At 60.2% G+C, this 56,514-nt stretch carries 55 protein-coding genes (2 of these 55 only partly in view); 29 read left to right on the top strand and 26 right to left on the bottom strand.

Features of this window, described 5'->3' with window-relative positions; genetic code table 11:
* Positions 1-980, bottom strand: the 5' portion of a protein-coding gene (gene malE / locus ACP39K_RS19935; RefSeq protein WP_016930286.1) for a maltose/maltodextrin ABC transporter substrate-binding protein MalE. 214 nt of this gene lie to the left of the window's left edge; the window shows 980 of its 1,194 coding nt (coding positions 1-980); its start codon is at positions 978-980; its stop codon lies off the left edge, out of view.
* A 358-nt stretch (positions 981-1,338) separates the two neighbouring features.
* Between malE and ACP39K_RS19930 the strand changes: the two genes are divergently transcribed.
* From ACP39K_RS19930 to malM, 4 genes are all read left to right on the top strand, one after another.
* On the top strand, positions 1,339-2,310 hold the full coding sequence (locus ACP39K_RS19930) for an alpha-amylase family glycosyl hydrolase (RefSeq protein WP_048796929.1): 972 nt from the start codon (positions 1,339-1,341) through the stop codon (positions 2,308-2,310).
* Positions 2,303-3,412 (top strand): maltose/maltodextrin ABC transporter ATP-binding protein MalK, encoded by a 1,110-nt coding sequence (gene malK / locus ACP39K_RS19925; RefSeq protein WP_033639259.1) that lies wholly within the window; start codon positions 2,303-2,305, stop codon positions 3,410-3,412. The genes ACP39K_RS19930 and malK overlap by 8 nt, the downstream gene beginning before the upstream one ends.
* Positions 3,413-3,444: 32 nt before the next feature.
* On the top strand, positions 3,445-4,734 hold the full coding sequence (locus ACP39K_RS19920) for a maltoporin (RefSeq protein ID WP_028127550.1): 1,290 nt from the start codon (positions 3,445-3,447) through the stop codon (positions 4,732-4,734).
* 97 nt (positions 4,735-4,831) lie between these two features.
* Complete coding sequence (gene malM / locus ACP39K_RS19915; RefSeq protein WP_342145996.1) at positions 4,832-5,737, top strand: maltose operon protein MalM; 906 nt, start codon at positions 4,832-4,834, stop codon at positions 5,735-5,737.
* Between the two features lie 55 nt (positions 5,738-5,792).
* Here malM and ACP39K_RS19910 read toward each other — a convergent pair whose 3' ends face one another.
* From ACP39K_RS19910 to ACP39K_RS19900, 3 genes are read right to left on the bottom strand one after another with little or no spacing between them, the layout of a single operon-like run.
* Positions 5,793-6,776, bottom strand: coding sequence for a nucleoside hydrolase (locus tag ACP39K_RS19910; RefSeq protein ID WP_342145995.1), 984 nt, complete (start codon positions 6,774-6,776; stop codon positions 5,793-5,795).
* Positions 6,777-6,798: 22 nt separating this feature from the next.
* Positions 6,799-7,800 (bottom strand): LacI family DNA-binding transcriptional regulator, encoded by a 1,002-nt coding sequence (locus tag ACP39K_RS19905; protein WP_033639262.1) that lies wholly within the window; start codon positions 7,798-7,800, stop codon positions 6,799-6,801.
* A 24-nt stretch (positions 7,801-7,824) separates the two neighbouring features.
* Positions 7,825-9,207, bottom strand: a complete 1,383-nt coding sequence (locus ACP39K_RS19900; protein WP_497008782.1) for an MFS transporter — start codon at positions 9,205-9,207, stop codon at positions 7,825-7,827.
* A gap of 392 nt (positions 9,208-9,599) precedes the next feature.
* Between ACP39K_RS19900 and ubiC the strand changes: the two genes are divergently transcribed.
* Both ubiC and ubiA read left to right on the top strand, forming a co-directional pair.
* Positions 9,600-10,115: a chorismate lyase gene (gene ubiC / locus ACP39K_RS19895; RefSeq protein WP_048796921.1), complete on the top strand. Its 516-nt coding sequence runs from the start codon at positions 9,600-9,602 to the stop codon at positions 10,113-10,115.
* A 17-nt stretch (positions 10,116-10,132) separates the two neighbouring features.
* Positions 10,133-11,005, top strand: a complete 873-nt coding sequence (ubiA, locus tag ACP39K_RS19890) for a 4-hydroxybenzoate octaprenyltransferase (protein WP_033639265.1) — start codon at positions 10,133-10,135, stop codon at positions 11,003-11,005.
* A gap of 66 nt (positions 11,006-11,071) precedes the next feature.
* Here ubiA and plsB read toward each other — a convergent pair whose 3' ends face one another.
* Positions 11,072-13,537, bottom strand: a complete 2,466-nt coding sequence (gene plsB, locus ACP39K_RS19885; protein ID WP_033639266.1) for a glycerol-3-phosphate 1-O-acyltransferase PlsB — start codon at positions 13,535-13,537, stop codon at positions 11,072-11,074.
* Positions 13,538-13,685: 148 nt separating this feature from the next.
* On the opposite strand from plsB, the gene ACP39K_RS19880 reads away from it, so the two are divergent.
* The 4 genes from ACP39K_RS19880 to ACP39K_RS19865 all read left to right on the top strand — a co-directional run bounded on the left by ACP39K_RS19880 (position 13,686) and on the right by ACP39K_RS19865 (position 16,730).
* Positions 13,686-14,054, top strand: coding sequence for a diacylglycerol kinase (locus tag ACP39K_RS19880; RefSeq protein ID WP_016930276.1), 369 nt, complete (start codon positions 13,686-13,688; stop codon positions 14,052-14,054).
* Positions 14,055-14,156: 102 nt separating this feature from the next.
* Entirely contained in the window at positions 14,157-14,765 is a 609-nt protein-coding gene (gene lexA, locus ACP39K_RS19875) for a transcriptional repressor LexA (RefSeq protein WP_004936736.1), read from the top strand.
* Positions 14,766-14,868: 103 nt separating this feature from the next.
* Positions 14,869-16,206 (top strand): MATE family efflux transporter DinF, encoded by a 1,338-nt coding sequence (gene dinF / locus ACP39K_RS19870; RefSeq protein WP_033639267.1) that lies wholly within the window; start codon positions 14,869-14,871, stop codon positions 16,204-16,206.
* A gap of 314 nt (positions 16,207-16,520) precedes the next feature.
* On the top strand, positions 16,521-16,730 hold the full coding sequence (locus ACP39K_RS19865) for a CsbD family protein (RefSeq protein ID WP_004936743.1): 210 nt from the start codon (positions 16,521-16,523) through the stop codon (positions 16,728-16,730).
* A 101-nt stretch (positions 16,731-16,831) separates the two neighbouring features.
* Here the strand turns inward: ACP39K_RS19865 and zur are convergent, their stop codons facing one another.
* The gene (gene zur, locus ACP39K_RS19860; protein ID WP_015379223.1) at positions 16,832-17,344 is read right to left on the bottom strand and encodes a zinc uptake transcriptional repressor Zur; all 513 of its coding nucleotides are present in this window, start codon (positions 17,342-17,344) and stop codon (positions 16,832-16,834) included.
* 245 nt (positions 17,345-17,589) lie between these two features.
* On the opposite strand from zur, the gene ACP39K_RS19855 reads away from it, so the two are divergent.
* Positions 17,590-18,162, top strand: coding sequence for a sugar O-acetyltransferase (locus tag ACP39K_RS19855; protein WP_033639268.1), 573 nt, complete (start codon positions 17,590-17,592; stop codon positions 18,160-18,162).
* A gap of 30 nt (positions 18,163-18,192) precedes the next feature.
* Here the strand turns inward: ACP39K_RS19855 and ACP39K_RS19850 are convergent, their stop codons facing one another.
* On the bottom strand, positions 18,193-18,738 hold the full coding sequence (locus ACP39K_RS19850) for an RNA polymerase sigma factor (RefSeq protein ID WP_115116420.1): 546 nt from the start codon (positions 18,736-18,738) through the stop codon (positions 18,193-18,195).
* Positions 18,739-18,756: 18 nt separating this feature from the next.
* Entirely contained in the window at positions 18,757-19,290 is a 534-nt protein-coding gene (locus ACP39K_RS19845) for a tetratricopeptide repeat protein (RefSeq protein ID WP_033639270.1), read from the bottom strand.
* Between the two features lie 202 nt (positions 19,291-19,492).
* Between ACP39K_RS19845 and dusA the strand changes: the two genes are divergently transcribed.
* Together dusA and pspG are read left to right on the top strand one after the other, a co-directional pair.
* Complete coding sequence (gene dusA, locus ACP39K_RS19840) at positions 19,493-20,503, top strand: tRNA dihydrouridine(20/20a) synthase DusA (protein ID WP_048796924.1); 1,011 nt, start codon at positions 19,493-19,495, stop codon at positions 20,501-20,503.
* A gap of 157 nt (positions 20,504-20,660) precedes the next feature.
* Positions 20,661-20,879, top strand: coding sequence for an envelope stress response protein PspG (gene pspG / locus ACP39K_RS19835; protein ID WP_016930270.1), 219 nt, complete (start codon positions 20,661-20,663; stop codon positions 20,877-20,879).
* Between the two features lie 300 nt (positions 20,880-21,179).
* Here the strand turns inward: pspG and ACP39K_RS19830 are convergent, their stop codons facing one another.
* On the bottom strand, positions 21,180-22,163 hold the full coding sequence (locus tag ACP39K_RS19830; RefSeq protein WP_048796925.1) for a quinone oxidoreductase: 984 nt from the start codon (positions 22,161-22,163) through the stop codon (positions 21,180-21,182).
* Positions 22,164-22,336: 173 nt separating this feature from the next.
* On the opposite strand from ACP39K_RS19830, the gene dnaB reads away from it, so the two are divergent.
* Positions 22,337-23,761, top strand: coding sequence for a replicative DNA helicase (dnaB, locus tag ACP39K_RS19825; RefSeq protein ID WP_025160134.1), 1,425 nt, complete (start codon positions 22,337-22,339; stop codon positions 23,759-23,761).
* A gap of 17 nt (positions 23,762-23,778) precedes the next feature.
* Positions 23,779-24,858 (top strand): alanine racemase, encoded by a 1,080-nt coding sequence (alr, locus tag ACP39K_RS19820; RefSeq protein ID WP_115116421.1) that lies wholly within the window; start codon positions 23,779-23,781, stop codon positions 24,856-24,858.
* Positions 24,859-24,902: 44 nt separating this feature from the next.
* Here alr and ACP39K_RS19815 read toward each other — a convergent pair whose 3' ends face one another.
* Positions 24,903-25,670, bottom strand: a complete 768-nt coding sequence (locus tag ACP39K_RS19815; protein ID WP_033639274.1) for a transporter substrate-binding domain-containing protein — start codon at positions 25,668-25,670, stop codon at positions 24,903-24,905.
* A 215-nt stretch (positions 25,671-25,885) separates the two neighbouring features.
* Here ACP39K_RS19815 and ACP39K_RS19810 point away from each other — a divergent pair, with 215 nt between their 5' ends.
* The 5 genes from ACP39K_RS19810 (at position 25,886) to maa (ending at position 29,236) form a co-directional block, all read left to right on the top strand.
* Positions 25,886-26,353, top strand: a complete 468-nt coding sequence (locus tag ACP39K_RS19810; protein WP_048796926.1) for an Lrp/AsnC family transcriptional regulator — start codon at positions 25,886-25,888, stop codon at positions 26,351-26,353.
* 82 nt (positions 26,354-26,435) lie between these two features.
* Positions 26,436-27,629, top strand: a complete 1,194-nt coding sequence (locus ACP39K_RS19805) for an amino acid aminotransferase (RefSeq protein WP_016930265.1) — start codon at positions 26,436-26,438, stop codon at positions 27,627-27,629.
* Positions 27,630-27,754: 125 nt separating this feature from the next.
* On the top strand, positions 27,755-28,171 hold the full coding sequence (locus tag ACP39K_RS19800) for a secondary thiamine-phosphate synthase enzyme YjbQ (RefSeq protein ID WP_016930264.1): 417 nt from the start codon (positions 27,755-27,757) through the stop codon (positions 28,169-28,171).
* Between the two features lie 4 nt (positions 28,172-28,175).
* Complete coding sequence (locus ACP39K_RS19795; protein ID WP_019453210.1) at positions 28,176-28,529, top strand: MmcQ/YjbR family DNA-binding protein; 354 nt, start codon at positions 28,176-28,178, stop codon at positions 28,527-28,529.
* 149 nt (positions 28,530-28,678) lie between these two features.
* Entirely contained in the window at positions 28,679-29,236 is a 558-nt protein-coding gene (gene maa, locus ACP39K_RS19790; RefSeq protein WP_016930262.1) for a maltose O-acetyltransferase, read from the top strand.
* Between the two features lie 31 nt (positions 29,237-29,267).
* On the opposite strand, the gene ACP39K_RS19785 is transcribed toward maa, so the two are convergent.
* Positions 29,268-30,320, bottom strand: coding sequence for an NAD(P)-dependent alcohol dehydrogenase (locus tag ACP39K_RS19785; RefSeq protein WP_016930261.1), 1,053 nt, complete (start codon positions 30,318-30,320; stop codon positions 29,268-29,270).
* A gap of 229 nt (positions 30,321-30,549) precedes the next feature.
* Positions 30,550-33,378: an excinuclease ABC subunit UvrA gene (uvrA, locus tag ACP39K_RS19780; RefSeq protein ID WP_015379213.1), complete on the bottom strand. Its 2,829-nt coding sequence runs from the start codon at positions 33,376-33,378 to the stop codon at positions 30,550-30,552.
* 277 nt (positions 33,379-33,655) lie between these two features.
* Between uvrA and ssb1 the strand changes: the two genes are divergently transcribed.
* A complete protein-coding gene (gene ssb1 / locus ACP39K_RS19775; protein ID WP_004936793.1) occupies positions 33,656-34,186 on the top strand; it encodes a single-stranded DNA-binding protein SSB1 in 531 nt (176 codons plus the stop codon).
* Between the two features lie 85 nt (positions 34,187-34,271).
* Here ssb1 and ACP39K_RS19770 read toward each other — a convergent pair whose 3' ends face one another.
* From ACP39K_RS19770 to bhsA, 4 genes are all read right to left on the bottom strand, one after another.
* Positions 34,272-35,228: a cyclase family protein gene (locus ACP39K_RS19770; protein ID WP_015379212.1), complete on the bottom strand. Its 957-nt coding sequence runs from the start codon at positions 35,226-35,228 to the stop codon at positions 34,272-34,274.
* 221 nt (positions 35,229-35,449) lie between these two features.
* Positions 35,450-35,662, bottom strand: coding sequence for a YdgH/BhsA/McbA family protein (locus ACP39K_RS19765; protein WP_202670560.1), 213 nt, complete (start codon positions 35,660-35,662; stop codon positions 35,450-35,452).
* 231 nt (positions 35,663-35,893) lie between these two features.
* Positions 35,894-36,643 carry a 3-oxoacyl-ACP reductase family protein gene (locus ACP39K_RS19760; protein ID WP_497008779.1) on the bottom strand — a complete coding sequence of 250 codons (750 nt, stop codon included), beginning with the start codon at positions 36,641-36,643 and terminating at the stop codon, positions 35,894-35,896.
* Positions 36,644-36,792: 149 nt separating this feature from the next.
* The gene (bhsA, locus tag ACP39K_RS19755; RefSeq protein WP_004936809.1) at positions 36,793-37,053 is read right to left on the bottom strand and encodes a multiple stress resistance protein BhsA; all 261 of its coding nucleotides are present in this window, start codon (positions 37,051-37,053) and stop codon (positions 36,793-36,795) included.
* 195 nt (positions 37,054-37,248) lie between these two features.
* Here bhsA and ACP39K_RS19750 point away from each other — a divergent pair, with 195 nt between their 5' ends.
* From ACP39K_RS19750 to ACP39K_RS19730, 5 genes are all read left to right on the top strand, one after another.
* Positions 37,249-37,692, top strand: coding sequence for a lipocalin-like domain-containing protein (locus ACP39K_RS19750; protein WP_033639278.1), 444 nt, complete (start codon positions 37,249-37,251; stop codon positions 37,690-37,692).
* On the top strand, positions 37,689-38,357 hold the full coding sequence (locus ACP39K_RS19745; protein ID WP_016930257.1) for a glutathione S-transferase family protein: 669 nt from the start codon (positions 37,689-37,691) through the stop codon (positions 38,355-38,357). Before ACP39K_RS19750 ends, ACP39K_RS19745 begins: the two co-directional genes overlap by 4 nt.
* A 47-nt stretch (positions 38,358-38,404) precedes the next feature.
* Positions 38,405-38,812 (top strand): VOC family protein, encoded by a 408-nt coding sequence (locus ACP39K_RS19740; RefSeq protein WP_033639279.1) that lies wholly within the window; start codon positions 38,405-38,407, stop codon positions 38,810-38,812.
* A gap of 332 nt (positions 38,813-39,144) precedes the next feature.
* The gene (locus tag ACP39K_RS19735; protein ID WP_004936819.1) at positions 39,145-40,506 is read left to right on the top strand and encodes an NCS2 family permease; all 1,362 of its coding nucleotides are present in this window, start codon (positions 39,145-39,147) and stop codon (positions 40,504-40,506) included.
* Between the two features lie 197 nt (positions 40,507-40,703).
* Positions 40,704-42,353 carry a Na+/H+ antiporter gene (locus ACP39K_RS19730; protein WP_016930255.1) on the top strand — a complete coding sequence of 550 codons (1,650 nt, stop codon included), beginning with the start codon at positions 40,704-40,706 and terminating at the stop codon, positions 42,351-42,353.
* 76 nt (positions 42,354-42,429) lie between these two features.
* Here ACP39K_RS19730 and ACP39K_RS19725 read toward each other — a convergent pair whose 3' ends face one another.
* Positions 42,430-43,317, bottom strand: a complete 888-nt coding sequence (locus ACP39K_RS19725) for a LysR family transcriptional regulator (RefSeq protein ID WP_016930254.1) — start codon at positions 43,315-43,317, stop codon at positions 42,430-42,432.
* Positions 43,318-43,457: 140 nt separating this feature from the next.
* Between ACP39K_RS19725 and ACP39K_RS19720 the strand changes: the two genes are divergently transcribed.
* Both ACP39K_RS19720 and ACP39K_RS19715 read left to right on the top strand, forming a co-directional pair.
* Positions 43,458-43,880, top strand: coding sequence for a CidA/LrgA family protein (locus ACP39K_RS19720; protein ID WP_028127545.1), 423 nt, complete (start codon positions 43,458-43,460; stop codon positions 43,878-43,880).
* Positions 43,873-44,562, top strand: a complete 690-nt coding sequence (locus tag ACP39K_RS19715; RefSeq protein WP_004936833.1) for an LrgB family protein — start codon at positions 43,873-43,875, stop codon at positions 44,560-44,562. Before ACP39K_RS19720 ends, ACP39K_RS19715 begins: the two co-directional genes overlap by 8 nt.
* 41 nt (positions 44,563-44,603) lie before the next feature.
* On the opposite strand, the gene ACP39K_RS19710 is transcribed toward ACP39K_RS19715, so the two are convergent.
* The 4 genes from ACP39K_RS19710 to lpxO form a co-directional block, all read right to left on the bottom strand.
* The gene (locus ACP39K_RS19710) at positions 44,604-48,542 is read right to left on the bottom strand and encodes a non-ribosomal peptide synthetase (RefSeq protein WP_497008778.1); all 3,939 of its coding nucleotides are present in this window, start codon (positions 48,540-48,542) and stop codon (positions 44,604-44,606) included.
* Positions 48,543-49,243: 701 nt separating this feature from the next.
* The gene (locus ACP39K_RS19705) at positions 49,244-49,939 is read right to left on the bottom strand and encodes a CTP synthase C-terminal region-related (seleno)protein (protein ID WP_497008777.1); all 696 of its coding nucleotides are present in this window, start codon (positions 49,937-49,939) and stop codon (positions 49,244-49,246) included.
* Positions 49,940-50,054: 115 nt separating this feature from the next.
* Positions 50,055-50,975, bottom strand: coding sequence for a kdo(2)-lipid IV(A) palmitoleoyltransferase (gene lpxP / locus ACP39K_RS19700; protein ID WP_016930250.1), 921 nt, complete (start codon positions 50,973-50,975; stop codon positions 50,055-50,057).
* Between the two features lie 301 nt (positions 50,976-51,276).
* Positions 51,277-52,182 carry a lipid A hydroxylase LpxO gene (lpxO, locus tag ACP39K_RS19695; protein ID WP_004936848.1) on the bottom strand — a complete coding sequence of 302 codons (906 nt, stop codon included), beginning with the start codon at positions 52,180-52,182 and terminating at the stop codon, positions 51,277-51,279.
* 248 nt (positions 52,183-52,430) lie between these two features.
* Here lpxO and ACP39K_RS19690 point away from each other — a divergent pair, with 248 nt between their 5' ends.
* Positions 52,431-52,772 carry a KPN_00521 family repetitive protein gene (locus ACP39K_RS19690; protein WP_016930249.1) on the top strand — a complete coding sequence of 114 codons (342 nt, stop codon included), beginning with the start codon at positions 52,431-52,433 and terminating at the stop codon, positions 52,770-52,772.
* A 173-nt stretch (positions 52,773-52,945) separates the two neighbouring features.
* Here ACP39K_RS19690 and ACP39K_RS19685 read toward each other — a convergent pair whose 3' ends face one another.
* From ACP39K_RS19685 to panF, 5 genes are all read right to left on the bottom strand, one after another.
* The gene (locus ACP39K_RS19685; protein WP_497008776.1) at positions 52,946-53,293 is read right to left on the bottom strand and encodes a YkvA family protein; all 348 of its coding nucleotides are present in this window, start codon (positions 53,291-53,293) and stop codon (positions 52,946-52,948) included.
* Between the two features lie 241 nt (positions 53,294-53,534).
* Complete coding sequence (fis, locus tag ACP39K_RS19680) at positions 53,535-53,831, bottom strand: DNA-binding transcriptional regulator Fis (protein ID WP_000462905.1); 297 nt, start codon at positions 53,829-53,831, stop codon at positions 53,535-53,537.
* Positions 53,813-54,817, bottom strand: a complete 1,005-nt coding sequence (gene dusB, locus ACP39K_RS19675; RefSeq protein ID WP_033639281.1) for a tRNA dihydrouridine synthase DusB — start codon at positions 54,815-54,817, stop codon at positions 53,813-53,815. Before dusB ends, fis begins: the two co-directional genes overlap by 19 nt.
* 393 nt (positions 54,818-55,210) lie before the next feature.
* On the bottom strand, positions 55,211-56,092 hold the full coding sequence (gene prmA / locus ACP39K_RS19670; protein WP_019453179.1) for a 50S ribosomal protein L11 methyltransferase: 882 nt from the start codon (positions 56,090-56,092) through the stop codon (positions 55,211-55,213).
* An 11-nt stretch (positions 56,093-56,103) separates the two neighbouring features.
* Positions 56,104-56,514 carry the 3' portion of a sodium/pantothenate symporter gene (panF, locus tag ACP39K_RS19665; RefSeq protein WP_004936863.1) on the bottom strand. 1,035 nt of this gene lie beyond the right edge of the window, so only the last 411 of its 1,446 coding nucleotides appear in the window; its start codon lies beyond the right edge, outside the window; it ends in the stop codon at positions 56,104-56,106.

Below are 56,514 nucleotides of genomic sequence, written 5' to 3'. Positions count from 1 at the left end.
CCCAGCGGTTTGTCTTTGTTGACGTCCGCCAGCCCTTCGTTGGTCAGCAGGTAGTTCTCGAGGAACTCGGTCGCCAGCTCTTTATTCGGGCTGGCGGCGTTGATGCCGGCGGTCAGCACGCCGACGAACGGTTTGGACGGCTTGCCTTTGAAGGTCGGCAGCAGCGTCACGCCGTAGTTGATTTTGCTCTGCTCGATGTTGTTCCAGGCCCACGGCCCGTTGATGGTCATCGCGGTCTGGCCTTTGTTGAACGCGGCTTCGGCGATCGAGTAGTCGGTATCGGCGTTGATGTGTTTGTTTTTCACCAGATCGACGATGAACTGCAGGCCGGCCTGCGAACCGGCGTTGGCGACGCCGACATCCTTGATGTTGTATTTGCCGTTTTCATACTTGAAGGCATAACCGCCGTCGGCGGCGATGATAGGCCAGGTGAAGTAGGGTTCCTGCAGGTTCCACATGATGGCGCTCTTGCCGCCGGCGCGCAGCTGTTTGTCCAGCGCCGGGATCTCTTCCCAGGTCTTCGGCGGCTGTTTGACCAGGTCCTTGTTGTAAATCAGCGACAGCGCTTCGACGGCGATCGGATAGCCGATCAGCTTGCCGTCATAACGCACGGCGTCCCAGGTGAACGGGAACAGCTTGTCCTGGAAGGCTTTGGACGGGTGGATTTCGGCCAGCAGGCCGGACTGCGCATAGCCGCCGAAGCGGTCGTGGGCCCAGAAAATGATGTCAGGACCGTCGCCGGTGGCGGCCACCTGCGGGTATTTTTCTTCCAGCTTGTCCGGGTGCTCGACGGTGACCTTGATGCCGGTGTCTTTTTCGAATTTCTTGCCGACTTCCGCCAGGCCGTTATAGCCCTTGTCGCCGTTGATCCAGATAACCAGTTTGCCTTCCTCAATCTTGGCGAAGGCGGAAGAAGAGAGCACCAGGGTGGCCAGTGCCGAGAGCGCCAGCGTGCGGGCGAGGGTAATGCTGCGAGTCATAATCCAGTCCTTCTTTTTGTGGGCACATAAATCAAGGAGAGACGTTTCGCGGTAATAGTGGGTCACAACGCGACATATTCTCATCCTCCCCCCCTCTACGCCCCTGAGATGAGGAGTGTGATCCAGTTAACGTTGTGCTCTATTCTGTGGCGTCAGGCACAAAATAGGGGGGCGATTTTTGCCAGCCGGATCACAGATTTGCCTCAAGCGCGGAACTTCTCATCGCCGCGGTCGTTCTCTCATCCTCCCGCCTCCTCCCCCATGAAAAATCCTGTTACGGATGATTACCCTTTCCGGCGACTCCCGCACTATCGGCCCATCGATTTTTAACGCCACGCGCAGCAGGGATACCGGATTTATGTCGTCAATGCCTATCGCCACTCAGCCCACCCTGTACCGGATCCATCCGGCCAGTTTCCGTGACGGAAACGGGGACGGCGTGGGCGACGCGCACGGCATGCTGGCGGCGCTGCCATACCTGAAAGCGCTGTCGATCGACGGCCTGTTGCTGCCGCAGACGCTGGCGCCGGAGGCCGAGGCGACGGTGACGGGCGAAGGGCTGACGCTGTGGTACGGCGATGACGCCAACCGCGTTCGCAATGCCGTCGCACCGCAGCGGTTCGCCCACGGCGCGCTGGCGCTGGACGTGATGCCGTTCAGCGCGGAGAGGCTGGCGGCGGTGTTGCACGCCCGCCGCGCCACGTTGACGGACAGCCTGTGGAGCACCGGGGACGCCGATCAGCCAAGAGTGGTCAGCCGCTGGGGGCAGGGAGACCTGCGTTCCGCCGCCGCCTTTTTGACGCTGTTGGCGATGTTGCCGGCGCCGATCTGCCTGTATCAGGGCGAAGAGCTGGGGCTGCCGCATGCCGCCGGCCTGCAGGATCCGCGCGGCGCGCAAACGCCAATGCCGTGGCATGAAGCCCCCGAACAGGTCACCGCCGGGGAGATCAGCTGGTATCAGCAGGTGGCGATCGAACACCGCGCATTGGCCATCAGCCGCCAACAGCACGACAGCCACTCCACCTTACGTTACTGCCAGGCGCTGTTGGCCCTGCGCCGTTCGCCGCTCATCCAGCGCGGCGAGCTGAACGCGGTCAGCCAGCGGGACGGCGTGGTGCGCTTACTTATTACCCATCAGGATCAATGCCTTGAAGCGCTGATAAACCTGCAGCCTTATACTCAGGCGGCCGCGCCGTCTGAGGCGACCTTGCCGTTGGCATGGCAGCACGGCGCGCAGCAAGAGGGTCATCAATGGGTTTTGGCGGGCTTTGCCTCCGCCATTTTCACACGACATGTTAACTGCGAAAGCAGGGGAGTAACGCATGGCTAGCGTGACACTGCGCAGCGTTTATAAGGCCTTCGGTGAGGCCGTGATTTCCAAAGACGTCAATCTGACTATCGAAGACGGCGAGTTTGTGGTGTTTGTCGGGCCGTCGGGCTGCGGCAAATCGACGCTGCTGCGCATGATCGCCGGGCTGGAGGACATCACCTCCGGCGACCTGCTGATCGGCGAGAAACGTATGAATGAGGTGCCGCCTTCCGAGCGCGGCATCGGCATGGTGTTCCAGTCCTACGCGCTGTATCCGCACCTGTCGGTGGCGGACAACATGTCGTTCGGCCTGAAGCTGGCCGGCGCCAGGAAAGCGGAAATCAATCAACGGGTGAACCAGGTCTCCGAGGTGCTGCAGCTGGCGCACCTGCTCGATCGGCGGCCGAAGGCGCTGTCCGGCGGGCAGCGTCAGCGTGTGGCGATCGGCCGCACGCTGGTGGCCGAGCCGGACGTATTCCTGCTCGACGAACCGCTGTCCAACCTCGATGCCGCGCTGCGGGTGCAGATGCGCATCGAGATCTCCCGTCTGCACAAGCGCCTGCAGCGCACCATGATTTACGTCACTCACGATCAGGTCGAAGCGATGACGCTGGCCGACAAGATCGTGGTGCTCGACGCCGGTCGCGTGGCGCAGGTCGGCAAGCCGCTGGAACTGTACCACTACCCGGCCAACCGCTTCGTCGCCGGGTTCATCGGCTCGCCGAAGATGAACTTCCTGCCGGTCAAGGTCACCGCGGCGGAGCCGCGACAGGTGCAGGTCGAACTGCCCAACCGCCAACTGGTCTGGCTGCCGGTGGAAGGCGCGGGCGTTCAGCCCGGCGCCAACCTGTCACTGGGCATTCGCCCCGAACATCTGCTGCCCGGCGAAGCCTCTGAAGTGCGGCTTACCGGCGACGTACAGGTGGTGGAGCAGCTCGGCAACGAGACGCAAATCCACATCCAAATCCCGGCCATCCGTCAAAACCTGGTGTACCGCCAGAACGACGTGGTGCTGGTAGAAGAAGGTGCCACATTCGCCATCGGCCTGCCGCCTCACCGCTGCCATCTGTTCCGTGAAGACGGTACGGCATGTAAACGGCTGCACCAGGAGCCGGGCGTTTAAAGCATCAAAGTCGGTATAACAGGAGAATAATGATGACTACTCTGCGCAAACTTCCTCTGGCACTGGCTGTCGCCGCCGGTGTTCTCTCTACTCAGGCGCTGGCCGTGGATTTCCACGGTTACGCCCGTTCCGGCATCGGCTGGACCGGCAGCGGCGGTGAGCAACAGTGCTTCAAGGCCACCGGCGCCGCGAGCAAATACCGTCTCGGCAACGAATGTGAAACCTACGCCGAACTGAAACTGGGGCAGGAAGTGTGGAAAGAAGGCGACAAGAGCTTCTATTTCGACACTAACCTGGCCTATTCGGTCTCGCAGCGTTCCGACTGGGAAGACGTGACGCCGGGCTTCCGCGAAGTGAACGTGCAGGGTAAAAACCTGATCGAGTGGCTGCCGGGCTCCACGTTGTGGGCCGGTAAGCGTTTCTATCAGCGTCATGACGTTCACATGATCGACTTCTACTACTGGGATATCTCCGGCCCGGGCGCCGGTCTGGAAAACATCGATCTGGGCTTCGGCAAGCTGTCCGCCGCCGTGACCCGCAACTCCGAATCCGGCGGCTCTTACGGCTATCTGGATAACGAATGGAAACAGCGTCCGACCGTCAACGACACTTTCGACCTGCGTCTGGCCGGCCTGGAGTTGAACCCGGGCGGCACCCTGGAGCTGGGCGTGGACTACGGCCGCGCCAATGCGCAGGATAACTACCGCCTGGCCGACGGCGCCAGCAAAGACGGCTGGATGTTCACCGCGGAACACACGCAGAGCATCCTGAACGGTTACAACAAGTTCGTGCTGCAGTACGCCACCGACTCGATGACCTCGCAGAACAACGGCCGCAACGAAGGCGCCACCATCGATAACAACGGCAAGATGATCCGCGTGCTGGATCACGGCGCCATCGACTTCAACGATCAATGGGCGCTGATGTATGTCGCCATGTTCCAGGACATCGACCGCGACAACAACAACGGCACCACCTGGTACACCGTGGGCGTGCGCCCGATGTACAAATGGACGCCGATCATGAGCACCTTGCTGGAAGCCGGCTATGACAACGTCAAGTCCCAACGCACCGGCGATCGCAACGGCCAGTATAAAGTGACCCTGGCGCAGCAATGGCAGGCGGGCAACAGCATCTGGTCGCGTCCGGCCATCCGCCTGTTCGCCACCTACGCCAAGTGGGATGAGAAGTGGGGCTACGCCACCGGCGATGACACCGGGTATAACGCCGGCACCGCTTACAACGACACCAGCATGCATACCTTCAGCCGCGGCAAGGATGACGAAGTCACCTTCGGCGCCCAGATGGAAATTTGGTGGTAACGACAGGACGGGGAGGGCCGCAGGTCCTCCCCCAACCGCATTCGCCGCGGCCGGATCTCTTGCCTGATCCATCGCGGCGCTGAAAGAGGATATAACGATGAAAAAGAATCTGCTGTCACTCTGCCTGTCGCTGGCGTTGACCGTCGGCGCGCCTCTGGCGGCCAATGCCGATACGCCGGCCAACGTTTCCGTCGCGCCGGCCATCAGCGCCGCCACGCTGCAAAGCCTGCCGTGGCAGCCGCTGCAGCCGCCGGTGTCGCAAGAAGTGAAGCTCGACGCCGTCAGCCCGCAGCTCAATCAGGGCGAGATCCAGGGGGCGATCGCCGCCTATACCCTGCCGGCCGATCGCGGTTCGCTGGAAGTGACGCTGAGCAGCCTCGCCAAGAACAATTCGCTGTACGCGCCGAGCGTGCTGGTGCTGGACGAGCATCTGCGCCCGGCGGCATATTACCCGAGCAGCTATTTCCCGTATCAGCCGCCGGGGGCGATGTCCTCCGATCGTCTCGAAGGCACGCTGAAGCTGACGCCGGCGCTCGGGCAAAAACAGATTTACCTGCTGGTGTACACCACCCGCCAGGATTTGGCGAAAACCACGCAGCTGACCAATCCGGCCAAGGCCTATGCGCAGGGCGTGGGCAACGCGGTGCCGGATATCCCGGATCCGATCGCCGGCCACGCGACGACCGGCACGCTGAAGCTTAAGGTCACCGCGGAACAGGGCACCGGCAACGTGATGATTGGCATGCTGCAGCCTGCGCCGACCGTGGCGCCGGTGGTGGTGGGATCAACCGCACCGGCCGCCGTGGCGGCGCCGGCATCGACCCCGGAGAAACCGGCGGAGCCGATGCTCGACGATACCGAAAGCTACTTCAATAACGGCATCAAGCAGGCGGTGAAGGCGGGCGATATCGACAAGGCGCTGAAGCTGATGAATGAGGCCGAGAAGTTGGGCTCGACCACTGCGCGTAAAACGTTTATCAGCAGCGTTAAAGGCAAGGGGTAACACCCGGCGCTGCCGATGCTGGCTCGATGATTGGTGCGCCTTGGCGCACCTTTTTTCATCCGCGCGCCAGCGTTGCGCCGATCAGCGTCAGCAAACGGGGGTTGTCCACCTGCTGCATGATGCGCACCGGCTTGCCCTGCGGCGGCGGCAGGCCGACCGTCAGGCGCAGGCCGCCCGGCCGCCAACGGCGTGAGCTGCCGCGCGTCAACGCCCCTTCCAGCGCCACATCCACATGGAACATTTCGGTCGTGACCAACTGCGGTTCCAACAGCCAGGCGATCACCAGCGCATCATGGATCCAGCAGCCCGGCAGGCGCCGCGTATGGCGCGAATAGTCGATCCACGGCTGTGTGGTGGCGCGCAAATAGCGGCACAGCGGCGTATCCGGCTGGGTCAGTGCGGCCAGATCCGCCTGGGTCAGCATGGTCTGGGTGGTGACGTCCAGCGGGGCCAGCGTGATATTGGCGCCGCTGTTCAACACCAGCCGCGCCGCTTCCGGATCCAAACCAAAATTGGTGTCCTTGATGTATCCTTCGACGTTGAACACGCCGCCCATGATCACGATCTCTTTCACCGCCTGCGCCATCTGCGGGTACAGCTGCATGGCGTGCGCAACGTTGGTCAGCGGGCCGATCGCCGCCAACGTGATCTCGCCGGGATGCCGGCAGATCAGTTCGCCGATGGCGATGGCGGCGTCCGGTGCGGGCGCGTTGGCCAGCGGGGGCGCGGGCAAGTCGCGCCACAGCGCTGCCAGCTTGGGATTGGCGATTGGGCGGTCCAGATGCGCGCGCCATGGCTCTGGCGGCTCGCTCAGGGCGCGCGCCGCGCCGAGGGCGACCGGCACCTGGTAGCCGCTTTGCGCCAGCAGATCGGTGGCGACGGCGAAGCCCACTTCGCGCGGGGTATTGCCGGCCACGATGCTGATCAGCTCCAGCTGCAGCTGCGGTTTGGCCGCCAGCGCCAGGGCCAGTGCCAGACCGTCGTCGACGTTGGCGCCGGGAACGCCGTTACCGGGATCGCAATCAATGATTAAACGCATAGTAAGGTGTCCTGAAAAACCGCTAACAGCCGCATGAATGGCGGATGCGCAGTTGAAAAGCGAATTCATGCAGCTCGGCGGGCGCGGCGCCGGCGGCCAGCATGGCGATGGCCCGCTTGGCCATGGCGTCGATCGGCTGCTCGACCGCGCTGAGCGGCGGCACGCTGAATTCGGATTGCTGCGTGCCGTTAAAACAGATCAGCGCCAGATCGTCCGGCGCGCGCAGCCCATGTTCCGCCAGCGCCGACAGGCAGCCGAGCGCCTGCTGCTCGTTGGAGGTGAAAACGGCGCGTGGGCGCGGGCCTTGCACCATGCGCTGGGTGGCCTGGTAGCCGCCCTGGCGGGTGTAGGGGACCTCGAAAATCCACTCGTCGCGCGGCGCGATGCCCGCCTCCAGCAGCGCATCGCGCCAGCCGTTCAGGCGATCCTGCGCGTTGAGCATGGTTAGCGGGCCGATAAAAATGCCGATGTCGCGATAGCCGTGCTGCAGCAGATGGCGGGTCGCCTGGCAGGCGGCGTCGCGCTCGTCGACGCGAATGGCGCAGACCCCGGCCTGGCTGTCGATGGTATCTATCATCACGCAGGGCGTGCCGGAGGCGCGGATCAGCTCGAACCACGGATGGCGATCGACGCTGGTGTACAACAGGCCGTCGACCTGGCGGCGCAGCAGGTTGTTGATCAGCTCATATTCGCGCTGCCGGTCGTCGCCGGCGTCGCCCAGCAGCAGCACGCGGCCGCGGCTGAAGGCCTCTTGCTGCAGCGCCCGCGCCAGCGTGGCGAAGAACGGATTGGAAATATCCGGCACCACCAGCCCATAGGTTTGCGTGCTGCCGGAGGCCAATGCCCGCGCGATGTCGTTCGGCCGGTATCCGGTCTGCTCGATCGCCGCCAGCACGCGCAGCCGGGTGGCTTCCGCCACCGGGCGCGGGCCGTTGTTGATCACGTAGCTGACCACGGCGACGGAGGTGCCCGCTATGCGAGCCACGTCGGCGCGGGTAACGCGGCGCGCGGAGTGATTATCCAAATTGAGGTCCTGTTCGCCTTCCCGCTACGCGGCATCCTGCGGCAGGTTGAGATCGCGGCCGCGGGTTTCGGGAGCAAAGAAGGTGGTGATTAAGCCGATGGCCGCCATTACAACAAAATAGCAGGCGACAGGCCACCAGTGACCGAAACCGGACAGCAGCGCGGTGGCGATCAGCGGCGCGGTGCCGCCGGAGAGGATCGACCCAAGCTCCTTGGCGAACGCCATTTTGGAGTAGCGGTTCTTCACGCCGAACAGTTCGACGCCATAGGCCGCCTGTACGCCGAAGATCCCCAGCGATGCGATGCACATGCCGACCACGATCACCGAGATGACGAGCGCCGGCTCACGGCTGTCGAGCAGCCAGAACGCCGGGAAAGCGTACAGCACCAGCAGCAGGCAGAACCACCGGTAGGTGATGCGGCGGCCGAAGCGATCGGAGAGCCAGCCGGCCAGCGGGATCACCAGAAAACCGCACAGTGAGGCGATCAGCACCGCCAGCGCCGGCACTGATTTATCGACCATCAGCACCTTGGCGACATAGCCGACGATAAAGCCCTGGCACAGGTAGGAGGGGCCGTTTTCGCCGATGCGCAGGCCGAGCATCACCCAGAACGCCTTGGTGCGTTGCAGGTAGCTGCGTGAGTCCGGCGCGGCCTGGGCGGCGTCCAGCATGCGCTGGTGGTTTTGCTGCAGCTCGCGTTCGAACACCGGCGTTTCCCGCACGTGGCGGCGCAGGTACAGCGCCGCGCCGGCGATCAGAATGCTGGCGAGGAACGGAATGCGCCAGCCCCAGCTCATCAGATCTTCCTTGTCCAGCTGCAGCACCAGCAGCCACACCAGCGACGCCAGCAGGGTGCCGCTGTTGGAGCCGATGGCGATGATCGACGCGACCAGCCCGCGCCGCTTGGCCGGCGCGTATTCCGCCAGCATCACCGCCCCGCCGGACAGCTCCGCACCGGCGCCGAACCCCTGCGCGAAGCGCAGGATCACCAGGCAGGCGGGCGCCCAGACGCCGATTTGCGCATAGGACGGGATCAGACCGATCAATGTGGTGGAGAGGCCCATCAGCGCCACGGTGGTGATCAGCACCACGCGGCGGCCTTTGCGGTCGCCGATCCAGCCGAACACCAGCGCGCCGATCGGCCGCGCGACGAAGCCGACGGAGTAGGTGGCGAAACTGGCCAGCAGCGCCACCAGCGGCGTGGCTTCGGGGAAGAACACGTCGCCGAACACCATGCCGGCCGCCAGGCCGTACAGCGCGAAGTCGACGTATTCCATGGCGGTGCCGAGCCAGCAGGAGAAGGTGGCGCGCCAAAATTGGCTGCGCCCCTCTTTGGTTGTCAGACGTTCATCGGCCGCCAGCGCGGCGTCGGCGGTCTGTGAAGGGGCAAGCGTTGTTTCGCTCATGGCAGTGCTATCCTCTTTTGTTCTACGCCTGGAGGGGCGCGGTTAAAGATGGTTTCCCTGGTGCCGGCAACAAAGGTGTGCCGACAAATCATGTCGGACGCATGGCGATTCAACGCTGCCGTATCAGGGTATCTACGCGCGTAGATAACACAACGCGAGGAAGCTGAAACTTTGCGGGCGATCACAGAATCGTCAGCACGCCGGGAAATGAAGATAGAGAATGCGGATGGCAAAAAGATGACAGAACCCCGGTTTTTCCGGTCGACAGACCTGCCGTTTTCGCCACGAATCAGCCTGCCGCTTTCGCATTTCTGCGCTACAATGGGGGTCTGTTAACAGTTTGTATCGTCTGGCGCGCCGTACCGGCTGCGGTTCAGGCGAGGAGTAAAGCAATGTCTGGCATCAGGGATTCCATCCTGCCGCCGCTGGAGTGGTTATCCGAACAGGATCCTCCGGCGCCCGCCGCCGTCAGCGACTGGCTGATGGAGTTAGGCTCCATGACCCGCCGATTTGAACGCCATTGCGCCCAGGTGCGCGTTGAACCGCAGCGCGAATGCTTCGTCACGCGCGAGGTGCTGGGCGACGAGGCGAACCACCTGCCCGACAGCCCGCGCTACTGGCTGCGCGAAGTGGTGCTGCTGGGCGACGGCCAGCCCTGGCTGCTGGGGCGCACGGTGATCCCGGAACATACGCTGACCGGCCCCGACCAGGCGCTGGTGGATCTGGGCACGCTGCCGCTGGGGCGCTATTTGTTCAGCAGCGGCGATCTGACCCGCGACTATATCCATATCGGCCGACAGGACGCGCTGTGGGCGCGTCGTTCACGGCTGCGGCTGGCGGGCAAGCCGCTGCTGCTGACCGAACTGTTTTTACCGGCTTCACCGCTGTATTCAGCGGTTCCTGCATAAGAGAGGAGAACAAGACGTTGGAGGGAAGCGTGACTCAAAGTAAATGGCGGGCTTACAGCCATTTGATGCGCATTGATAAACCGATCGGCACGCTGTTGCTGTTGTGGCCGACGCTGTGGGCGCTGTGGCTGGCCGGGAAAGGCGTGCCGCCGCTGTCGATTCTGGTGGTGTTCGTGCTCGGCGTGTTCCTGATGCGCGCCGCCGGCTGCGTGGTGAATGACTACGCCGATCGCGCGGTGGACGGCTACGTAAAGCGCACCGCCGGGCGGCCGATGCCGAGCGGCCGGGTGAGCGCGAAAGAGGCCAAAGTGCTGTTCGTGGTGCTGGTGCTGATTTCGTTCTGCCTGGTGTTGACGCTGAATGCGATGACCATCTGGCTGTCGCTGGCGGCGCTGGCGCTGGCCTGGGTGTATCCGTTTATGAAGCGGGTGACCAACCTGCCGCAGTTCGTGCTGGGCGCCGCGTTCGGCTGGGGCATTCCGATGGGCTATGCGGCGGTCAGCGAATCGTTGCCGCTCAGCTGCTGGCTGCTGCTGCTGGCGAACATCTGCTGGACGGTAGCCTATGACACGCTGTATGCGATGGTCGATCGCGACGATGATCTGAAAGTCGGCATCAAGTCCACCGCCATCCTGTTCGGGCGTTATGACAAGCTGATCGTCGGGCTGTTGCAGTTCGCGACGTTGTTGCTGCTGGCGTGGGTTGGTTATCTGGCGCAGCTCGGCGGCGCGTTTTACTGGTCGCTGTTGCTGGCGGGCGCGCTGTTCATTCACCAGCAGAAGCAGATCGCCGGGCGCGAGCGCGAAGCCTGCTTCAAGGCCTTCCTGCAGAACAACTATGTCGGGCTGGTGGTGTTTATCGGCATCGCGCTGAGCTATCTGCCGGCGTAACGGTTTCCTGCAGCAAGAAAAAAGGCACCCCAAGGGGTGCCTTTTGTGTTTTCGCGCCGGGCGAAATCACTCGTCTTTCTCTTCTTCCGCATCGGTTTGCGGCAGAGCGTTAGTCTCTTCCGGCATGTTGACGCTTTCGATGGTCAGCTTGATTTCCGGCGTGATCAGATCGCTCAGCATGCTGTACACCTCGAGGGTGTGCTCGCGGATCGCATCGCCGCTGTCGTTGATGTAACCTTCTTCACGCAGCGTCGCCACCAGGGTGGAGAACACCGCCTTGTCGAAGAACTCCGGCGCGTTGATGCCGTGCAGCACCGACAGACGCTGCGCCATGATGCGGCTCTCTTTTTCCAGCGCGCCGCGGTTGATGCTCGGGTTGGCGCTGAGGATCGACATGGTGATGGCGTAGCGTTGCAGGGTTTCGCGCACCCCGGCGGCCAGCAGCTGCAGCGGGCGAATGCGCGCCGGGTTGAGCACCAGATCGTCGCCTTTGTCGCAGATCAGCTGTTGACGGATCAGCTCGTCGATCATCGGCCGCAGCACTTCCGGCAGCTGTTCCTTGTCGTTATGCAGGAACAGCTCGGCTTTCAGCATCGGGTAGATCATGCCGATCTGGCGCAGCAGCTCGGCGCGCGATACCCGGCGGTGATGCATCACGATGCTGGCGATCAGCGACGGCAACACCAGCAGGTGGTGGATGTTGTTGCGGTAATAGGTCATCAGCACCGCCTGCTCGCGCGGCAGAATGATGATGTCGCCGATGTTGTCCTTTTCCACCTCGAACTTGTTCATGTTCAGCGCGTGATCCAGCAGCTCGTCCGGCGTTTGCGTCGGTACGGTGACGTCATGCGCGTAAGGCGCGTTGCGCATCAGCTGCAGGTAGCACTCGAGCTGTTCGACCAGCTGTTCGCGGGTCAGCGAACGCTGACGCGAGGCCAGCAGCGCGGTGGAACACAGGTTCATGGCATTGGCCGCGGCGGCATTGTTGATGCGCACCATGATCTGGCCGGCCAGATCGTTGACCGTCGGCGTCAGCCAGCTTGGACGCTGAGCTTCGATCGGATCGATCGACTCGCGCCACTGCGGCACGTTCTGGTTGAGGTAAGCTGTCAACGGCAGCGGTTCGCCGAAGTTGACGTAACCCTGACCCAGGTTGCGCAGCTTGCGCAGGCCGCGCAGCATCTGCGGCAGGCTCTCTTTTTCCTTGGTGGCGCCGCGCAGCTCTTTGGCGTAGGTACCCACTTCCATCACGTGCTCGTAACCGATGTAAATCGGCACCAGCGTGATCGGACGGGTGCCGCCGCGCAGCATCGCCTGAATGGTCATCGACAGGGTGCCGGTCTTCGGCTCCAGCAGGCGCCCGGTGCGGGAACGGCCGCCTTCCACGAAGTATTCCACCGAGTAACCGCGGGTGAACAGCTCGCCGAGGTATTCGCGGAACACCGTCGAGTACAGCTTGTTGCCCTTGAAGGTGCGGCGGATGAAGAACGCGCCCAGGCGACGGAAGATCGGGCCGGCCGGCCAGAAGTTGAGGTTGATGCCCGCGGCGATGTGCGGCGGCACCAGGCCCTGGTGATACAGCACGTAGGACAGCAGCAGATAGTCCATGTGGCTGCGGTGGCAGGGCACGTAGACGATCTCGTGGCCGTCCTGCGCCAGCTGGCGCACGCGCTCGGCGTTGGTGACGTTGATGCCCTGATACAACCGGTTCCAGGTCCAGCTCAGCACGCGATCGGACAGACGCACGGTTTCGTAGGAGAAGTCGGCGGCGATCTCTTCCATCAACGCGATGGCGTTCTGCTGGGCCTTCTCGTGCGAGATCTTCTTGCTGCGCGCTTCGTCCTCGACCGCTTTTTCGATCGCTTTGGACGCCAACAGCTTGTTGAACAGATCCTGACGGGCCGGCAGGCTTGGGCCCACCGCGGCCAGGCGCTGGCGCGAGAAGTGCATGCGCGCCACGCGCGCCAGTTTCTGCGCGATGGTTTTATCCGTGCCGTGTTCGGTAGCCATGCGGCGCAGCGACACGGTGTTGGAGAAACGCACGAAGCTGTCGCGGCCGAGCCACAGCACGGCGAAGAACTTCTGCACGCCGTTCAACAGACGCAGGTGCGGCGTGCCGTGGCCTTCGCGGCCCGGCGAACGGCCAAACATCACCGAAACCGGCAGCATCTGAATGTCGAGATCCGGGTTGCTGCGATGCAGATCCAGATAGTCGTGGAACAGCTTTACCGACTCTTCTTTCGGGGTGTAGTAGCGGAACACGCGCGGGCCGTCGTGAATGAACACGTAGCTCGGCAGCACGGTGCCGTCGATCTCCAGCGAGTTGAGCGGATCAGGCAGATCCTGCGCCAGGCACTGGGTGCGCAGCGTCAGCAAATCCGCCTTGGAATTGTAAGGTAAAACATACAAAATCGGCCGTGAGGGATCCAACCCTAGCTCGGTAACCGGATCTGAAGGGATGACCTTACTTCTTACCAACAATTTAAGTGGTAAATTCAATATTTTATAATAAATTTTACGCCAACCTGACATAACAACGTGAAGCCTCTTGTTAGCAATGCGCCGCAAGCATACCAGAAACCGGGTAGCAGATCTGTGGTGTTCGAAAACCGAGAGCCGTCAGCGCGGACTGTTCTAGACTCTTTTTATTATGACCGACCTCTGAGAAAGGCACGAAAACATGGCAAACCAAGCAACCGGACTGACCCGCATCATCAAGGCCGCCGGCTATTCCTATAAAGGGCTATCCGCCGCCTGGCAGCACGAAGCGGCTTTCCGCCAGGAACTGGTGGTCACCCTTCTGGCTATCATACTGGCTGTCTGGCTGGATGTGGGTGCGATAGCGCGCATTTTATTGATCGGATCGGTAGCGCTGGTGATGATCGTCGAGATCCTGAACAGCGCGATCGAGGCGGTGGTGGATCGCATCGGCAGCGAACATCACGAGCTGTCCGGGCGGGCCAAGGACATGGGATCGGCGGCGGTGTCGCTGGCGATCGCACTGGCGCTGTTCGTTTGGGGCACGGTCCTATGGCAGCATTTCGGCTGACGAAAAGCGCCTACTGACTGATTTTTATTTATTCTTCGGTTCCCAATCCGCGCTTACCTGTATATACTCACAGCAAGACTGTATAAACAAACAGGGGGCGGAATGAAAGCACTAACTACCAGACAGCAAGAGGTCTACGATCTGATTCGCGAGCACATTTCGCAAACGGGCATGCCGCCAACGCGTGCCGAGATCGCGATGCGTCTGGGGTTCCGTTCGCCTAACGCCGCCGAAGAACACCTGAAGGCGCTGGCACGCAAAGGCGTGATCGAAATCGTCTCCGGTGCCTCACGCGGTATCCGTCTGCTGATGGAAGAAGAAGAAGGGCTGCCGCTGATCGGCCGCGTCGCCGCCGGCGAGCCGCTGCTGGCGCAGCAGCACATCGAAGGGCACTACCAGGTGGATCCTTCCCTGTTTAAACCGAGCGCCGATTTCCTGCTGCGGGTGAACGGCATGTCAATGCGCGACATCGGCATTCTGGACGGCGATCTGCTGGCGGTGCACAAAACGCAAGACGTGCGCAACGGCCAGGTCGTGGTGGCGCGGATCGAAGACGAAGTGACGGTCAAGCGCTTGAAAAAGCACGGCAACGTGGTTGAACTGCTGCCGGAGAACAACGAATTCCAACCGATAGTGGTCGATCTGCGTCAGCAGAATTTCACTATCGAAGGGCTGGCGGTCGGCGTGATCCGCAACGGCGACTGGATTTAATCGCCGGCCCATCACCGCCGCTCCCTGTATCAATCGCCCCTGTTTTGGGGCGTTTTTGTTTCTGACTTCGCCCTTTGTCACTCAGTCACAGGAACATCCCATCATGCGCCTGATTTCCGCCTTCACCAGCGACACCGATAAAGCCCTGTGGCGCCTCGCCCTGCCGATGATCTTCTCCAATATTACCGTGCCGCTGCTCGGGCTGGTGGACACCGCGGTGATCGGCCACCTCGACAGCCCGATCTACCTGGGGGGCGTGGCGATCGGCGCGGTGGCGACCAGCTTCCTCTTCATGCTGCTGTTATTCCTGCGCATGAGCACCACCGGCCTCGCGGCGCAAGCGCTGGGGGCACAGAACCCGCAAGCGCTGGCGCGCGCCTTTATGCAACCGCTGCTGCTGGCGCTGTTGGGCGGCGCGGCGATCGTCCTGCTGCGTTATCCGCTGATCGAACTGGCGCTGCGGATCGTCGGTGGCGATGGCGAGGTGCTGGAACAGGCGCGGCGTTTTCTTGAGATCCGCTGGTTAAGCGCCCCGGCGGCGCTGGCCAATCTGGTGCTGCTGGGCTGGCTGCTCGGCGTGCAGTACGTGCGGGCGCCGGTGATCCTGCTGATCGTCGGCAACCTGCTGAACATCGTGCTGGATATCTGGCTGGTGATGGGCCTGGGCTGGAACGTGCGGGGGGCGGCGGCGGCAACCGCCATCGCCGAATACGCTACGCTGCTGCTCGGCCTGTGGTTGGCGTGGCGGGTGATGCGCCTGCGCGGTATTACCCTGCAGATGCTGCGCCAGGCCTGGCGTGGCGATCTGCGTCGCCTGCTGGCGCTCAACCGCGACATCATGCTGCGTTCACTGTTGCTGCAACTGTGCTTTGCGTCGTTGACCATTTTCGGCGCTCGCCTGGGAAGCGAGGTGGTGGCGGTCAATGCGGTATTGATGAATCTGCTGACGTTCACCGCCTATGCGCTCGACGGTTTTGCTTATGCGGTGGAGGCTCATTCGGGCCACGCCTACGGCGCCCGGGACGACAGCCAACTGCGCAAGGTGTGGCACGCGGCCTGCAGGCAGGCAGGGCTGGTCGCGTTGGCCTTCGGCCTGGCGTATGCCGTTACCGGCCAGCAGATCGTGGCGGCATTGACCTCTTTGCCGGAACTGCGTGCGTTGGCCGCACATTATTTGCCCTGGCAGGTCATTCTGCCGCTGGTCGGGGTATGGTGCTATTTGCTGGACGGCATGTTTATCGGCGCCACGCGCGGCGCCGAGATGCGTAACAGCATGGCGGTGGCCGCTGCGGGATACGGTCTGGCGCTGTTCAGCGTGCCGCTGTTAGGCAACCACGGGCTCTGGCTGGCGCTGGCGGTGTTTCTGGCGCTGCGCGGCCTGGCGTTGGGCTGGATTTGGCACCGTCATCAGGTGCGCGGCAGTTGGTTTGCTGCACGCTAGGTCGAACGCTTTGTTGGGTTATTTATTAATTTATCTTATGTTTTGTTCATGTTTGCTTACATGTTTTTAGTCCAGATCCGTTCGCGTTAGCTCGTTGTTTGTTGGCGTTTTTTGTTTTTATTTTGTTTTTTAATGGTTTTTTATTCTGCAAATTGGCTTTTTTATTTCCATGTTTAACTAGAATGAATCATGTGGCTGGTAAATGAAGGGGAGCGTTGCTTCTTAAGGTGAAGGGAGCATCAGCCAGAAAATTTTCTGGTTAACCCCGGCCGGCGACAGGGATCACTGATTCACCACAGGTTAACGGAGAGACTATGAATAAAGATCAAGCCGACGGTAACTGGAAGCAGCTGAAAGGCAAAGTGAAAGAGAAATGGGGCAAGCTGACCGATGACGATCTGACGGTCATCGAAGGGAAACGCGAACAGCTGGTCGGCAAAATCCAGGAGCGCTACGGTTACCAGAAAGAGGCGGCCGAAAAAGAGGTGAAAGCCTGGGAAGATCACACCAAACACCGCTGGTAATCTGCAAGGCCGCCATTGAAGGCGGCTTGCACAGCGCAGGCCGGCGTCGCTCCATCCTCTGGCGCTCCGGCCGCAGGTACAGGGAGGTACCTGATTTTGTCTTACTTCTTCTTGATGGCGATGCTGTGATCGTGTTCGGCGCAGTCATGCTTGCTGTCGCAAGCTTCAACTTCCACGCAGCCGGCGCACAGACCGTGCGCTTCCACTACGCTGTGCCGCAGCGCAAATCCGGCCTCCTGAGCCAGCTTCTGCAGCGTTTCCTCTACGCCTTCGGTGGTGCGTTCGGTCACCTGGCCGCAGCGGTCGCAGATAAACAGCGCGGACGTATGCATCGGCTGTTCGAAGTGGTGGCACAGCACGTAGCTGTTGGCGGACTCCACCCTATGGATAAATCCTTGCTCCAGCAGAAAATCCAGCGCGCGGTAGACCGTCGGCGGCTTGGCCTGCGGTTCGGCGACGCGTAGCAGATCGAGCAGGTCGTAAGCGCTGATTGCACCGGGTTGCTGAGTCATCAGACGCAGCACTTCCAGCCGTTGCGGCGTCAATCGCACATTGCGTTGCTGGCAGAGGCGTTCCGCCTGCGCCAGCAGCTTTTCCTGGGTGGTTGAGTTCATCGCAAATATCCCGGTACGTAAAAAAGCCGATTTTACCATGATTACGGCGAATCGCCGAGAGTTGCCCCCTTTTCCCCTGAGGATAGCGCAGAGAAAGGCGCGCTGAGCGCGCTAAAAGAGAGATGCATCACAACTTTTCCCCTCCGCCGGACGGCAAATCAACGTTGCCGATTTTAGCGCTGGAGAGCAGCGGGCGAGAGCGGTATAACGCGCTTCATCCGCGTGATAAGCAGGAGCCTTGTGTGATGACGGAAAGAGAGAAGCTGTTAAGCGGCCTGGAGTACAACAGCCGCGATGAAGAACTGATCGCCCTGTACCATCGAGCCAGGGCGTTGACCAAAAGCCTGGAGGCGCTGGATTCGCATCAGGCGGACGAGAAAAATCGCCTGCTCGGCGAGCTGTTCGGCAGCTGGGGTGAGGCGAGCTGGATCGAAACGCCATTCTGGTGCGACTACGGGCAGCATGTCCGCATCGGCAAAAACTGTTTTATCAACGTCAATGCGGTGTTCCTCGATTGCAACACCATCACCATCGGCGACAACACGCTGATCGGCCCCAACGTGCAAATCTACACGCCGAGTCATCCGCTGAAGGCCGGTGAACGCTTTACCGGCGATCCGGCTTTTCCTTTCCGCACCTCGGCGCAGCCGGTGTCCATCGGCAGCAACGTGTGGATCGGCGGCAACGTGGTGATCCTGCCGGGAGTGACCATCGGCGATGGCACGACTATCGGCGCGGGCAGCATCGTCACCGGCGACATTCCGGCCAATGTGTTGGCGCTGGGGCAGCCGTGCCGGGTTATCCGCGCGTTGGAATAGGGCGCTGAATACGAATCGGCGGCCAGCGGTTTATCGGCGAGTGCGGGGCAAGGGGGGAGGAGGGGTCTTCTTATGGTGCGAATCGTCGTTTGGCAACTGGCGGTCATCGGCCAAGGCCTGACGTGCGGCCGCAAGGCGGCTCATGACGGTGCCGATTGGCACCGCCAGCACTTTCGCCGCTTCCCGGTAGGACAGCCCTTCGACATCCACCAAAAACAGCGCGTTGCGCTGGGCCGCCGGCAGCCGGCTTACGCGCCGCATCACTTCATTGAGCCAGACTGGCTGTTCACCGTTGTCCGCATCGCCAAGCTCTTCCGCCGCCATGCAGCCTTGCCCTTGGCGAAGATGCTGGGCGCGAACTTCATTGAGCCAGATGGAGTGCAGGATGGAAAACAACCAGCGATCCAGGTGAGAACCGGGGGTGAATTGCGCGGCGCGCTCCAGCGCACGCACGCAGGTCGCCTGCACCAGATCGTCGGCGATATCCCGCCGGTGCGAAAGCACCAGCGCATAGCGCCACAGGCGGGAGAGATAGTGGCCGAGTTCATCGCGTATCGCATCGCCGCTGATAGTCACCTCCGCAGGCGCGTCGGATCAAGATTCCGGGTGGCGGTCGATGGCTGCCGCCAAATCACGGTACTCCTCGCACCCGGTGCCGCACAGCGACTGGATCACCTGCAGCTGTTGGCGCGCCAGGTCGGGCCGCCCTTTCAGCATATAGGCTTCCCCCAGGTACTCGCGCACTTTGGGGTATTTCGGATCGAGGGCGACTGATTTTAAATAATAGCCGATACCCTCATCGGTGCGGCCAAGTTTGCGCGTGGCGTAGCCGCGATAATTCAGTGCGACGGCGGTGTTGGGATTTTTAAGCGTGTTGAGCATATCGATCGCTTCCTGATAGCGGCCGCTTTTCGCCAGTGCATAGGCATAGTTAGTGCGGTCGGCGTCGTCGACTTTGCTGCTTTTATCCACCGTGCAGGTCTGGGTTTTACTGTCATAGACCTGGCCTTTCGGACAGGTCGGCGGGGTTTGGCCGCTGCCGTCGCCGCCCATCGCCAGCGCCCCGCCGGAAAACAGCAGGCAGCCGGCAATGGTCGATGCCAGCAGGCGTTTAATGAAGCTGTTCATGGTTGTGTCCTCAAGGCAGAGGCGCCGTGCGCGCCCGTAATGAGATAACACCTGAACGCGTGAATTTATTCGCCTTACTCCCGCTTATTTACGCCGCCGGCAAGGCGGTTTTCCCAACGGCGCCGATTGTCGCTATAATAGCCGTTTGCGGCCGCGCGCCGTTCGTTGAACCCAGACAGACTCAGGTAGCCAGTAACTCAGCATGACGAAAGACAACCACGCCCCAACCTACGCCGCCAATCGCTTCTCCATCGCGCCAATGCTCGACTGGACCGATCGTCATTGCCGTTACTTCCACCGCCTGCTGACCAAGGAAACGCTGCTGTACACCGAAATGGTGACCACCGGCGCGATCATACACGGCAAGGGTGACTACCTGGCCTACAGCGAAGAAGAGCATCCTGTGGCGCTGCAGCTGGGCGGCAGCGATCCGGCCTCGCTGGCGCACTGCGCCAAACTGGCGGAGCAGCGCGGTTATGACGAGATTAACCTCAACGTCGGCTGTCCGTCCGATCGCGTGCAAAACGGCATGTTCGGCGCCTGCCTGATGGGCCAGGCGACGCTGGTCGCCGACTGCATCAAGGCGATGCGCGACGTCGTATCGATACCGGTGACGGTGAAGACCCGCATCGGCATCGACGATCAGGACAGCTACGCCTTCCTGTGCGACTTTATCCAGACCGTCGCCGGGCGCGGCGAGTGCGACATGTTCACTATCCACGCTCGCAAAGCCTGGCTCTCCGGCCTCAGCCCGAAAGAGAACCGCGAAGTGCCGCCGCTGGACTACCCGCGCGTTTATCAGTTGAAGCGGGATTTCCCGGCGCTGACCATCGCCATCAACGGTGGAGTGAAAACGCTGGAAGAGGCGCAACAGCACCTGCAGCATCTGGACGGCGTGATGATGGGGCGCGAGGCGTACCAGAATCCGGGCATCCTGGCGCGGGTCGACAGCGAACTGTTCGGCGCGCAGACCGCGGTGCCGGACAGCGTGGCGATCGTCGAAGCGCTGTATCCGTATATTGAGCGCGAGCTGTCCAACGGCACCTATCTCGGCCACATCACCCGCCACATCCTCGGTTTGTTCCAGGGGGTGCCGGGCGCGCGCCAGTGGCGTCGCCACCTGAGCGAGAACGCCCACAAGCCGGGCGCCGATGCGCGGGTGGTGGAGCAGGCGCTGGCGTTGGTGCGTCAGCCGCGCGTCGAAATGGCGTAACCCACAAAAAGTTTGACCAATAGTTAGTCTTTTTCGCCAGGCATTCGGCGTGTTGCCGGATGTCTGCCCCGTTTTTTCAATAGGTTAGCCCTTCCGCCATTCTGGCACGCTTCTTGTAATCCACTCTGCAGATACGTTGAGTTGCAAAGGAGCAATCATGTTGGAAATCTTCTTTCTCATTGGCTTTGTGGTGATGCTGATGGTGACCGGCATCTCGCTGCTGGGGATCTTCGCTGCGCTGTTGGCGGCGGCGGCGTTCATGCTGTTGGGCGGGTTGTTCGCGGTGGTGATTAAGCTGTTGCCGTGGTTGATTTTGGCGGTGGTTGGGGTATGGATTTACCGTTCGATGCAGAAACCCCAGATCCGGCGTTACTGATTTTTTGCCGAATAATCAGTCAGTCGCGATGAAACTTGCATAACTGCCCGCCACGCTAATGCGGCAGCGATCACAGCTTGGCAGTTTTACCCGGCGATGTGGCACATAAAGCGTGTTTTTTGCCGGACGGGGCTGTTAGGATGTTGGTCGATGCAGTGATGCGACCGATTTCATCACCGTGAGAGACAACCAAAATTCGTGTTGCTGAAGCAACCCCCGGTCTCTGGCGGACTCTGCTCTACCCCTACAAAACGCAGTAACAGAAAGGGCTCCGCAAGGAGCTCTTTTCTTTTGCCGCGATCAGGGGATCAGCAGACTGGAGCCACTGGTGCTGCGGCTTTCCAATACTTGGTGTGCCCGCTGGGCGTCGGCCAGCGCGAATTTCTGCTCGTCTTTCACTTCCACCCGAATGGCGCCGCTGCCGATCAGGGAGAACAGCTCGTTGCTGGCGTACTGCAGCTCGGCGCGGTTGGTGATGTAGCCGTTGAGGGAAGGGCGGGTGACGTACAGCGAGCCCTTCTGATTCAGCAGCGCCAGATCGACGCCGGTCACCGGGCCGGAGGCGTTGCCGAAGCTCACCATCAGGCCGCGCCGCTTCAGGCTGTCGAGTGAGGCCAGCCAGGTGCTTTTACCCACCGAATCGTACACCACGCCGACCTTCTCGCCCTGCGTCAGCTCGGCCACCCGCTGGGCGATATCCTCTTTGTGGTAGTTGATGGTGGCCCAGGCGCCGGCCTGTTTCGCCAGCGCGGCCTTCTCGTCGGAACCGACGCTGCCGATCAGGCGCGCACCCAGCGCTTTCGCCCACTGGCAGGCGATCAGCCCGACGCCGCCGGACGCGGCATGGAACAGGAACACTTCACCCGGTTGCACGTCATAGGTCTGGCGCAGCAGGTAGTATACCGTCAGCCCTTTGAGTAAAGAGGCTGCACCCTGTTCAAAACTCAGGTTGTCCGGCAGCAGCGCCACGCGTTCTGCCGAGACGTTGTGGATCTCGCTGTAGGCGCCGAGCGCCGATTGCGCATACACCACCCGGTCGCCCGGTTTGAGGAAGCTGACCCCGGCGCCGACCTTGGTCACCACGCCGGCCGCCTCGGTGCCGAGGCCGCTCGGCAGGCTCGCCGGCGCATACAGGCCGCTGCGTACATAGGTATCGATGTAGTTGATGCCGATCGCCTTGTTCTCGATCTGCACTTCGCCGGCAGCCGGATCGAGCGGTGTAAAATCAACGTATTGCAAGACTTCCGGCCCGCCGGTGGCGGAGAATTGAATGCGCTTGGCCATGTTCTACCCTCATTTGGTTATCTGAATTCACCCTATGCCTTTTGGCTGCGGAGATCTAGCCAGCCCGTGCGCCGGCCTGTGGCAATTATGCGGCGGAATCGTGCGGAAAAATCACGTATACTCTTGCGTCAGCAGCCTCACCCTCATTCGCAACCGGATAAAGACTACGTTTCATGGCAGGAAAAAAACCAACCAACAAAACAAACGCGGACGAAACCAGAGAGCGTTCCAGAGATCGTCAGATGGAAGGGCTGAAGATGCCGCCGCACTCGCTGGAGGCAGAACAGTCGGTGTTGGGCGGTTTGATGCTGGATAACGAGCGCTGGGACAACGTGGCGGAGCGCGTGGTCGCCAACGACTTCTTCAGCCGCCCGCACCGCCTGATCTTTACCGAGATGCAGCGTCTGCTGGAGATGAGCAAGCCGATCGACCTCATCACCCTGTCCGAATCGCTCGAGCAGAAGGGCGAGCTGGACTCGGTCGGCGGCTTCGCCTACCTGGCCGAGCTGTCGAAAAACACCCCGAGCGCCGCCAACATCGGCGCCTACGCGGACATCGTGCGCGAGCGCGCGGTGGTGCGCGAAATGATCTCGGTGGCTAACGAGATCGCCGACGCCGGCTACGATCCGCAGGGGCGCAGCAGCGAAGACCTGCTCGATCTGGCGGAATCCCGCGTGTTCCAAATCGCCGAGAACCGCGCCAGCAAAGACGAAGGCCCGAAGGGCATCGAGCGCATCCTGGAAGACACCGTGTCGCGCATCGAGCAGCTGTATCAGCAGCCGCACGACGGCGTGACCGGGGTCGATACCGGCTATCAGGACCTCAACAAGAAAACCGCGGGCATGCAAAAGTCCGATCTGATCATCGTCGCCGCCCGTCCTTCGATGGGGAAAACCACCTTCGCCATGAACCTGTGCGAAAACGCCGCGATGACCCAGGAAAAACCGGTGCTGATCTTCAGCCTGGAGATGCCCGGCGAGCAGATCATGATGCGTATGCTGGCGTCGCTGTCGCGCGTGGATCAGACGCGCATCCGTACCGGCCAGCTCGACGACGAGGACTGGGCGCGCATTTCCAGCACCATGGGCATCCTGCTGGAGAAGCGCAACATGTACATCGACGACTCCTCCGGCCTGACGCCGACCGAAGTGCGCTCGCGCGCGCGGCGTATTTTCCGCGAGCACGACGGGCTTAGCCTTATCATGATCGACTACCTGCAGTTGATGCGCGTGCCGGCCCTGTCCGACAACCGTACGCTGGAGATCGCCGAGATTTCGCGCTCGCTGAAGGCGCTGGCGAAAGAGCTGCAGGTGCCGGTGGTGGCGCTGTCGCAGCTGAACCGAAGCCTGGAGCAGCGCGCCGACAAACGCCCGGTCAACTCCGACCTGCGTGAATCCGGCTCTATCGAGCAGGATGCCGACCTGATTATGTTCATCTATCGTGATGAGGTGTATCACGAGAACAGCGATCTGAAAGGGATCGCGGAAATTATTATCGGTAAGCAGCGTAACGGCCCCATCGGCACCGTGCGCCTTACTTTTAACGGCCAGTGGTCGCGTTTCGACAACTACGCGGGGCCACAATACGATGACGAATAATCAGCTAAGGAACTGAAATGAAAGCGGCAACCGCTGTAATCGACCGCCGCGCTCTGCGACATAATCTGCAACAGGTGCGCCGCCAGGCGCCGCAAAGCCGCCTGATTGCCGTTGTGAAAGCAAACGCTTATGGACATGGCCTGCTGGAAACAGCACACACCCTGCAAGACGCCGACTGCTACGGCGTGGCGCGCATCGGCGAGGCGCTGATGCTGCGCTCCGGCGGCATCGTCAAACCGATCCTGCTGCTGGAAGGCTTCTTCTGTGCCGAAGACCTGCCGGTGCTGGTGGCGAACAACATCGAAACCGCGGTGCACTGCATCGAACAGCTCGAAGCGCTGGAGCAGGCCGAACTGGCGCGCCCGGTGCCGGTGTGGATGAAGCTCGATACCGGCATGCATCGGCTGGGGGTGCGTCCCGAACAGGCGGAAGCGTTTTATCAGCGCCTGTGCGCCTGCCGCAACGTGGCGCAGCCGGTCAATATCATGAGCCACTTCAGCCGCGCCGATGAGCCGGAGTCCGACGCCACCCTGAAACAGATCGCCTGCTTCGAGCAGTTCGCGCGCGGCAAACCGGGCCAACGCTCGGTCGCCGCCTCCGGCGGCACGCTGCTGTGGCCGGACGCCCACAACGAGTGGGTGCGTCCCGGCATCATTCTGTACGGCGTGTCGCCGCTGGATAACGGCAGCGGCGCCGAGCATGGTCTGCAGCCGGCGATGATCCTGAAATCCAGCCTGATCGCGGTGCGCGAGCACAAGGCCGGCGAAGCGGTCGGCTACGGCGGCACCTGGGTAAGTCCGCGCGATACCCGGCTGGGCGTGGTGGCGATGGGATACGGCGACGGTTACCCGCGCAGCGCGCCGACCGGCACGCCGATCCTGATCAACGGCCGTGAAGTGCCGATCGTCGGCCGGGTGTCGATGGACATGATTTCGGTCGATCTCGGGCCGGATGCCGCCGATAAGGTGGGGGATGAAGCGGTGCTGTGGGGGCCGGCATTGCCGGTCGAGCGTATCGCCGCCTGCACCGGCATCAGCGCTTATGAACTGATCACCAAGCTCACGCAGCGCGTGGCGATGGAATACATCGGCGACTGATGCGCCGCAGGGGCCGACGCGCGTCGGCCCCGTTTCTCAGCGCGTTACTTCTTTACCGCCAACCACTTATCGATAATTTTCTGATACTCGCCGGTCGCCTTGGCCAGGTGCAGCCACTGATCCACATACAGTTTCCAACTCAGATCGTCGCGCGGCAGCATGTAAGCCTTCTCGCCGTACTGCATCGGTTTGGTCGGATTCACCGCGCACAGCTTCGGATAGCGCTTTTGTTGGTACAACGCCTCGGAGGCGTCGGTGATCATCACGTCCGCCTTGCGATCCACCAACTGCTGGAAAATGCTCATGTTGTCGTGCGTCAGCGTCAGTTTGGCCTTCGGCAGATAGGCGTGCACGAAGGCTTCATTGGTGCCGCCCGCCGGTTCCAACAGACGCACCGACGGTTTGTTGATCTGTTCTATCGTGCGGTATTTCTTCACGTCGGTGCAGCGCACCAGCGGGATTTTGCCGTCGGTATCCAGCTTGTCGGCGAAGAACACCTGCTTTTGCCGCTCCAGCGTGACGGAGATGCCGCCCATGGCGATGTCGCACTTGCCGCCGACGAAGTCCGGGGTCAGGGTTTTCCAGCTGGTTTTCACCCACTTCACCTTGGCGCCCAGGCTCTTCGCCAGCGATTCCGCCATGTCGATATCGATGCCTTCATAGCCGCCGTCTTCCTTGAGGAAGGTATAGGGCTTGTAGTCGCCGGTGGTGCAGACCTCCAGGGTCTTCTGCTGCAGCACCTTGTCCAGGTGGGATTGCGCGCCGGCGCCGCCGGCGGCGAGCAGCAGCGCGAGGGGGAGAAGCTTTTTCATCTGGCGTCCTTTTTATACATTCGTGGTTTTATGCGTTACTTCGCCGTTAATTGTCGTTTGCCTGCATGAGTTAGCCGTTTTTTATGCCGCTTACCGGCGAAAACGCCGGGCGTTGCTGCTGTACGCGATTCAAACGCCAGGGTGTGACGTCGGCAACGGTAAAAAAACTGGTAGGCTGTAACGTCAACATTTATTAACACAGTTTACAGGTGGCTATGTACAACATTGACGATTTTGATATGAAAATCCTGACGCTGTTACAGGCCAACGGCCGTCTGACCAATCAGGAACTGAGCGAGTTGGTGGGGCTTTCCGCTTCCCAGTGCTCACGGCGGCGCATCAGCCTGGAGCAGGCGCAGCTGATCCGCGGTTACCACGCGCGGCTGGCGCCGGAGGCGGTCGGCCTGGGGCTGGTGGGGCTGATCGAAGTCAGCCTGATCACGCACGCGCAGGAGCAGATCGACAGCTTTCATCAGATGCTGGAGAACGTGGACGCGATCCTCGACGCTTATAAGACCACCGGCGACGCCGATTACCTGCTGAAAGTGGCGGTGGCTGACCTGCCGGCGCTGAGCGAATTCATCAGCCAGACGCTGTCGCCGCACAAAAGCGTGGCGCATATCAAAACGGCGGTGGTGCTCAATCGCATCAAGGAAAACGGTTTGTTGCCGGTGACGAGATAAAGCTAAAACCGAATGCGCTTTTCCGTCTATATTAGGAACGTAACGCTGTGCCCAAACCACAATAAACCAGGAGAAAAACCCCGTGTTCCAGAACGTTGACGCCTATGCCGGCGATCCCATTCTGTCGCTGATGGAAAAATTCAAACAAGACCCGCGTGCGCACAAGGTGAACCTGAGTATCGGCCTGTACTACGATGCGCAGGGCATCATTCCGCAGATGCGGGCGGTCGCTGCGGCGGAAGCGCAGTTGAACAGCGTCGAGCACGGCGCCTCGGTATACCTGCCGATGGAAGGGCTGCAACCCTACCGTTCCGCCATCCAGCAGTTGCTGTTCGGCGCGCAGCACCCGATGCTGCAGCAGGGGCGCATCGCCACCATTCAGACCGTCGGCGGTTCCGGCGCGTTGAAAGTGGGCGCCGACTTCCTGAAAACCTATTTCCCGGATTCGCAGGTGTGGGTCAGCGATCCGACCTGGGAAAACCACGTCGCCATCTTCAGCGGCGCCGGTTTCAAAGTGAATACCTACCCGTATTTCGACAGCGAAAGCCTGGGCGTGAAGTTCGACGCCATGCTCGCTGCGCTGAAACAGCTGCCGAAGCACAGCATCGCGCTGCTGCACCCGTGCTGCCACAACCCGACCGGTTCCGACCTGACTCCCGCCCAGTGGGATGAGGTGGTCAAGGTGATCGCCGAGCGTGAAATCATTCCGTTCCTCGATATCGCCTATCAGGGCTTCGGCGGCGGCATGGAGCAAGACGCCTACGCCATTCGCGCCATCGCGGCGGCCGGCCTGCCGTGCCTGGTGAGCAACTCGTTCTCGAAGATTTTCTCGCTGTACGGCGAGCGCGTCGGCGGCCTGTCGGTGGTGTGCGAAAGCGAAGAGGCGGCCGGGCGCGTGTTGGGCCAGCTGAAGGCCACCGTGCGCCGCAACTACTCAAGCCCGCCAAACTTCGGCGCGCAGCTGGTGGCCAAGGTGCTGAACGACGCCCAGCTCAAAACCCAGTGGCTGGACGAAGTGGAGAGCATGCGCACCCGCATTCTCGAGATGCGTCACGCGCTGGTGGACACCTTGAAGAGCGCGCTGCCGCAGCGCAACTTTGACTACCTGTTGGCGCAGCGCGGCATGTTCAGCTACACCGGCTTCAGCGCGGCGCAGGTCGATCGCTTGCGTGAAGAGTTCGGCGTCTACCTGATCCACAGCGGCCGCATGTGCGTGGCCGGCCTGAACCACAACAACGTGCGTCAGGTGGCCGAGGCGTTTGCCGCGGTGCAGTAACGCCTGTTAGTCTGAACGGACGTTCATCGGGAGCGATAGCGATATCGCTCCTTTTTTATTGCCGGCGCGCCGCCGAAGTTGCCGCAAACCGGAGAGAGAATATACTGATTGAGGGGCGCTCACTCATGTGGCATCAGCAAACGCTAATCCTCAGCGCAAAAGCGCGTGGCTTTCATCTGGTTACCGACGAGATCACCAACCAGTTAACCCACTTACACCGCCTGCAAACCGGCTTGCTGCATCTGTTGCTGCAGCACACCTCGGCCTCGCTGACGCTCAACGAGAACTGCGATCCCACGGTGCGAGCCGATATGGAGCAGCATTTCCTGCGTCAGGTGCCGGAAAACGCACCCTATCAGCATGACTACGAAGGGCCGGACGACATGCCGGCGCACATCAAATCCTCGCTGCTGGGCGCTTCCTTGACGCTGCCCGTCAGGCATGGGCGGCTGATGTTGGGCACATGGCAGGGCATCTGGCTGGGGGAGCACCGCATCCACGGCGGAGCACGCCGTATTGTGGCCACATTACAGGGGGAATAACCCAATGAATAACAGCGCATTGCTGGAGTACTGCATGGCGAAGCCGGGCGCGGAGCAGAGCGACCAGAACCAGTGGCAGGCCAGCCAGATCAAGGTGGGCGACGTGATGTTCGCCATGGTGTGCGAGGTCGAAGGGCGGCCGGCGCTGGCGGTCAAGTCCAGCCCGGAGCTGGCGGAAAGCCTGCGTGAACACCATCCGGAGATCGTCGCCTGCGACGGCCTGAACAAGGCGCACTGGAATACGGTGTTTCTCGACGGCAACCTGCCGAACTCGCAGTTTTACACGCTGATCGACAGCTCCTATCAGCTGGTGGTGGAAGGCCTGCCCGAACACGTGCGCCAGGAACTGCGCGCCTGAATGCCGGGCGGCGGCGCCCGTTTTTCTCCTGTTTTCCCGTGTTAAATCGTGATCGCGGTTTTAAATTGGGAACGTTCCCTTTTTGTCGCCAGGCAAAAGCGGCTACGCTTGGGCATTCAAAAAACGCGGATAAGATTAAGGAGGCCGACATGGCCATGAGCGAAGAAAAGCGCAAGATGATCGCCGGGGAACTGTACGACGCCGGCGACGACCTGCTGCGCAGCGAACGTCGGCGCGCGCGCCAGTTGACGCATCGCTATAACCACTCCTCGCCGGAAGAGGGTGAGCTGCGCAAACAGTGGCTGGGTGAGCTGCTGGGCGGCTATCAGGGCGGCACCATCGAGCCGACCTTCCGCTGCGACTACGGCTATAACATTTATCTCGGCAAGAACTTCTACGCCAATTTCGACTGCGTGATCCTCGACGTGTGCGAGGTGCATATCGGCGACAACTGCCTGCTGGCGCCGGGCGTGCATATTTACACCGCGACCCATCCGCTGGACGCCGAGACCCGCGTCGGCGGCGCGGAGTTCGGTAAGACTGTCAGGATTGGCGACAATGTGTGGATCGGCGGGCGCGCGGTGATCAATCCGGGGGTGACCATCGGCGATAATGCGGTCGTGGCCTCCGGCGCGGTGGTGACCAAAGACGTGCCGGCCAACTGCGTGGTGGGCGGCAACCCGGCCAGGGTCATCAAGCAGCTATAAAAAAACGGGCGCCGCCGGGCGCCCGCCGTCATCAGGCTCGCAGCGAGTCGATATCCACCACGAAGCGGTACTTCACGTCGCTTTTCAGCATGCGCTCATAGGCCTCATTAATTTGCTGCATCGGGATCAGCTCGATATCGGACGTGATGCCGTGTTGGCCGCAGAAGTCCAGCATCTCTTGCGTTTCCGCGATGCCACCGATCAGCGAACCGGCGATGCGGCGGCGCTTCATGATCAGGTTGAACACCTGCGGCGACGGATGATCGTGCTCCGGCGCGCCGACCAGCGTCAGGGTGCCGTCGCGGCGCAGCAAGTTGAGGAACGGGTTCAGATCGTGCTGAGCCGCTACCGTGTTGAGGATGAAGTCGAAGCTATTAACGTGCTGCGCCATCTCATCCGGGTTGCGCGAAATCACCACTTCATGGGCGCCGAGGCGCTTGGCGTCTTCGATTTTCGACGGCGAGGTGGTGAACAGCACCACGTGCGCGCCCATCGCCCGCGCCAGTTTGACGCCCATGTGCCCCAGCCCGCCGAGGCCGACGATGCCGACCTTTTTGCCTGGCCCCGCGCCCCACTGGCGCAGCGGCGAATAGGTGGTGATGCCGGCGCACAGCAGCGGCGCGACCCCGGCCGGATCGAGGTTTTCCGGCACGCGCAGCACGAAGTCCTGATCCACCACCAGATTGGTGGAGTAGCCGCCGTAGGTTACGGCGCCGGTGTGGCGATCCTGGCCGTTATAGGTGCCGGTAAAGCCGTTCTCGCAATACTGTTCCAGCCCCTCATCGCAGCTCGGGCAGCTGCGGCAGGAATCCACCATGCAACCGACGCCGACCAGATCGCCGACCCGGTAACGCGAGACATGGTCGCCGACGGCGCTAACGCGGCCGACGATTTCGTGGCCCGGCACCACCGGGTAAATCGTATTGCTCCATTCATTGCGCGCCTGGTGCAGATCCGAGTGGCAGACGCCGCAGAACAACACCTGAATTTGCACATCGTGGTCGCGCAGGGCGCGCGGCTGGTAATCGAAAGGCACCAGCGCAGACTTCGCGTCATGCGCGGCATAGGCATGGGTAATGTTCATGGTCGCTCCAGTTATCAATGTATGGGGGACAACGTTTGACCGGCAGCGAAGTGCCGGCGAGACGCGGCCTGAATCAGACAGGGCGGCCGCCGAGGGAACATTGATGATAAAAGCGGTGAGTGCGGAGGGAAATGCCTGAAAATGTCGAAATCTTGCCCGTTTCTGTTTGATTGCGGGGAAACGGGTCAGCGTGCGGACCGCCTGAGCGACGGCCCGCACGCCGGCGGCATTACTGGTTCAACAGCGGCTTCAGGAAGCGTGCGGTGTGCGATTTCTCACAATCGGCCACCGTTTCCGGCGTGCCGGCGACCAGGATCTCGCCGCCGCCGCTGCCGCCTTCCGGCCCCAGATCGACGATCCAGTCGGCGGTCTTGATCACATCCAGGTTATGCTCGATGACCACGATGGTATTGCCCTGATCGCGCAACTGATGCAGCACCGCCAACAGCTGTTGGATATCGGCGAAGTGCAGACCGGTGGTCGGTTCGTCGAGGATATACAGCGTTTGGCCAGTGCCGCGCTTCGACAGTTCGCGCGCCAGCTTGACGCGCTGCGCTTCACCGCCGGAGAGCGTGGTGGCCGACTGGCCGAGGCGGATGTAGGACAGGCCGACATCCATCAGGGTCTGCAGCTTGCGCGCCAGCGCCGGCACCGCGTCGAAGAAATCGCGCGCTTCTTCGATGGTCATCTCCAGCACTTCGTGGATGCTCTTGCCCTTGTACTTCACTTCCAGCGTTTCGCGGTTATAACGCTTGCCCTTGCACTGGTCGCACGGCACGTAGATGTCCGGCAGGAAGTGCATCTCGACCTTGATCACCCCGTCGCCCTGGCAGGCTTCACAGCGTCCGCCCTTGACGTTGAAGCTGAAGCGGCCCGGCGTGTAACCGCGGCTGCGCGATTCCGGCACGCCGGCGAACAGCTCGCGCACCGGGGTGAAGATGCCGGTGTAGGTGGCCGGGTTGGAGCGCGGCGTGCGGCCGATCGGGCTCTGATCGATGTCGATCACCTTGTCGAAATGTTCGAGGCCGGTCACTTCGCGGAACGGCGCCGGTTCGGCGATGGTGGCGCCGTTGAGCTGGCGCTGGGCGATCGGGAACAGCGTATCGTTGATCAGCGTCGATTTGCCGGAACCGGAAACGCCGGTGATGCAGGTAAACAGACCGACCGGCAGCGTCAGCGTCACGTCCTTCAGGTTGTTGCCGCGCGCGCCGCTCAGCTTCAGCACCTTGGTCGGATCGGCCTGCACGCGCTGCGCGGGGATGGCGATCTCGCGCTTGCCGCTGAGGAACTGGCCGGTCAGTGATTCCGGCTGCGCCATGATGTCGTCGACGGTGCCTTCCGCCACCACCTGGCCGCCGTGTACGCCGGCGCCGGGGCCGATGTCGATGACGTGATCGGCGGCGCGGATGGCGTCTTCGTCATGCTCCACCACGATCACCGTGTTGCCGAGGTTGCGCAGGTGGATCAGCGTTTCCAGCAGGCGCTCGTTGTCGCGCTGGTGCAGGCCGATCGACGGCTCATCCAGCACGTACATCACGCCCACCAGGCCGGCGCCGATCTGGCTGGCCAAACGGATTCGCTGCGCTTCGCCGCCGGAGAGCGTCTCCGCCGAGCGAGACAGTGACAGGTAGTTCAGGCCGACGTTCACCAGGAATTTCAGGCGGTCACCGATCTCTTTCAGCACTTTCTCGGCGATTTTGGCGCGCTGGCCGCTGAGCTTCATGTTCTGGAAGAAGGTCATCGCATGGCCGATGCTCAGATCGGAGATTTCCGGCAGCGTGGTGTCTTCGACGAACACGTTGCGCGCTTCTTCACGCAGGCGAGTGCCGTGGCACGAGGCGCAAGGGCGGTTGCTGATGAACTTCGCCAGCTCTTCGCGCACCGCGCTGGACTCGGTCTCTTTATAGCGGCGCTCCATGTTGTGCAGCACGCCTTCGAACGGATGGCGGCGCACGGTGGTGTCACCGCGATCGTTGATGTATTTGAATTCTATCGACTCTTTGCCGGAGCCGCTCAGCACCGCCTTCTGCACGTTGGCGCTCAGGGTGTTGAATGGCGCTTCGACGTCGAACTCATAATGCTCCGCCAGCGAGCGCAGCATCTGGAAATAGTAGAAGTTGCGGCGATCCCAGCCGCGGATCGCGCCGCCGGCCAGCGACAGCTCGGGGTTTTGCACCACGCGATCCGGATCGAAGAACTGCTGCACGCCCAGGCCGTCGCAGGTCGGGCAGGCGCCGGCCGGGTTGTTGAAGGAAAACAGGCGCGGTTCCAGCTCGCGCATGCTGTAGCCGCAGATCGGGCAGGCGAAGTTGGCGGAGAACAGCAGCTCATCCGCTTTTTCGTCGTCCATGTCCGCCACCACCGCGGTGCCGCCGGACAGCTCCAGCGCGGTTTCGAACGACTCGGCCAGGCGCTGCGCCATGTCGTCGCGCACCTTGAAACGGTCGACCACCACTTCGATGGTGTGTTTCTTCTGCAGCTCCAGCTTCGGCGGATCGGACAGATCGCACACTTCGCCGTCGATGCGCGCGCGGATATAGCCCTGGGCGGCCAGGTTTTCCAACGTTTTGGTGTGCTCGCCCTTGCGGTCTTTCACCACCGGGGCCAACAGCATCAGGCGCTTGCCTTCCGGCTGGCTCAGCACGTTATCGACCATTTGGCTGACGGTTTGCGCCGCCAGCGGCACATGGTGGTCCGGGCAGCGCGGCTCGCCGACGCGGGCGAACAGCAGGCGCAGGTAGTCGTGGATCTCGGTAATGGTGCCGACCGTGGATCGCGGGTTGTGCGAGGTGGATTTCTGCTCGATGGAGATCGCCGGCGACAGGCCTTCGATATGATCGACGTCCGGTTTTTCCATCAGCGACAGGAACTGGCGCGCATAGGCGGAGAGTGATTCGACATAGCGCCGCTGCCCTTCGGCGTACAGCGTATCGAAAGCCAGCGAAGACTTGCCGGAACCGGACAGGCCGGTGACGACGATCAGTTTGTCACGCGGGATGATCAGGTTGATGTTTTTCAGATTATGGGTTCGAGCACCACGAACTTCGATATTGTCCATTTACACTTCCCGTCTTGATGATACACCGCGCCTGTCGCGATTTTTGCGGGGGATTTTGTGATGGATCTCGCAAAAAACCGGCACAGCCTGGTCGAAACGCATAATTATGACACAAAAAAACCTGAATGAATATCCAGTATGCGAATGCAACAAGGCCGATCGAAAAGACAATTCTGGAATGCAATTCGCACTTATCAACACGGGTGTGGTTTCGCACTCAGCGTGGTAAACTGACGCGTTTATACTGTGTAGAAATCAATCATCGGGAGAAGTGCTCATGGCCAGCAGAGGCGTAAACAAAGTAATTCTGGTCGGGAATCTGGGTCAGGATCCAGAAGTCCGTTACATGCCGAACGGCGGCGCAGTGGCCAACATTACCCTGGCGACCTCCGAAAGCTGGCGTGACAAGGCGACCGGCGAACAGAAAGAGAAGACCGAATGGCACCGCGTCGTGCTGTTCGGCAAACTGGCCGAAGTGGCGGGCGAATACCTGCGTAAAGGCTCTCAGGTCTACATCGAAGGCTCCCTGCAGACCCGTAAATGGCAGGATCAGAGCGGCCAGGATCGCTACACCACCGAGATCGTGGTTAACGTCGGCGGCACCATGCAGATGCTGGGCGGCCGTCAGGGCGGCGGCGCACCGGCAGGTCAATCTGCCGGCGGCCAGGGCGGTTGGGGCCAGCCTCAGCAGCCACAGGGCGGCAACCAGTTCAGCGGCGGCCAGCAGCAGTCTCGCCCGGCGCAGAACAGCGCACCGGCGACCAGCAACGAACCACCAATGGATTTCGACGACGATATTCCGTTCTAAGCCTGGCGACAGCGCTAAAAAAACCCCGCTCAGGCGGGGTTTTTTGTGCTCGTTAGCCGCTGATTTTCTGCGGCGGTGTCGCCAATCAGTAAATTGCTACCGGGTTGATGTTGACCTGGGTTGAACCGACATACAGCGGTTGCCCCAGTACGAACAGGAATTCCCAGGTTTTCGTGCGCACCAGTGGGCGGCTGTCGATCAGCTCCAGGTTATAGACGCCGCGTTTGGCCAGCAGGTACTGGTTGACCGGGAACTCTTCGTCATTTTTCGGGTTAGGGTAAACTTCGGAGGCCCAGGTATCACCGCCGAAGGCCACGATGCCTTGGTCGGCCAACCATTTCGCCGCTTCCATGCCGATGCCCGGTTCAACTTCCAGGAACTTTTTATTGTCTTTGCCAATCAGCTCCAGCCAGCCGGTATTGAACAAGACAACGTCGCCTTTGCGTAAACTGATGCCCTGCTTTTTAAGCACTGCTTGAATATCCGCAACGGAAAATTCGGTGCCGCCCGGAACGATCGCTTTATTATAATAAGCCGTCATATCGAGCACCACGCCGCGTGTGACCATGGGCGGCACTTTTTCCACGCCCAATTTTTTCACGCCATCTACGGTGACGAAGTCCGCCGCCTTATTGCCGTTATAATAAACGTTGTCGATGCCGATATGGCCAATGCCATTCAACTGGGTGCCGACGCCGGTCCAGGCATTCACCAATTCATCATTAAAGGTGAATTTATTTGGGCCAAGCGTTTTACCGTCCTGCTGACCAGGCTGAATATTATATAAGCGGAAGCTGCGGTGGCGGAACGCCGGGAAATCTTTATCGACGGGCACCGCCAATGGCAATGTCTTGCCTTGTTTTACCAACTGCACAGACTGTAATACGACCTCTGGCGTGAGCAGGTTGGCTGCGCCGATTTCGTCTTTTGCGCCGTAAACGGAAGGATACCAGTCTGACGACTGCGCGGCGGATTCTGCGGCGTGCGCGGGCACTGCGGCCAGCAAGGGCAGCAAGAGGGAGAGGCGATACAATGATTTCATCAGTGACTCATCCTTATAACGGAGTATTGCAGGGTGAATGAAAATGAGCCTCCGGAAATTGGCGGCGTGAGGCCGCCGAATAATAACCGGTGGAGAAAGAGGCTCATTTTTTAGTACGCGGGTGCTTTAGCGTAATGCTTTATAACGCGTGGTGAATAACCACCCGACGATGACTTCCTTATGCGGAAATAAATAACGCCGTGCGAGCGGCGTCATTGATATTATTTTTTCAGCTCTGCACTCATGGTGACGAAATTGCCCATGTAGGCGCTGGTGATTTTGTAGCCGCTTGCGCCGGCCTCTTGCGCTTTTTTAGCGATGAGGGCTTCGGTGGAGTCCAGCGTTCTGCCGGTTGCGGTCACGCTTTCTGCCGCGGCGTTAAACGACAGCATGGAAAACAGAGCGAGTGAAATAACGGTGATCATGGTTTTCATATCTTTATCCTGTGTTCGAAGGTTCGAAAAATAAGGGTGTCCGGTACGACACGATGGAGCGAAGGATAAAGACGTCGGCCTGGTGAATAAATAACAGAATCGTCAATAAACTATTCCATTTTTGCGCATAAACTAATTCTATTATTGTCTTTGAAGGTGAATATGCCGTGCGAGGTGGGGAGCGGTCGTCGGCGAGCGAATGAAAAAAAGCCCCTTGCGGGGCTTTGAGCGCTACGCCGAAAAACCGCCGTCGATGCTCAGGCTGGCGCCGGTGATATAACCCGCCTGCGGGCCGGCCAGGTAGGTGACGAAGCCGGCGATCTCTTCATCTTTGCCGTAGCGGCCGATCGCCATCAGCTGCTTGAGCTGTTCGGCGAACTCGCCGGCGTCCGGGTTCATCTCGGTATCCACCGGGCCGGGCTGCACGTTATTGACGGTGATGCCGCGTGGGCCGAGATCGCGCGCCATGCCCTTGGTCAACCCGACCAGCGCCGATTTGCTCATCGCGTACACCGCCGCGCCGCCGAACGGCACGCGCTCGGCGTTGGTGCTGCCGATGTGGATGATTCGGCCGCCGTCGTTCATGTGGCGCGCCGCCTCCTGGCTGGCGACGAATACGCTGCGCACATTGACCGCCAGCATGCGATCCAGGTCGTCCAGCGCCAGTTCCTCGGTGCCGCCCAGCGTAAATACCCCGGCGTTGTTCACCAGAATATCCAGGTTGCCGAAGTGGCTCACCGCCTGGCGAACCGCCTGCTGCAGCGCCGCCGCATCGGCGCTGTCGGCCTTGATGGCGAGGACTTTGCCGCCGGCGGCGGTCACGGCGCTCGCCACCGCTTCGGCGCGATCGGCCGAGGCGGCGTAGGTAAAGGCGACGGCGGCGCCCTCGCTCGCCAAGCGTTTAACGATGGCGGCGCCGATGCCGCGGGAACCGCCCTGAACGAATGCGACTTTGCCTTGCAGTGGGAGTGCTGTGGTCATGTTATTTCTCCAAAGTGGGTGAGGGTAAGGCGTTATTCCCAGTATCGGTGAAATGTCCGGCGGCCACTGTTCACAAAGAGCTTTGCCTGCCCACAACGAGAAAAGCCCCTTGCGGGGCTTCTTTCTTCCGTCGGTTGGCTGTCCGACGATCAGTTGAAGATTTCTGCGGTGCCGTACAGTTTGTTCTGACCACCGGCGGCGACGATGCGGTAGGCGCTGGCGCCCGACGCGGCGGCTTTGCTGGCCAGTTCGCTTTCCAGCGCGCTCAGGTTAGCGGCGCCGCTCACGGTGACGACGCCGATCTTCTGGGCGTCTGCAGCTGGTTGACTGGAAGGCAGGTCAGCGGCGAAGGTTGCGAAAGAAGCGGTAGCCAGCAGCGCAGCGGTAGCAAAAATTTTGACGTTTTTCATGATGCGTTCCTCAGAGTGTTTGTTAGGTGAGAGCCCGTTGTCTCTCGATGTGTTAAATACTAGTGCACCGGATGTGAATAAAAAATCGGAGAGTTTTGAGTATCTCCGTCAAATAAATTGATTGTTTTTCATCCGCTGGCGCGGGGCAAAAATCGCCACTACCCTTTACAGACGATCCTTAACCGGAGAAGCGTCATGACGATAAGCGCGTTTATCGGCAGTTGGGCGTTGGTGTCGTCGGTGTTCAAAAACCAGAACGGCGAGCTGAATTACCCGCTGGGCGAGCAGGTGTTGGGGCGCATCCACTATGAGGCCAACGGCACGATGGCGGCGCAGCTTTACAGCGCCGTGCGGCCGCGTTTCGCCGCCGCCGATTTGGCGCAGGGGTCTGAGCGGGAGATCCGCGCCGCCTTCATCAATATGATTTGCTACTTTGGCCACTATCAGGTGGAAGAAAGCGAGCAGCGGGTGGTGCATCAGGTCGAAGGCTGTTCGTTCCCCAACTGGGTAGGCAGCCGTCAGGTGCGTTTTTACGCTTTCAGCGGCGATCGGCTGACGTTGCGCACGGTGCCGCTGCAGCTCGGCAACGGCGTGCAGGTTGGCGAACTGGTGTGGCAGCGGACAGGGGCTTCGTCATGATCATCGTTCATCATCTCAATCACTCGCGGTCGCAGCGCATTCTGTGGTTTCTGGAAGAGCTGGGCGTGCCTTATCAGGTGCAGCGCTACGAGCGCGATCCGCAGACCATGCTGGCGCCGCCGGCGCTGAAAAAGATCCACCCGCTGGGCAAATCGCCGGTGATCGTCGATGGCGATCTGACGCTGGCGGAATCCGGCGCCATTATCGAATACTTGCAGGAAGCCTACGACGCACAGGGCATGTTTATGCCAACCGACTTCCACGCGCGTCAGCAATACCGCTACTGGCTGCACTACGCCGAAGGATCGCTGATGCCGCTGTTGGTGATGAAGCTGGTGTTCAGCCGTCTCGGCCAGCCGCCGATCCCCTGGCTGCTGCGGCCGGTGGCCGGCGCGATCGGCAAAGGCGTGCAGCGGGAATACCTCGACAAGCAGATCGCGCCGCACTGCGAATACCTCGAACAGCACCTGAATAAGGGCAGCTGGTTCGTTGGCAACGACTTCAGCGCAGCGGATATTCAGATGAGCTTCCCGCTGGAGGCGATGGCGGCGCGCGGCGCGTTGGATGATTGCCCGAAACTGCGCGGCTTCCTGCAGCGCATTCACGCCCGGCCCGCCTACCAGCGAGCATTGGAGCAGGGCGGTCCTTACGACCTGCTGAGTTAAGCGGATGGGCTATACTCGATGGGGTCATTCTTCATCGGAGGTAGCCCATGGCTACGCAAATCTTCGTTAACCTGCCCGTACGCGATCTGCCCGCCTCAATGGCGTTTTTTACCCAGCTCGGCTTCAGCTTCAACCCGCAATTTACCGACGATACCGCCGCATGCATGGTGGTCAGCGACACGATTTACGTGATGCTGCTGACCCACGACAAATTCAGGATGTTTACCCCGAACCCGATCGGCGATGCCAACCAGGCCACCGAAGTGTTGGTGTGCCTGTCGCAACCCAGCCGGGCGGCGGTGGACGAACTGGTGCGCAAGGCGGTCGCCGGCGGCGGCAACACCTACCACCCGCCGCGGGACTACGGCGTGATGTACGGCCATGGATTTCAGGATCTGGACGGTCATATCTGGGAATTGATGTATATGGATCCCGCTGCGGTGCAGACGCAATAACCCCGCCATGACGGCGTTCGCCGGGGCGACCGTCGTCCCGGTTTTATCGCGCGAGCGCCATTCCCGCCGCTTTCTGCATAAATTGCCGCGATCTTTAGTTGATTAGACGCTAGGGAAGGCAGGATAATCGTTTGCCTTGAATAAACCACCATAAATCACCCGTACCGCGCGCTGCGAGTTAAACGTTTGCCTGGGTGCGCATCGCCGTTGGCGGTGTGGCATAAGGGCAAGGATGCGGAACGTGACGTAAACGATTACGTGGCGATCGGGCGCGGGCGAGATTACAGGCCTGCTGTGACGGGCCGATTCATGAAACACAGGGGAAGTAACCTATGTCGAACTCTCAAGCGAACCACGCCGCAAAACCAACCGGCGGGCTTGATGGCTATTTTAAAATTTCCGCGCGCGGCAGCAGCGTGCGTCAGGAGGTGGTGGCGGGGCTGACCACCTTCCTGGCGATGGTGTACTCGGTGATCGTGGTGCCGAGCATGCTGGGCAAAGCGGGTTTCCCGCCGGCGGCGGTGTTCGTCTCCACCTGCCTGGTGGCCGGTCTGGGGTCGCTGTTGATGGGGCTGTGGGCTAACCTGCCGATGGCCATCGGCTGTGCGATCTCGTTGACCGCCTTTACCGCCTTCAGCCTGGTGCTGGGCCAACACATCAGCATTCCGGTGGCGCTGGGCGCGGTGTTCCTGATGGGCGTGCTGTTTACCATTATCTCGGTCACCGGCATCCGCGCCTGGATCCTGCGCAACCTGCCGATGGGCGTGGCGCACGGCACCGGCATCGGCATCGGGCTGTTCCTGCTGCTGATCGCCGCCAACGGCGTCGGCCTGGTGGTGAAGAACCCGCTGGATGGCTTGCCGGTGGCGCTCGGCGCGTTCACCTCTTTCCCGGTCGTCATGACGCTGGTCGGCCTGGCGGTGATCTTCGGCCTGGAGAAACTGCGCGTGCCCGGCGGCATTTTGCTGGTGATCATCGCCATTTCCATCATCGGCCTGATCTTCGACCCGGCGGTGAAATACCAGGGGCTGTTCGCCATGCCGAGCCTGGCGGACGCTGACGGCAAGTCGTTGATCTTCAGCCTGGACATCATGGGCGCATTGCAGCCGGTGGTGTTGCCGAGCGTGCTGGCGCTGGTGATGACTGCGGTGTTCGACGCCACCGGCACCATCCGCGCGGTGGCCGGGCAGGCCAATCTGCTGGATAAAGACGGGCAGATCATCAACGGCGGCAAGGCGCTGACCTCGGATTCCCTGAGCAGCATCTTCTCCGGCCTGGTGGGCGCCGCGCCCGCTGCGGTTTACATCGAGTCCGCCGCCGGCACCGCCGCGGGCGGCAAGACCGGCCTGACCGCCACCGTGGTCGGCATTCTGTTTCTACTGATCCTGTTCCTGTCGCCGCTGGCCTATCTGGTGCCGGTTTACGCCACCGCGCCGGCGCTGATGTACGTCGGCCTGCTGATGCTGAGCAATGTCACCAAGCTGGACTTCAACGACTTCGTCGACGCGATGGCCGGCCTGCTGTGCGCCGTGTTCATCGTGCTGACCTGCAACATCGTCACCGGCATCATGCTGGGCTTCAGCTCGCTGGTCATCGGCCGCATCTTCTCCGGCGAATGGCGCAAGCTGAACATCGGCACCGTGCTGATCGCCGTGGCGCTGGTGGCGTTCTACGCCGGCGGCTGGGCGATTTAAGCCCCTTGGGTTTCCCTCGCCCGCCGGGCGGGGGAGCCTGTTACGGCAATTCCCTTCTTAAGATAAGTCTTCTTCTGCTCTGCACCGCGTTTTGAAAGGCACAACAAGCTTTAACGGCTGTAAAAAAAGTGATCTACTATCGTGACCAACGCAGGCCCTGAGCCGATGTCGTCTGAATCGTAGAGTCTAAGGAAAGCATGGAAATCTTTTTTACAATCCTCATTTTGATCCTGGTGGTCTCCCTGTCCGGGGTGGTGACGCGCATGTTGCCGTTCCAGGTGCCGCTGCCGCTGATGCAAATCGCCATCGGGGCCCTGCTGGCCTGGCCGCATTTCGGGCTGCACGTCGATTTTGATCCCGAACTGTTCCTGGTGCTGTTCATCCCGCCGTTGCTGTTCGCCGACGGCTGGAAAACGCCGACGCGGGAGTTCCTGCATCACGGGCGTGAAATTCTCGGCCTGGCGCTGGTGCTGGTGCTTATCACCGTGGTCGGCGTCGGTTATCTGATCTACGCCATGGTGCCGGGCATTCCGCTGGTGGCGGCCTTCGCGCTGGCGGCGGTGCTGTCGCCGACGGATGCCGTGGCGCTGTCCGGCATCGTCGGCAAAGGGCGCATTCCCAAGCCGATCATGGGGGTGCTCGAGGGCGAGGCGCTGATGAACGACGCGTCCGGCCTGGTGTCGCTCAAGTTCGCCATCGCGGTGGCGATGGGCACCATGGTGTTCACCGTGGGCGGCGCGACCCTTGAATTCCTCAAAGTGGCGATCGGCGGCCTGCTGGCCGGCGTGGCGGTCACCTGGACCTACAGTAAATCGCTGCGGGTGATGAGCCGCTGGAGCGGCGACGATCCGGCGACCCAGATCGTGTTCCTGCTGCTGCTGCCGTTCGCTTCTTATCTGATCGCCGAACATATCGGCGTCTCCGGCATCCTGGCTGCGGTGGCGGCGGGGATGACCATCAGCCAGTCCGGCGTGATCCGCAACGCGCCGCTGGCGATGCGCCTGCGCGCCAACAGCGTGTGGGCGATGCTGGAGTTCGTGTTCAACGGCATGGTGTTCATCATGTTGGGCCTGCAGCTGCCGGGCATTCTTGAAACCTCCATCCTGCAGGCGGAGCTGGATCCGACCATCCAGACCTGGTATCTGTTCGCCGACGTGGCCACCATCTACGCCGCGCTGCTGGTGCTGCGTTTTACCTGGCTGTGGATAATGAAGAAGGCCAGCAACCGCTTTATGAAAAAGCGCCCGCTGCAGTTCGGCGATTACAGCACGCGTGAGCTGTGGGTGGCGTCGTTCGCCGGGGTGCGCGGGGCGATTACCCTGGCCGGCGTGCTGTCGATACCGCTGTTGCTGAGCGACGGCACTGCCTTCCCGGCGCGCTATCAGCTGGTGTTTATCGCCGCCGGGGTGATCCTGCTGTCGCTGATCGTCGGCGTGCTGGCGTTGCCGCTGCTGCTGCGTGGCGTGCAGGTGGCCGACAAGAGCGCCAGCAAGCAGGAAGAGCGCATGGCGATCGCCATGGCGGCCGAGGTGGCGATCGAGAGCGTGAATAAAATGGAAGAGCGCCTGGTTGCCGATACCGAAGAAAACCTCGATCCGCAGGTGTTGAAAGAGGTCAGCTCGCGGGTGACGGGCATGCTGCGGCGGCGTATCGCGTCGAAAGACGATATCGAGAATGCGTTGGCGATGGAAAACCTCGAGCGGCGTTTCCGCCTGACGGCGCTGCGCGCCGAGCGCGGCGAGCTGTACCATCTGCGCGCCACGCAGAAAATCAGCAACGAGACGCTGCAAAAACTGCTGCACGATCTCGACCTGCTCGAAGCGCTGTTGATCGAGCGCGAAGGGTAAACCTCAGAAGGGGAATTAACGTTTTTCCTCTTTATTTCTGTCCTGAAGGGCCGCCTGTGCGGCCCTTGTTTTTTGGCTACTTGAGCGGCGGCCAGTAGTCGCGGCAGCAGGCGATCCAGGCCTGCGCGCTGTGCGACAGGTAGCTGCCCTGGCGCCAGATCAGGCCGATTTTCCACTCCATGCGCGGCTCCAGCGGCAGCCAGACCAGGTTTTCCTTGTCCAGCCAGCGACAAACCGGCTCCGGCAGCATGGCGATGCCCACGCCGGCCTGCACCATCGAGGCGAGGAAGTCCCATTGGCCGCTGCGCACCGCGATTTGCGGTTCAAAACCGGCCTGGCGAAACGCCTTCATCAGCATCTTGTACAGCGCAAAGTCTTCGTTATAAATCAGGATCGGGCTGTCGGCCAATTCGGCGATATTGATGCGGGTGCGGTTGAGCCACTGCGGCGTGCGCGGCGCCACCACGCACATCGGGTGGCCCAGCAGCGGCAGAAAGGTCAGCGGCTGCGCCGAATCGAAGGGCAACACGGTCATCGCCAGATCCAGTTCGCCGGACATCACCGCCTGTTCGACCGACAGCCCGCCCAGTTCGGAAATCTTCAATTCAATGCCGGGGTAGGTCTGGCGAAAGCGGCGGATCAGATCGGCGATCTGCCTGCCGACCATCGGCGGAATGCCCAGCCGCAGCACGCCCTTTTTCACCGAGCTGATGTCTTCCAGTTCCGCCTCCAGCTGGCGGAATTCGTCGAGGATCGTCAGGCCGCGCTGGTACACCGCCTGGCCGCTGTCGGTCAGGCGCAGCTTGCGGCCTTCGCGGATCAGCAGCGTGCATTCCAGCTCTTCCTCCAGATGCCGCAGCATTTTGCTGATGGTGGGCTGGGTGACGAACAGTTTTTCCGCCGCGCGGGTGAAGCTTTGCTGGCGCACCACTTCAACGAAGTAGCGCAGGGTGCGGACATCCACGTTAGGGTTCTCCTTGGGGACGCTACCGGCGGGAAACTATTCCCGGACGGCATGATGACGATAATTTTAATTCATTTCAGGCGTGGTTTCCCGGCTGCGTATACTGTAGGCCGTCAATTTATTGTTCGAGGTCATCTTTCATGTCTCTGGCGTTACGCCGCGTTGCCCCCTCCCTGCTGACCCGTTTGCAGGTACCGATCCAGGTGGCGTTGTATGCGGCGCTGTTTCTGATCGCCGATCGTCTGGTGCAACAATTCCACCTGCCGCTCCCCGCCAATATCGTCGGCATGCTGATGCTGCTGGCGCTGATCCTGCTGCGCATTCTGCCGCTCAGCTGGGTCAAGGCCGGCTCCCGCTGGCTGCTGGCGGAAATGCTGCTGTTTTTCGTGCCGGCGGTGGTGGCGGTGGTCAACTATGCCCAGCTGCTGATGGTCGAGGGCTGGAAGATCTTTCTGGTGATCGCGATCAGCACCATGCTGACGCTGGGCGCCACCGGGCTGGTGGTGGACAGGGTGTATCGGCTGGAGATTTGGCTTCAGCGGCGGAAGCAGCGCCATGAATGATTTTATCCTTAGCCTGGCCTGTTTTCTGGCGACGCTGGCGCTCTATTTCGCCAACAAGAAACTCTATCGCCGCCGCCGCACGTTGCTGCTGATGCCGCTGGTGCTGACGCCGATGATTCTGGTGTTGCTGCTGGTGGTCACCCACATCTCCTATCAGGACTACATCGGTGAAACCCACTGGCTGCTGTGGCTGCTGGGGCCGGCGACCATCGCCTTCGCGGTGCCGGTGTACGAGAACCTGCATATCATTCGTCGCCACTGGCTGTCGCTGACCGCCGGGGTGACGACGGCGGTGCTGGTGGCGGTGTACAGCTCGGTGTGGCTGGCGCGCCTGCTGACGCTGCCGGAAGAGGTGCAGCGCAGCCTGGCGGTGCGCTCGATCACCACGCCGTTTGCGCTGGAGGCCGCCAAGCAGATGGGCGGCCAGCCGGACCTGGTGGCGCTGTTCGTGGTGATCACCGGGGTGTTCGGTATGGCGGTGGGCGACATTCTGTTTCTGCGGCTGGCTGTACGCAGCCGCCTGGCGAAAGGGGCCGGCTTTGGCGCATCGTCGCACGGCGCCGGCACCGCCCGCGCCTATGAACTGGGGCCACAGGAGGGCGTAGTGTCGAGCCTGGTGATGATGTTGGCCGGCATTATCACGGTGGTGGCCGCGCCACTTATCGGCCGGCTGATGTGGTAAGGAGGCGGTCTGCGGCGAACGGCGCCGCAGACCGTAGAGCGTCAAGGAAGGTTGCCGAGCATCGCCGGCGTGCGCGATGACTGGCGCAAGGCGCGTCCTATCTCCTCGTGGCTGAAGATAATAGAGTGATGATTGCAGGGCAACGGATGCACCTGCAGATGTTGGCAGATTGCCGACAGGCCATTGTCGGCAATCGCCAGCAGCTCCCGCTCATCGCCCAGGCCGGTGATATTCAGATTTGCATCTTCGGTCGCCTTGAACAGCGTGATGCGTGCATGTTGCAACGGTGCGCTGAGCGTTTGTTTCGCCAATGCCAGCTCCGTCGGCTCGGCCTTTAATGCCCGGTCGGCGGCCTCGCCGTCAATACCCAACATGGCCAGCATCGCCGCCAGCATGCCCGGCTCGCTGCGGATCTGGAATGGGGTTCGGTAGAAGGTATCAAGCAGGAACAGTTGGATATCGCGATAGCCTTGGCTTTCCAGTTGAGCTGCCATCTCCAGCGCGATCAGGCCCCCTAGCGACCAACCCAACAGACGGACGGGGCGCGCCGGCGACAACCGCATATGGCCGAGATAATACGCCGCCAGCTCGCGTAGCGAAGTGATGTGCGGCTGTTGGAACAGGTTATAATTGTTGATGCCTAACACATTGAAATCTTTTTCTAAATAGTTCGCCAGATCGCGATAAACATCGCAACCGGTGACGGCGGGATGGATCATCCAAACGCTGTCGGGGGTGATGGCGTGGTTCAGGCGCTCTACCTGTTTAAAGGTAAAACTGGCCTGATTCAGACGCGTCAATAGCTGCTGCAGGGGTTCGGAGGTGGCTGGAGCCGTTGCGGGCACGCCGTCGGTGAGGATACGGGCCTGGCCGCGCAGCGTCGAGTGAGCAAACAGCGTCTTAATGCCTAACGAATGCCCGTGTCGCTTCAGTTTAACCAGCAGTTGAATGGCGTGCAGCGAATGGCCGCCCAGCGCGAAGAAATCATCGTCGCGGCCAATGCGCGTTGTGCCCAGCAGTTCGCTCCACAGTTCGGCCAACTGCTGTTCCAGCTCGCCTTGCGGGGCTTCATAAGCAGCGGTTTCCTGCATGTTGGCCGGTGCCGGTAACGCTTTGCGATCCAGCTTGCCGTTGGGCGACAGCGGAAAAGCATCCAGCCGGATAAAACAGGACGGCACCATAAAGTCCGGCAGGTGTTGCTGCAATTGCCGACGCCATTCGGCGGCGGCGGCCGTTTGCTCTGGGGCGATGACATAGGCGACCAGGCGCTTGCCGCCGCTTTCGTCTTCCCGCGCCAGAATGGCCGCGTCTTCAACCCCTGAACACTGTCTGAGCTGTTGCTCGATCTCACCTAATTCAATGCGCAGGCCGTGGATTTTGACCTGGAAATCGTTTCTGCCCAGATACTCAATGTTGCCATCCGGCAGCCAGCGGGCCAGATCGCCGGTTTTATACAGGCGAGCCTGCGGCTCGGCGCTGAAAGGGTCGGCGATAAATCGCTCGGCGCTCAGCGCCGCGCGGTTCAGATAACCACGGGCAACCTGAATACCACCGATATGCAATTCGCCGGCGATGCCAGGCGGTAACGGTTGCAGTTGGTCATCCAGAATATGGAGCTGGGTATTGGCGATCGGTTTACCGATCGGTACCAGTGGGCGAGGATCATCGGGCAGGCATTGCCAACTGGAAACGTCTACGGCGGCTTCCGTCGGGCCGTAGAGATTGTGCAGTTCCGCCTGCGGCAACTGCTGCAGGCAACGTTGTACCGTAGCGAGCGGCAACGCCTCGCCGCTGCACACGATGCGTTTCAGGGAGGCGCACTGCGCCATATCGCCGTGGCGCAGAAACAGTTGCAGCATAGAGGGGACGAAATGCAGTGTGGTGACGCCATGTTGTGCGATGCAGGCGCTGAGATAATCCGGTTCCTGGTGACCGCCCGGTTTGGCGATGGCCAGCCGGGCGCCGACCATCATCGGCCAGAAAAACTCCCACACGGAGACGTCGAAGCTGAACGGCGTTTTCTGCAGCACGACATCATCCGGCGTCAGTGTATACGCCTTTTGCATCCACAGTAGTCGGTTGATCACCCCGCGGTGTTCGTTCATCACCCCTTTGGGTTTCCCCGTCGAGCCGGAGGTGTAAATCACATAAGCCAGGCTGCGCTGTGGATCGGCGGCCAGCGGCGGCGGGTTGCCATCCGGTGCTTGCCGCCACAGATGACTCTCACGCTGAAGATGCAATCGCGGCACGGCGATATCACGCAGCGGGTGCAGCGCGTGTTCGCCGCCATTGTCGATCAGAACGAATCTGGCGCCGCAATCTTGCAGCATGTGGCGCAGACGGTCTTGCGGATAGTCGGGATCGAGCGGTACATAGGCGGCGCCCGCCTTCAGGATGGCGTACAGGGCAATCACCATATCCGGGCTGCGGTTGACGCATACCGCGATGCGATCGTCAGGCTGTAATCCCTGCAGCCTGAGAAAGGCAGCCAATCGATTCGCCCGCTGATTCAGCTGTTGATAACTGATCTCGTGGTCTTCGTAGCACAGCGCCGGCGCTTCTGGCGTCAGCGCGGCCTGCCGTTCCAGGAATTGATGTACGCCTTGCGGCATGTCTGCCCATGTTTGTCGGGTTTCATTCCATTGATGGAAGATTTGCTGTCTTTCCTGCGGCAACAGCAGCGGCAACTGCCCCAGCGGCAGCGCCGTATCGCCGTCCAGTAGGGTGTTCAGCAGGTGCAGTATGCGGGCGGCGATGCGTTCACCGTCTTCCTGACCGAACCAGGCCTGATTGAAGTTGAACTCCAGCAGCGGGTCGTCGCCCGGATGGTAATGGCGCAGGTAGACGCCGAGGGGCAGCTGTTCCTGACCGTGGTGCAGGTTTTCAACCTTGAACTGGCTGCCCTCCAGTTCGATGTCGGTCGGAAAAACCTCCAGCGAAAAGCTGATGTCGAACAGCTGGCGCCGCTCCTGCTGATGCAGGTTCAACTGGCGGTTGAGTTCGGCAATGGGAAAACGCTGGTGACGATAACACTGGCGCAGCTCGCTGCCGATTTGTCGCAGTAAGTGGCCGAAGGACTGCTGTGAATCGACCGTGATGTGCAGTGGGATCATCGAGGAAAACATGCCCAAAGTTTGCTTATGTTCGGCGGTACTGCGGTTATGTACCGGCACGCCCAGCGTGAATTGATCGGTTTGCCAAATCCGGGCGAACCAGGTGGCCAGCAAAGCGCTAAAAAAATGCATGGCAGAACCGCCCTGTGCGGCGGCGTATTGTTCCAACTGAAGGAAACGCTCGCGTGGCAACCGCTTGATTATCTGATGGCTGGGGTAGGTTTGTTGCTCACAGTGATTTTGGCGGCGTTCCAGCATGGAGGGGGGCGCGTCGATGAAACGCTTCAACCAGAAATCACGATCGCGCTCGTAGCGTGGAGACTGCTGATAGGCGCGATCGCTAATGACGAAGTCTTGGTAACGCGAGCGGGGGGCTTCGTTTTTTATCCCTGCTTTTAATTGTTTATAGCGCTCCATGATCATTTTGCTCAGCAGGGAAATTGAGGTGCCGTCCGCAATCAGATGATGGGAAGCAAGCAGCCATAGCGTGCTGGATCCGCTGACTTTGGCCAGGTGGCAGCGCCAAAGCAGGCTGTCATACAGTGAATAAGGCTGCAGGAATTGAGAACGAAGGTGTGTTTCTGCCAGGCTGATGGCATCTTGCCTCTGCGAAAAATCATGGTAATGCAGGTCGATATAGGCCCGGTCGCAGGTTTCCTGGGTAATGCCTTGCGGCGTTTCTTTCAGCGTGGTTTGCAACGCATCATGTTGTTGCTGTATTTGCCGTATGGCTTCTTGAAAAAGCGGTAGCGAAATCTCGCGCTCTACGCGCCATAAACACCCAACGTTATATAAGGGGATATCGGGGTTTAAAGATTGGTCTAGCCACACGGCTTGTTGCACGGTCGTCAGGGAATAAGCGGACACGGAACCACCTCCACAAATGAGGAATGAATCGAATTAAATAAAATGAGTCGCAGCCAAGCACTCGAACATTATAAAAGGTGATTATTAAGTTGGCCTGTTTTCACATTAAATATTTTTAATGGTTTTGTTTAATTATGATTAATTCAATGTTTTCATGATTAATGATTTATATTTTATTTATTTTTAAACTAATTTTTTGTCATTGCTTTTGTCGCGTGTTAATCAAGATTGACTGGTTTTTCTGCATGTCATCAGCAGGTGCAAGGGTGTAATGCTGTGTTTTATTTGTGTTTTTTATTTTTGATGAAAAGGGGCGGCGCTGAGGAGGATCGTGAACGATAACGGAGTGGTATCCAAGCGGGCAAGTTCGATGGCTTCTCTGCCAGAGATAACAGGCTGAATCATAAAAAATTATAAAGAATTTCTTATGCTGTATTATTATAAAAGAAATAATAATGAATAATAAGAAATAAAGCTTATTGTGATTTCATGCATTTCTTTATTCGTAATGCTGCTGTTAACTTTCATAGGAGTATGACGTTTCAATTAAACTGCGATGAATGATCCGTTATTGGGCGATTAATGGATTAACTTTAATGAGATAATAAATGTGAAACGTTGATGTCGAGTTGATACCCGAAATGAAAGACGCAACGAGAACCGTGTCTCGCTGCGGCTGGATCCTACGGGAGAGGTGCAGGTTAGCAGACGGCGGCTTTGATCAGTTCCACCACCAGCGGCGAAAGCTCGCCGCGCAACGCAGCGCGTTCTGATTGGAACAGCGTGGCGACGTAAAAACGCCGGCCCGGCAGTTCGATGGCGCGCACGTCGCCTTCGGCATCGTGGCCGCTGATAATCAGCGGGAAGCGCTCAAGGTCGGCGACGAAGTCCGGATTCACGCCAAAGTTGCAGTGGTAGCCTTCATGGGTGTTCAGGCAGCCGTAGGCCTGCGCGACGCGGGTGCCAGGCTGAAAAACGATGTCGCCGGTTTTTTCCACCAGCGAGCAGCTCAGCGGGGCGATCACCAACCGGCCACCGCTGTCGGTTTCCGCATGGCCGGCGTCGTGCCAGCCCATCACGTTGCGGGCGTACTCGATGATGGCGTACTGAAAACCGCCGCAGGAACCGAGAAACGGCACGTCGTTTTCCCGCGCATGGCGGATCGCCATAAAGGCGCCGTCGTCGTGTCGATACGGGCTGCCCGGCACCACCCAGATGGCATCGAAATCTTGCAGGACATCGGGGGAGGTCAAGGATTCGGTCGGTAGCCACTGGGGCTGCACGTCGATGTCGAGATGGGCGGCGGTGAGCTGGAGCGCCACGGGGATGGCCTGATGGGCCACGGCTTGCGGGTTGTAATCACCGACCAGAGCAATGCGGACTTGAGCTTTCATCATTTCCTTTCCTGTGCGGGTAAAGAAGGAGATTACAGGAAAGCGGGATTTTGAGCCGCAGATTTTTTAAACGCGGCGCACAAAAAAGCCCGGCGTCGGCCGGGCTGGAAAATGGGGCTCAGTACAGCGAGGGCGCACCAGCCGGTCGGGTTTTGAAGCGGCGGTGCAGCCACATGTATTGCTCCGGCGCCCGCATGATCTCTTTCTCGATCACTTTGTTCATGTAAGCCGCCGCCGCCTGTTCGTCGCTGAGCGGGTAGTCTTCCAGGGCCGGCTGGATCAGCAGGTCGTAGCCGCGGCCGCCTTCGCGGCGGATCAGCACCACCGGCACCAGCGCCGGGTTGGCCATGCGCGCCAGCATGAAGGTGCCGCTGGTGGTGGCGGCCTGATCGACGGCGAACAGCGGCGCGAATACGCTGCCGCGCGGGCCATAGTCCTGATCCGGCGCGAACCATACCGCCTCGCCGCGCTTGAGCGCGTGCACCATGCCGCGCAGATCCTTGCGGTCGATCATCGCCTTGTTGGAACGCATGCGGCCTTTGGTCTGCGCCCACTCCATCGCTTTATTGTTGTGCGGACGGTACATCGCCATCATCGGCTGGCACAGGCCCATTGCCCGGCCGCCCAGCTCCAGCGACATGAAGTGCACGCCGATCACCAGCACGCCGCGATCGTCGCGCTGCGCCATTTTGAGGTGGTTGATGCCGGAGACGTTGAACCAGCGTTTGACGCGTTTATCCGACCAGAACCAGGCCATGCCGGTTTCCAACAGGCCCATGCCGAGCGATTCGAAGTTGCCCACCACCTTGCGCTCGCGCTGCGCTTCGTCCATCTCGGGGAAGCACAGCTCGAGGTTGCGACGGGTGATGGTGACGCGGCGTTTGAGAAATCGCATCGAGGTGCGCCCCATCCACACTCCCAGCCGATTGAGCAACGGGTAGGGGAGCTGGACCAGCAGGAACAGCAGGGCGAGGCCGAACCAGGTTAACCAGTAGCGCGGGTGCAGCAAGGCCAGTTGAAATGCTTTGGCTGATTTCATAGAAACTCTTTTTATACGTTAAAAGGGGCAGCAAGCTGTAACGCATAAAGGTTCCACTCGATAGCGATACGACTACTCAGACACCCGGGTACGGCCAGGGTTTAGTCGGAATTCCATAATTGACTAAACATTTACATTCGAAGGGCGGTTTGCGCTGCTATCAGGCTTCGGAGGGATAGCTGTTGGCCAGCGGAGGCGGCTCTAGGAATGCGTATGTTAACACAGGGTACGGGGTACAGAGGAAGAGAGGCATGCGAATATTCTCATTCGCGTTGCCTCTGGATTGACGATTGGCGGCGGTTTACAGACTGGGGAGGATGATGGCGGCGAAAATGGCGGCGATCACCAGCCACTTCAGCAGGTAGTAACCGCGGCGATTACGCGCCTTCAGGCGCTGGCCGGCGTCGCGCACCGCGTTGACGTATTTGAAGATGCGGTTGATGCCGCCGGTGCGGTCCTGATCGTCATTCGGCGAACTGGCCGCCGACATCAGCGTAGCGCCGACCCAGTGGTTGACCGCTTGCGCCCAGCGCCATTTCATGGGCCGCTCGACGTCGCAAAACAGAATGATGCGCGTCTGATCGGTGGCGTTCTGCGCCCAGTGCACGTAGGTTTCATCGAAGATCACCGCTTGGCCGTCGCGCCAGCTGTGCTGCTCGCCGTCCACCTCGATGAAGCAGCGATCGTCGTTGGGCGTCATCAGCCCCAGGTGATAGCGCACCGAGCCGGCGTAAGGATCGCGGTGTTTACCCAAATGGCTGCCGGGCGGCAGCTCGGCGAACATCGCCGCCTTTACGGATGGGATGCGGTTGAGCAGTTCGACGGTTTTCGGGCACAGCGTTTGCGCCGAAGGGTGGCTGTCGCTGTACCACTTCAGATAAAAACGTTTCCAGCCGCGTTTGAAGAAGGTGTTGAATCCGGCGTCGTTGTGCGACTGCGCCTTTTTGATGTGATCCTGCAAGCGCACGGCTTCCTCGCGGATCACCTGCCAGTTGTCGGTCAGCGTCTGCAGCTCCGGGAAGCCTTTTTCGTCGAAATAGGGCTGTTTGGCGGGCAAACGGGAGAAGCCGGTCATAAACATGTTGATCGGCCCCATAAAGGTGGAGTGATCGAACAGTTGGCGGGTAAGCTTTTGTTTCTCTTTGCCGCGGGAGTGTGCGTAGAGGAAGCTGATGATAAAAATGCCGATAATGATCGCGGCAACCATAGAATCCATCCCTGTTGGTGCGTGTTAAAAATTCGTACAAATTATAGTTTTGTGACAGGAAAAATTTAACTTTTTCGTGCGCTTTCCCCGCTCATACTGCTTGGTGGCATAAAAAATCAATAAAACCGTTGGTAATGAAATTTTATATCGATTTTTTTGGTTTTAGTCCTATTCTTAAATCGTTCAAGGGGTGTTTCATGCCATCTTGTGTCATGACGAATGGCACGTATCTGAGAAAAGAGGGACTTATGAAGAAATCAATCATTGCCTTGTCTGCACTGCTGCTCGCTTCCCCGGTGTTCGCTGCTGAAACCGCGACCGACACCGCCGCTCACGCCAGCAACGAGGTCGTCGCTGAGGCGCATAAAGGGGCGGATACCGCCAAAGAAAAGCTGCACCAGTCTCAGGACAAGGGTGAAGAGCTGAAGCTGAAAGCCAAGCACGCCGCTGAAGGCAAGAGCGACAGCGTCGGCAGCAAAGTGAGCGAAGGCTCGCAAAAAGCCTGGCACTCCACCAAACAAGGTACGGAGAAGGCTTGGGACAAGACCAAGCAAGGGGCGGAAAGCCTCAAGAACAAAGCGACCGAGTAAGGTCTCCGCTTTTTACCCCAAGGGCCGCGCTGCGGCCTTTTTTATTGCCCTTAAACCGGGCAGGCCACAAAAGAAAAAGGCGCCGCCTCTTGCAAGGGTGCGCCTTTTCAACACGTTAACGACTGGTATCAGCTAACGCTTTTTACTGGGACATATATGCCTGGTTGTCATGATTATTTTGCATCAAACCAAGCAGCCATTTTTTCCTTTGTATCATTTTTTACTTCGTCGTCGATATGCATGCCAACAGAAGCTAAAGCGGTAGCGAGTACACCCAGATCGTCCGTGTATCCCACCACAGGCACGACATCAGGGATCGCATCAATTGGCAATACAAAATACGCCAACGCCCCGTAGATGGCTGTTTTGGCCCACAGTGGGGTATTAGGACGTTGAGCGGCAAAGTAAAGCCAAAGTGCTTTCTCAATCACCTCGTTTCCTGCTTTCTTTGCGTAACGCATGATTTTATTCCAGAAGCTGCTGTCGTCGAAATCTTCTGCTGTAGTATGTTTGTTTTCCAATTTAATTTCCTTTTAAAACAATTAATTATATTAATTATTATTGAGTTTGATTATTGTTCTTTAACTTATTTGAGGATTGGCAAGCATCCTGCTTTGAATGCGGCTGCCAGAATACCATTTGTAAGATGAGCAGCAATGAGATGAGGAAGGATAGTACGCTTGGAAATGAAATTACCCAAAAGAAAAAGGCGCTTATCAAATGAGATAAAGCGCCTTTTATCAACACGTTAACTGACTAGTATCAGTTCATGCCGTATTTTTTCAGCTTCTTGCGCAGCGTGCCGCGGTTGATGCCCATCATCAGGGCTGCGCGGGTCTGGTTGCCACGGGTGTATTGCATCACCATGTCCAACAGTGGCTGTTCAACTTCAGCCAGTACCAGCTCATACAGGTCATTTACGTCTTGACCGTTCAGTTGAGCAAAATAGTTCTTCAGTGCTTGTTTAACCGAGTCACGCAGAGGCTTTTGAGTCACCTGATCTTGTGAGTTAACGGTAGAAACGGTCAGTACGTCAGAATTTACGCGTTGTTCGAACATAGTTCTGTCAGCTCTTTTTTTACGCTAAGATTTTCGAAATATGCCTCCAACGCCTCCAGCTGTTCGCTGGCATCCTCTATGGCGTTGAATGTGCGCCGAAACTGGTCATTCGGAGCGTGTTCCTGGAGATACCAGGACACGTGCTTACGAGCAATCCGGAATCCCTTGCCTTGGCCATAGAAGCCGTGCAATTCCCGAATGTGCCCAATCAACAAGCGCTTCACCTCGCCAAGCGGCAGCGGCGGCAGCAACTCCCCAGTGTCCAGATAATGCTGGATTTCCCGGAAGATCCAGGGTCTCCCCTGAGCAGCGCGGCCTATCATCAGGGCATCGGCCCCGGTGTAGTCGAGCACTGCTCTGGCTTTATGCGGGTCAGTAATATCCCCATTCGCGATAATCGGAATGGAAACACTCTGCTTAACTGCCCGAATGCTGTCGTATTCCGCGTCGCCGTTAAACAGACAGGCGCGGGTTCGGCCGTGAATCGTCAGGGCCTGAATACCACAGTTTTCGGCCAGTTGGGCAATCTCTACACAGTTACGATGCTCTGGCGCCCAGCCGGTGCGAATCTTCAGCGTTACCGGCACATCCACCGCGTCAACCACCGCGTGGAGGATCCGTTTAACCAGATCCGGGTACTGCAACAAAGCGGACCCGGCAAGCTTCCGGTTCACTTTTTTGGCCGGGCATCCCATATTGATGTCGATGATCTGCGCGCCGCTGGCCACGTTGATACGCGCGGCGGCGGCCATATCATCAGGATCGCATCCGGCAATCTGCACGGAGCGGATCCCTGGTTCATCGCTATGCACCATACGCAGACGCGACTTATCCGTCCGCCACACCTCCGGGTTGGAGGAGAGCATTTCGGATACGGCCATCCCAGCACCCATTGCATGACAGAGGGTTCTGAACGGGCGATCTGTAATACCGGCCATCGGGGCCGCAATCAGGCAATTAGTAAGCTGGTGGTGTCCAATGCGCATAGACAAAGAGTGACCATACTGTGTCCGCAAGGGCGCGTATATTACGCATTTTTGCGCCGAGATGAAAGGCCAAACTTTAACCAATTGGCTCGCTATTAGGGCAAAAAATGCGCTGCGCAGTGATTCATAAAAATATTGTATATATTTTACAATGAGTTGACGAAAAGTGCTTGTTTTGTGTGCAGTAAAATATTCGCCTTTGCGCAGGATATTATATGCATTCGCCCGCTATTTTTGCCGGGATAGCCTGCCTGGAAGGCGCATTGTCAGGGCGATCCATCGTTGAAAGGCGAAAAATTGCATAAAATTTTGTCTTGTCCGTGGCCGATCGCCGGACAAAAAAAAATCCACCGGCGCGGGGCCGGTGGATGAGCGGGCAATAGACCGTGGCGCTTACTTACGGCGGCCGGTGATGCGGCACCACTCTTCACGCTCGGCGACCGGATCGAGCGCGAACTTCTCTTCGTAGGCTTCCGCAACGCTGCTCGCCTGGCTGGCCAGCACGCCGGACAGCCCCAAATGACCGCCGGCCTTCGGCAGGCAACCGATCAGCGGCGCCAGTTCGCGCAGCGGGCCGGCGAGGATGTTGGCGACCACCACGTCCGCCAGCAGGTCCGCCGGTTGGTCTTTCGGCAGATACAGCTCCAGACGCTCTGAGACGCCGTTACGCTGCGCGTTGTCGCGGCTGGCCTGAATGGCCTGGGGATCGATGTCGATACCGATAGCGCGCGCCGCACCCAGCTTCAGCGCGGCGATCGCCAGAATGCCGGAACCGCAGCCGAAGTCGATGACGGTTTTGCCGGCCAGATCGAGGCCGTCCAGCCACTGCAGACACAGCGCGGTGGTCGGGTGGGTGCCGGTGCCGAACGCCAGGCCCGGATCGAGCATCACGTTAACCGCGTCAGGATCCGGGACGTCGCGCCAGCTCGGGCAGATCCACAAGCGCTCGCCGAAGCGCATCGGGTGGAAGTTGTCCATCCATTCGCGCTCCCAGTCCTTGTCTTCCAGCTGTTCTATCTTGTGGCGGAAACCGGCGCCCAGCAGCGGGTGCTGCTCCAGCATCGCCACCACCTCGGCCATATCGGTTTCCGCGTCGTACAGGCCGATCACATCGGTATCGCCCCACAGCAGGGTTTCACCCGGCAGCGGCTCGAACACCGGGTTGTCGTGGGTGTCCTGGAAGGTCACCGACACGGCGCCGCTTTCCACCAGCGCGTCGCTCAGGTCTTCCGCCTGGCTGCCGGTGGTGTTCAGTTTGAGTTGGATCCAAGGCATAGCAATTCTCTTCAAGAGGGTAATGATGACGCCGCCCGGCGCTTTTCGCCGACGACGTTACCGAGATAAAACGCCAACAGGCTGAGCAACAGCGAAGGCACGATAGGATGCAGCCCCGCCGGTTGCAGGTTGAAGCTGGCCAATAGCGTATAGCATACCGCACCCGACACCATTGAGCTAAGCGCTCCCTGAGCATTGGCGCGTTCCCAATACAGACCCAGCACCAGCGGCCACAGGAACACCGCCTCCAGCCCGCCGAAAGCCAGCAGGTTGAGCCAGATGATCATCTCCGGCGGGCGCCAGGCCGCCAGCAGCACCAGCAGGCCGAGGATCAGCGTGGTCAGGCTGGAGAAGCGCTTGATCAACCGCTCGTTGTGGATCTGCTGCGGCCGCACGCCCAGGTAGAGATCCTTGATGATGGT

This window comes from Serratia sp. EC4, from assembly GCF_059652115.1.
Note: the sequence above shows the minus strand (reverse complement) of the source record. Positions and strands in the feature narration are given on the sequence as shown.

Bases quoted from the DNA above. Each gene is read 5' to 3' on its own strand.
- ACP39K_RS19930 (WP_048796929.1), top strand. From the start codon at position 1,339: ATGTCGTCAATGCCTATCGCCACTCAGCCCACCCTGTACCGGATCCAT.
- malK (WP_033639259.1), top strand. From the start codon at position 2,303: ATGGCTAGCGTGACACTGCGCAGCGTTTATAAGGCCTTCGGTGAGGCC.
- ACP39K_RS19920 (WP_028127550.1), top strand. From the start codon at position 3,445: ATGACTACTCTGCGCAAACTTCCTCTGGCACTGGCTGTCGCCGCCGGT.
- malM (WP_342145996.1), top strand. From the start codon at position 4,832: ATGAAAAAGAATCTGCTGTCACTCTGCCTGTCGCTGGCGTTGACCGTC.
- ACP39K_RS19910 (WP_342145995.1), bottom strand. From the start codon at position 6,776: ATGCGTTTAATCATTGATTGCGATCCCGGTAACGGCGTTCCCGGCGCC.
- ACP39K_RS19900 (WP_497008782.1), bottom strand. From the start codon at position 9,207: ATGAGCGAAACAACGCTTGCCCCTTCACAGACCGCCGACGCCGCGCTG.
- ubiC (WP_048796921.1), top strand. From the start codon at position 9,600: ATGTCTGGCATCAGGGATTCCATCCTGCCGCCGCTGGAGTGGTTATCC.
- plsB (WP_033639266.1), bottom strand. From the start codon at position 13,537: ATGTCAGGTTGGCGTAAAATTTATTATAAAATATTGAATTTACCACTT.
- ACP39K_RS19880 (WP_016930276.1), top strand. From the start codon at position 13,686: ATGGCAAACCAAGCAACCGGACTGACCCGCATCATCAAGGCCGCCGGC.
- lexA (WP_004936736.1), top strand. From the start codon at position 14,157: ATGAAAGCACTAACTACCAGACAGCAAGAGGTCTACGATCTGATTCGC.
- dinF (WP_033639267.1), top strand. From the start codon at position 14,869: ATGCGCCTGATTTCCGCCTTCACCAGCGACACCGATAAAGCCCTGTGG.
- ACP39K_RS19865 (WP_004936743.1), top strand. From the start codon at position 16,521: ATGAATAAAGATCAAGCCGACGGTAACTGGAAGCAGCTGAAAGGCAAA.
- zur (WP_015379223.1), bottom strand. From the start codon at position 17,344: ATGAACTCAACCACCCAGGAAAAGCTGCTGGCGCAGGCGGAACGCCTC.
- ACP39K_RS19855 (WP_033639268.1), top strand. From the start codon at position 17,590: ATGACGGAAAGAGAGAAGCTGTTAAGCGGCCTGGAGTACAACAGCCGC.
- ACP39K_RS19845 (WP_033639270.1), bottom strand. From the start codon at position 19,290: ATGAACAGCTTCATTAAACGCCTGCTGGCATCGACCATTGCCGGCTGC.
- dusA (WP_048796924.1), top strand. From the start codon at position 19,493: ATGACGAAAGACAACCACGCCCCAACCTACGCCGCCAATCGCTTCTCC.
- pspG (WP_016930270.1), top strand. From the start codon at position 20,661: ATGTTGGAAATCTTCTTTCTCATTGGCTTTGTGGTGATGCTGATGGTG.
- ACP39K_RS19830 (WP_048796925.1), bottom strand. From the start codon at position 22,163: ATGGCCAAGCGCATTCAATTCTCCGCCACCGGCGGGCCGGAAGTCTTG.
- dnaB (WP_025160134.1), top strand. From the start codon at position 22,337: ATGGCAGGAAAAAAACCAACCAACAAAACAAACGCGGACGAAACCAGA.
- alr (WP_115116421.1), top strand. From the start codon at position 23,779: ATGAAAGCGGCAACCGCTGTAATCGACCGCCGCGCTCTGCGACATAAT.
- ACP39K_RS19815 (WP_033639274.1), bottom strand. From the start codon at position 25,670: ATGAAAAAGCTTCTCCCCCTCGCGCTGCTGCTCGCCGCCGGCGGCGCC.
- ACP39K_RS19810 (WP_048796926.1), top strand. From the start codon at position 25,886: ATGTACAACATTGACGATTTTGATATGAAAATCCTGACGCTGTTACAG.
- ACP39K_RS19800 (WP_016930264.1), top strand. From the start codon at position 27,755: ATGTGGCATCAGCAAACGCTAATCCTCAGCGCAAAAGCGCGTGGCTTT.
- ACP39K_RS19795 (WP_019453210.1), top strand. From the start codon at position 28,176: ATGAATAACAGCGCATTGCTGGAGTACTGCATGGCGAAGCCGGGCGCG.
- maa (WP_016930262.1), top strand. From the start codon at position 28,679: ATGGCCATGAGCGAAGAAAAGCGCAAGATGATCGCCGGGGAACTGTAC.
- ACP39K_RS19785 (WP_016930261.1), bottom strand. From the start codon at position 30,320: ATGAACATTACCCATGCCTATGCCGCGCATGACGCGAAGTCTGCGCTG.
- uvrA (WP_015379213.1), bottom strand. From the start codon at position 33,378: ATGGACAATATCGAAGTTCGTGGTGCTCGAACCCATAATCTGAAAAAC.
- ssb1 (WP_004936793.1), top strand. From the start codon at position 33,656: ATGGCCAGCAGAGGCGTAAACAAAGTAATTCTGGTCGGGAATCTGGGT.
- ACP39K_RS19770 (WP_015379212.1), bottom strand. From the start codon at position 35,228: ATGAAATCATTGTATCGCCTCTCCCTCTTGCTGCCCTTGCTGGCCGCA.
- ACP39K_RS19765 (WP_202670560.1), bottom strand. From the start codon at position 35,662: ATGAAAACCATGATCACCGTTATTTCACTCGCTCTGTTTTCCATGCTG.
- ACP39K_RS19760 (WP_497008779.1), bottom strand. From the start codon at position 36,643: ATGACCACAGCACTCCCACTGCAAGGCAAAGTCGCATTCGTTCAGGGC.
- bhsA (WP_004936809.1), bottom strand. From the start codon at position 37,053: ATGAAAAACGTCAAAATTTTTGCTACCGCTGCGCTGCTGGCTACCGCT.
- ACP39K_RS19750 (WP_033639278.1), top strand. From the start codon at position 37,249: ATGACGATAAGCGCGTTTATCGGCAGTTGGGCGTTGGTGTCGTCGGTG.
- ACP39K_RS19745 (WP_016930257.1), top strand. From the start codon at position 37,689: ATGATCATCGTTCATCATCTCAATCACTCGCGGTCGCAGCGCATTCTG.
- ACP39K_RS19740 (WP_033639279.1), top strand. From the start codon at position 38,405: ATGGCTACGCAAATCTTCGTTAACCTGCCCGTACGCGATCTGCCCGCC.
- ACP39K_RS19735 (WP_004936819.1), top strand. From the start codon at position 39,145: ATGTCGAACTCTCAAGCGAACCACGCCGCAAAACCAACCGGCGGGCTT.
- ACP39K_RS19730 (WP_016930255.1), top strand. From the start codon at position 40,704: ATGGAAATCTTTTTTACAATCCTCATTTTGATCCTGGTGGTCTCCCTG.
- ACP39K_RS19720 (WP_028127545.1), top strand. From the start codon at position 43,458: ATGTCTCTGGCGTTACGCCGCGTTGCCCCCTCCCTGCTGACCCGTTTG.
- ACP39K_RS19715 (WP_004936833.1), top strand. From the start codon at position 43,873: ATGAATGATTTTATCCTTAGCCTGGCCTGTTTTCTGGCGACGCTGGCG.
- ACP39K_RS19705 (WP_497008777.1), bottom strand. From the start codon at position 49,939: ATGATGAAAGCTCAAGTCCGCATTGCTCTGGTCGGTGATTACAACCCG.
- lpxP (WP_016930250.1), bottom strand. From the start codon at position 50,975: ATGAAATCAGCCAAAGCATTTCAACTGGCCTTGCTGCACCCGCGCTAC.
- lpxO (WP_004936848.1), bottom strand. From the start codon at position 52,182: ATGGTTGCCGCGATCATTATCGGCATTTTTATCATCAGCTTCCTCTAC.
- ACP39K_RS19690 (WP_016930249.1), top strand. From the start codon at position 52,431: ATGAAGAAATCAATCATTGCCTTGTCTGCACTGCTGCTCGCTTCCCCG.
- fis (WP_000462905.1), bottom strand. From the start codon at position 53,831: ATGTTCGAACAACGCGTAAATTCTGACGTACTGACCGTTTCTACCGTT.
- dusB (WP_033639281.1), bottom strand. From the start codon at position 54,817: ATGCGCATTGGACACCACCAGCTTACTAATTGCCTGATTGCGGCCCCG.
- prmA (WP_019453179.1), bottom strand. From the start codon at position 56,092: ATGCCTTGGATCCAACTCAAACTGAACACCACCGGCAGCCAGGCGGAA.